General features: G+C 68.4%; 51 protein-coding genes and 1 riboswitch (1 of these 52 only partly in view). Of the genes, 25 read left to right on the top strand and 26 right to left on the bottom strand.

Annotated features, from left to right (window positions below; translation table 11 throughout):
- Positions 1–740 carry the beginning of a catalase/peroxidase HPI gene (gene katG, locus HPA02_RS00255; RefSeq protein ID WP_146800682.1) on the bottom strand. The gene continues 1444 nt to the left of window position 1, outside the view, so only the first 740 of its 2184 coding nucleotides appear in the window; it begins with the start codon at positions 738–740; its stop codon lies beyond the left edge, outside the window.
- Between the two features lie 363 nt (positions 741–1103).
- Between katG and HPA02_RS00250 the strand changes: the two genes are divergently transcribed.
- Positions 1104–3119 carry a sensor domain-containing diguanylate cyclase gene (locus HPA02_RS00250; protein WP_307725122.1) on the top strand — a complete coding sequence of 672 codons (2016 nt, stop codon included), beginning with the start codon at positions 1104–1106 and terminating at the stop codon, positions 3117–3119.
- A 21-nt stretch (positions 3120–3140) separates the two neighbouring features.
- Here the strand turns inward: HPA02_RS00250 and HPA02_RS00245 are convergent, their stop codons facing one another.
- Positions 3141–4085, bottom strand: coding sequence for a LysR family transcriptional regulator (locus HPA02_RS00245; protein WP_146800680.1), 945 nt, complete (start codon positions 4083–4085; stop codon positions 3141–3143).
- 203 nt (positions 4086–4288) lie between these two features.
- Here HPA02_RS00245 and HPA02_RS00240 point away from each other — a divergent pair, with 203 nt between their 5' ends.
- Both HPA02_RS00240 and HPA02_RS00235 read left to right on the top strand, forming a co-directional pair.
- Positions 4289–5788, top strand: coding sequence for a CoA-acylating methylmalonate-semialdehyde dehydrogenase (locus HPA02_RS00240; protein ID WP_146800678.1), 1500 nt, complete (start codon positions 4289–4291; stop codon positions 5786–5788).
- Between the two features lie 141 nt (positions 5789–5929).
- Positions 5930–6517: a peroxidase-related enzyme gene (locus HPA02_RS00235; RefSeq protein WP_146800676.1), complete on the top strand. Its 588-nt coding sequence runs from the start codon at positions 5930–5932 to the stop codon at positions 6515–6517.
- Between the two features lie 7 nt (positions 6518–6524).
- Here HPA02_RS00235 and HPA02_RS00230 read toward each other — a convergent pair whose 3' ends face one another.
- Complete coding sequence (locus tag HPA02_RS00230; RefSeq protein WP_146800674.1) at positions 6525–7202, bottom strand: hypothetical protein; 678 nt, start codon at positions 7200–7202, stop codon at positions 6525–6527.
- Between the two features lie 187 nt (positions 7203–7389).
- Positions 7390–7490: riboswitch (TPP riboswitch) on the top strand.
- Here HPA02_RS00230 and HPA02_RS00225 point away from each other — a divergent pair.
- The 3 genes from HPA02_RS00225 (at position 7480) to ilvD (ending at position 11335) form a co-directional block, all read left to right on the top strand.
- On the top strand, positions 7480–8886 hold the full coding sequence (locus HPA02_RS00225; RefSeq protein ID WP_146800672.1) for a sodium:solute symporter family transporter: 1407 nt from the start codon (positions 7480–7482) through the stop codon (positions 8884–8886). (Overlaps the previous riboswitch by 11 nt.)
- The gene (locus HPA02_RS00220) at positions 8883–9578 is read left to right on the top strand and encodes a TenA family protein (RefSeq protein ID WP_146800670.1); all 696 of its coding nucleotides are present in this window, start codon (positions 8883–8885) and stop codon (positions 9576–9578) included. The genes HPA02_RS00225 and HPA02_RS00220 overlap by 4 nt, the downstream gene beginning before the upstream one ends.
- A gap of 68 nt (positions 9579–9646) precedes the next feature.
- Positions 9647–11335 (top strand): dihydroxy-acid dehydratase, encoded by a 1689-nt coding sequence (ilvD, locus tag HPA02_RS00215; protein ID WP_146800668.1) that lies wholly within the window; start codon positions 9647–9649, stop codon positions 11333–11335.
- 152 nt (positions 11336–11487) lie between these two features.
- On the opposite strand, the gene HPA02_RS00210 is transcribed toward ilvD, so the two are convergent.
- From HPA02_RS00210 to HPA02_RS00195, 4 genes are all read right to left on the bottom strand, one after another.
- Positions 11488–13008 (bottom strand): PhnE/PtxC family ABC transporter permease, encoded by a 1521-nt coding sequence (locus HPA02_RS00210; RefSeq protein ID WP_232340956.1) that lies wholly within the window; start codon positions 13006–13008, stop codon positions 11488–11490.
- A 2-nt stretch (positions 13009–13010) separates the two neighbouring features.
- The gene (locus HPA02_RS00205) at positions 13011–13664 is read right to left on the bottom strand and encodes an ATP-binding cassette domain-containing protein (RefSeq protein WP_146800665.1); all 654 of its coding nucleotides are present in this window, start codon (positions 13662–13664) and stop codon (positions 13011–13013) included.
- Positions 13664–14521, bottom strand: a complete 858-nt coding sequence (locus tag HPA02_RS00200; protein WP_146800663.1) for a putative selenate ABC transporter substrate-binding protein — start codon at positions 14519–14521, stop codon at positions 13664–13666. The genes HPA02_RS00205 and HPA02_RS00200 overlap by 1 nt, the downstream gene beginning before the upstream one ends.
- A gap of 117 nt (positions 14522–14638) precedes the next feature.
- Complete coding sequence (locus tag HPA02_RS00195) at positions 14639–14908, bottom strand: XRE family transcriptional regulator (protein ID WP_146800660.1); 270 nt, start codon at positions 14906–14908, stop codon at positions 14639–14641.
- 195 nt (positions 14909–15103) lie between these two features.
- Here HPA02_RS00195 and HPA02_RS00190 point away from each other — a divergent pair, with 195 nt between their 5' ends.
- From HPA02_RS00190 to HPA02_RS00180, 3 genes are read left to right on the top strand one after another with little or no spacing between them, the layout of a single operon-like run.
- On the top strand, positions 15104–16063 hold the full coding sequence (locus HPA02_RS00190) for a TAXI family TRAP transporter solute-binding subunit (RefSeq protein WP_146800658.1): 960 nt from the start codon (positions 15104–15106) through the stop codon (positions 16061–16063).
- A 51-nt stretch (positions 16064–16114) separates the two neighbouring features.
- The gene (locus tag HPA02_RS00185; protein ID WP_371832402.1) at positions 16115–16579 is read left to right on the top strand and encodes a DUF1850 domain-containing protein; all 465 of its coding nucleotides are present in this window, start codon (positions 16115–16117) and stop codon (positions 16577–16579) included.
- The gene (locus tag HPA02_RS00180; protein ID WP_146800654.1) at positions 16566–18575 is read left to right on the top strand and encodes a TRAP transporter permease; all 2010 of its coding nucleotides are present in this window, start codon (positions 16566–16568) and stop codon (positions 18573–18575) included. Before HPA02_RS00185 ends, HPA02_RS00180 begins: the two co-directional genes overlap by 14 nt.
- Before the next feature lie 23 nt (positions 18576–18598).
- On the opposite strand, the gene HPA02_RS00175 is transcribed toward HPA02_RS00180, so the two are convergent.
- On the bottom strand, positions 18599–19231 hold the full coding sequence (locus tag HPA02_RS00175; RefSeq protein WP_222593963.1) for a YbaY family lipoprotein: 633 nt from the start codon (positions 19229–19231) through the stop codon (positions 18599–18601).
- Between the two features lie 218 nt (positions 19232–19449).
- Between HPA02_RS00175 and purE the strand changes: the two genes are divergently transcribed.
- Both purE and HPA02_RS00165 read left to right on the top strand, forming a co-directional pair.
- A complete protein-coding gene (purE, locus tag HPA02_RS00170; RefSeq protein WP_146800652.1) occupies positions 19450–19986 on the top strand; it encodes a 5-(carboxyamino)imidazole ribonucleotide mutase in 537 nt (178 codons plus the stop codon).
- A 10-nt stretch (positions 19987–19996) separates the two neighbouring features.
- Positions 19997–21112, top strand: a complete 1116-nt coding sequence (locus HPA02_RS00165) for a 5-(carboxyamino)imidazole ribonucleotide synthase (protein WP_146800650.1) — start codon at positions 19997–19999, stop codon at positions 21110–21112.
- Positions 21113–21163: 51 nt separating this feature from the next.
- Here HPA02_RS00165 and HPA02_RS00160 read toward each other — a convergent pair whose 3' ends face one another.
- Together HPA02_RS00160 and HPA02_RS00155 are read right to left on the bottom strand one after the other, a co-directional pair.
- The gene (locus tag HPA02_RS00160; protein WP_198057157.1) at positions 21164–22108 is read right to left on the bottom strand and encodes a LysR substrate-binding domain-containing protein; all 945 of its coding nucleotides are present in this window, start codon (positions 22106–22108) and stop codon (positions 21164–21166) included.
- 201 nt (positions 22109–22309) lie between these two features.
- Positions 22310–23296 carry a YeiH family protein gene (locus HPA02_RS00155; RefSeq protein WP_146800648.1) on the bottom strand — a complete coding sequence of 329 codons (987 nt, stop codon included), beginning with the start codon at positions 23294–23296 and terminating at the stop codon, positions 22310–22312.
- 97 nt (positions 23297–23393) lie between these two features.
- On the opposite strand from HPA02_RS00155, the gene HPA02_RS00150 reads away from it, so the two are divergent.
- Positions 23394–24314, top strand: a complete 921-nt coding sequence (locus tag HPA02_RS00150) for a LysR family transcriptional regulator (protein ID WP_146800646.1) — start codon at positions 23394–23396, stop codon at positions 24312–24314.
- A 3-nt stretch (positions 24315–24317) separates the two neighbouring features.
- Here the strand turns inward: HPA02_RS00150 and HPA02_RS00145 are convergent, their stop codons facing one another.
- Both HPA02_RS00145 and HPA02_RS00140 read right to left on the bottom strand, forming a co-directional pair.
- The gene (locus tag HPA02_RS00145) at positions 24318–26333 is read right to left on the bottom strand and encodes a PhoX family protein (RefSeq protein WP_146800644.1); all 2016 of its coding nucleotides are present in this window, start codon (positions 26331–26333) and stop codon (positions 24318–24320) included.
- Positions 26334–26407: 74 nt separating this feature from the next.
- Entirely contained in the window at positions 26408–27139 is a 732-nt protein-coding gene (locus HPA02_RS00140; protein ID WP_146800642.1) for a TraX family protein, read from the bottom strand.
- 175 nt (positions 27140–27314) lie between these two features.
- Between HPA02_RS00140 and HPA02_RS00135 the strand changes: the two genes are divergently transcribed.
- The 9 genes from HPA02_RS00135 to HPA02_RS00095 all read left to right on the top strand — a co-directional run bounded on the left by HPA02_RS00135 (position 27315) and on the right by HPA02_RS00095 (position 37697).
- Positions 27315–28502, top strand: a complete 1188-nt coding sequence (locus tag HPA02_RS00135; protein WP_146800640.1) for a cation:proton antiporter — start codon at positions 27315–27317, stop codon at positions 28500–28502.
- 117 nt (positions 28503–28619) lie between these two features.
- Entirely contained in the window at positions 28620–29573 is a 954-nt protein-coding gene (locus tag HPA02_RS00130; RefSeq protein WP_146800638.1) for a LysR family transcriptional regulator, read from the top strand.
- Between the two features lie 157 nt (positions 29574–29730).
- The gene (locus HPA02_RS00125; protein ID WP_146800636.1) at positions 29731–30258 is read left to right on the top strand and encodes a TRAP transporter small permease subunit; all 528 of its coding nucleotides are present in this window, start codon (positions 29731–29733) and stop codon (positions 30256–30258) included.
- Complete coding sequence (locus tag HPA02_RS00120) at positions 30255–31574, top strand: TRAP transporter large permease (RefSeq protein WP_146800634.1); 1320 nt, start codon at positions 30255–30257, stop codon at positions 31572–31574. The genes HPA02_RS00125 and HPA02_RS00120 overlap by 4 nt, the downstream gene beginning before the upstream one ends.
- A gap of 87 nt (positions 31575–31661) precedes the next feature.
- The gene (locus tag HPA02_RS00115; protein WP_146800632.1) at positions 31662–32726 is read left to right on the top strand and encodes a TRAP transporter substrate-binding protein; all 1065 of its coding nucleotides are present in this window, start codon (positions 31662–31664) and stop codon (positions 32724–32726) included.
- 60 nt (positions 32727–32786) lie between these two features.
- A complete protein-coding gene (locus HPA02_RS00110) occupies positions 32787–34166 on the top strand; it encodes a glutamine synthetase family protein (RefSeq protein ID WP_146800630.1) in 1380 nt (459 codons plus the stop codon).
- A 144-nt stretch (positions 34167–34310) separates the two neighbouring features.
- Positions 34311–35696 (top strand): aldehyde dehydrogenase family protein, encoded by a 1386-nt coding sequence (locus tag HPA02_RS00105; RefSeq protein WP_146800628.1) that lies wholly within the window; start codon positions 34311–34313, stop codon positions 35694–35696.
- Positions 35697–35738: 42 nt separating this feature from the next.
- Positions 35739–36923 (top strand): iron-containing alcohol dehydrogenase, encoded by a 1185-nt coding sequence (locus HPA02_RS00100; protein WP_244945825.1) that lies wholly within the window; start codon positions 35739–35741, stop codon positions 36921–36923.
- A 39-nt stretch (positions 36924–36962) separates the two neighbouring features.
- Entirely contained in the window at positions 36963–37697 is a 735-nt protein-coding gene (locus HPA02_RS00095) for a glutamine amidotransferase-related protein (RefSeq protein ID WP_146800626.1), read from the top strand.
- On the opposite strand, the gene HPA02_RS00090 is transcribed toward HPA02_RS00095, so the two are convergent.
- Positions 37657–39855, bottom strand: a complete 2199-nt coding sequence (locus HPA02_RS00090) for a heavy metal translocating P-type ATPase (RefSeq protein ID WP_146800624.1) — start codon at positions 39853–39855, stop codon at positions 37657–37659. The genes HPA02_RS00095 and HPA02_RS00090 overlap by 41 nt on opposite strands.
- Before the next feature lie 110 nt (positions 39856–39965).
- Here HPA02_RS00090 and cadR point away from each other — a divergent pair, with 110 nt between their 5' ends.
- Positions 39966–40418: a Cd(II)/Pb(II)-responsive transcriptional regulator gene (gene cadR / locus HPA02_RS00085; protein WP_146800622.1), complete on the top strand. Its 453-nt coding sequence runs from the start codon at positions 39966–39968 to the stop codon at positions 40416–40418.
- A gap of 56 nt (positions 40419–40474) precedes the next feature.
- On the opposite strand, the gene HPA02_RS00080 is transcribed toward cadR, so the two are convergent.
- The 7 genes from HPA02_RS00080 to HPA02_RS00050 all read right to left on the bottom strand — a co-directional run bounded on the left by HPA02_RS00080 (position 40475) and on the right by HPA02_RS00050 (position 46681).
- Positions 40475–41227 carry a transporter substrate-binding domain-containing protein gene (locus HPA02_RS00080; RefSeq protein WP_146800620.1) on the bottom strand — a complete coding sequence of 251 codons (753 nt, stop codon included), beginning with the start codon at positions 41225–41227 and terminating at the stop codon, positions 40475–40477.
- A gap of 136 nt (positions 41228–41363) precedes the next feature.
- Positions 41364–42086 carry an ABC transporter permease gene (locus HPA02_RS00075; RefSeq protein WP_146800618.1) on the bottom strand — a complete coding sequence of 241 codons (723 nt, stop codon included), beginning with the start codon at positions 42084–42086 and terminating at the stop codon, positions 41364–41366.
- Between the two features lie 2 nt (positions 42087–42088).
- Positions 42089–42790: an ABC transporter permease gene (locus tag HPA02_RS00070; RefSeq protein ID WP_146800616.1), complete on the bottom strand. Its 702-nt coding sequence runs from the start codon at positions 42788–42790 to the stop codon at positions 42089–42091.
- 13 nt (positions 42791–42803) lie between these two features.
- A complete protein-coding gene (locus HPA02_RS00065) occupies positions 42804–43574 on the bottom strand; it encodes an ABC transporter ATP-binding protein (RefSeq protein WP_146800614.1) in 771 nt (256 codons plus the stop codon).
- 222 nt (positions 43575–43796) lie between these two features.
- Positions 43797–44789, bottom strand: a complete 993-nt coding sequence (locus HPA02_RS00060) for a succinylglutamate desuccinylase (RefSeq protein ID WP_146800611.1) — start codon at positions 44787–44789, stop codon at positions 43797–43799.
- A gap of 117 nt (positions 44790–44906) precedes the next feature.
- On the bottom strand, positions 44907–45443 hold the full coding sequence (locus tag HPA02_RS00055; RefSeq protein ID WP_146800609.1) for a lipocalin family protein: 537 nt from the start codon (positions 45441–45443) through the stop codon (positions 44907–44909).
- Between the two features lie 170 nt (positions 45444–45613).
- Positions 45614–46681, bottom strand: coding sequence for a tartrate dehydrogenase (locus HPA02_RS00050; protein ID WP_146800607.1), 1068 nt, complete (start codon positions 46679–46681; stop codon positions 45614–45616).
- Between the two features lie 232 nt (positions 46682–46913).
- Here HPA02_RS00050 and HPA02_RS00045 point away from each other — a divergent pair, with 232 nt between their 5' ends.
- Complete coding sequence (locus HPA02_RS00045; RefSeq protein ID WP_244945828.1) at positions 46914–48224, top strand: glycosyltransferase; 1311 nt, start codon at positions 46914–46916, stop codon at positions 48222–48224.
- A 5-nt stretch (positions 48225–48229) separates the two neighbouring features.
- Here HPA02_RS00045 and HPA02_RS00040 read toward each other — a convergent pair whose 3' ends face one another.
- The 5 genes from HPA02_RS00040 to HPA02_RS00020 all read right to left on the bottom strand — a co-directional run bounded on the left by HPA02_RS00040 (position 48230) and on the right by HPA02_RS00020 (position 52902).
- The gene (locus HPA02_RS00040; RefSeq protein ID WP_146800605.1) at positions 48230–48904 is read right to left on the bottom strand and encodes a TVP38/TMEM64 family protein; all 675 of its coding nucleotides are present in this window, start codon (positions 48902–48904) and stop codon (positions 48230–48232) included.
- The gene (locus HPA02_RS00035; protein ID WP_146800603.1) at positions 48901–49716 is read right to left on the bottom strand and encodes a M90 family metallopeptidase; all 816 of its coding nucleotides are present in this window, start codon (positions 49714–49716) and stop codon (positions 48901–48903) included. Before HPA02_RS00035 ends, HPA02_RS00040 begins: the two co-directional genes overlap by 4 nt.
- A 4-nt stretch (positions 49717–49720) precedes the next feature.
- On the bottom strand, positions 49721–51292 hold the full coding sequence (locus HPA02_RS00030; protein ID WP_146800601.1) for a bifunctional GNAT family N-acetyltransferase/carbon-nitrogen hydrolase family protein: 1572 nt from the start codon (positions 51290–51292) through the stop codon (positions 49721–49723).
- A gap of 36 nt (positions 51293–51328) precedes the next feature.
- The gene (locus HPA02_RS00025; protein WP_146800599.1) at positions 51329–52258 is read right to left on the bottom strand and encodes a DMT family transporter; all 930 of its coding nucleotides are present in this window, start codon (positions 52256–52258) and stop codon (positions 51329–51331) included.
- Between the two features lie 242 nt (positions 52259–52500).
- Positions 52501–52902, bottom strand: a complete 402-nt coding sequence (locus tag HPA02_RS00020; protein WP_146800597.1) for a heme-binding protein — start codon at positions 52900–52902, stop codon at positions 52501–52503.
- A 327-nt stretch (positions 52903–53229) separates the two neighbouring features.
- Between HPA02_RS00020 and HPA02_RS00015 the strand changes: the two genes are divergently transcribed.
- Positions 53230–53937 carry a glutathione S-transferase N-terminal domain-containing protein gene (locus HPA02_RS00015; RefSeq protein ID WP_146800595.1) on the top strand — a complete coding sequence of 236 codons (708 nt, stop codon included), beginning with the start codon at positions 53230–53232 and terminating at the stop codon, positions 53935–53937.
- Between the two features lie 39 nt (positions 53938–53976).
- Here the strand turns inward: HPA02_RS00015 and HPA02_RS00010 are convergent, their stop codons facing one another.
- Positions 53977–55008, bottom strand: coding sequence for a LysR family transcriptional regulator (locus HPA02_RS00010; RefSeq protein ID WP_146800593.1), 1032 nt, complete (start codon positions 55006–55008; stop codon positions 53977–53979).
- A 222-nt stretch (positions 55009–55230) separates the two neighbouring features.
- On the opposite strand from HPA02_RS00010, the gene HPA02_RS00005 reads away from it, so the two are divergent.
- Entirely contained in the window at positions 55231–55611 is a 381-nt protein-coding gene (locus tag HPA02_RS00005) for a phasin family protein (protein ID WP_146800591.1), read from the top strand.
- Positions 55612–55710 lie beyond the last annotated feature (99 nt).

Here is a 55710-nt window from a genome sequence, read left to right as displayed (position 1 = left end):
AAGGTCTCGCGCACCTGGGCGGCGGTCTTCAGGGGATCGGACTGGCCGTTGACGCCCTCCGGATTGACATAGATCAGGCCCATCTGCACCGCGGCCAGCGGGTTCTCCATGGTGTCCGGCTTGTCGACGCTGGCGTAGCGTTCGTCGGAGGGGGCCAGCCACTCCTTCTCGGCGCCCCAGTAGACGTCCTTCTCGGGATGCCAGATATCCTCGCGGCCGAAGGAGAAGCCGAAGGTCTTCAGGCCCATGGACTCGTAGGCCACGTTGCCGGCGAGGATGATCAGGTCGGCCCAACTGATCTGGTTGCCGTACTTCTTCTTGATCGGCCACAGCAGGCGCCGCGCCTTGTCCAGGCTGGCGTTGTCGGGCCAGCTGTTGAGGGGAGCGAAGCGCTGATTGCCGGTGCCGCCGCCGCCACGGCCGTCGGCGATCCGGTAGGAACCCGCCGCGTGCCAGGCCAGGCGAATCATCAAGCCGCCGTAGTGCCCCCAGTCCGCCGGCCACCAGGCCTGGCTATCGGTCATCAGGGCGTGCATGTCCTGCTTCAGGGCGTCGAAGTCGAGCTTTCGGACCTCCTGTCGATAGTCGAAGTCCTCGCCCATGGGGTCGGTCTTGCGATCATGCTGGTGGAGGATGTCCAGGTTCAGGGATTCCGGCCACCAGTCCGTGTTGGAATGGCCGCTGGTGGTCTGGCCACCGTGCATGACCGGGCACTTGCCCGCGTTCTGCTGATCACCCATGTCGCTCTCCAAGCTAGCTTCGTTATTGGCCGTGTCATCTGGTTATAGACGATGACACTCCGGCGTGACAGTCAGCGGTCTCGACCCGCTGTCGGAAACGGTGTGATGAGCCGTCTCTTCATTTCCTGTATTTACCCTAGTCCCGTCTAGTCCATTAGCACAAAGTGACATTATCGACCTTGTCGATAGTCAATCTTTATTGGTTGGGGAGGTGTTACCAGACTCGATAACGGTTGGCCCAGAGTTGATAATCAGACATTACTAATTCTTTAGATAAAGTGTAATTTCTTGTATCGCAACATGGCTGAGCCCTGTCCAACGGGGCATGTCGGATAATGGCTGTATGACGGGGGCGGAGGTCACTTGTTAAAGCGTTTCTCAACCGGCGTCTCCCAGTGGCGCCTACGGACCCTGCAGGGGAGACTGCTGGTCGGCCTGGTGGTGACCTGGCTGGTGATCATCGGCCTGTTGCTGGGGGTGGCCTGGGGCATCGGTCAAACGATGGTGGGCAGTACCCATCTGACTCAGTTGGGGTATCAGGCGGAAATGCTCAGCCGCGGCCTGCAGGAGCGGCTGGAGCAGCGCTTCAATGCCTTGACCTATTTCGCCGAACGGCTCGGCGAGGAGGAGGGGGCGCTGTTGCTGGCCGAGACGCCCAGCCTGCTGGCCCACTTCGAGGGCGTCGTGGTGACCGATGCCGGCGGCCGGGTGATCGCCGACCTGCCGGAGGTCCCGGGGCGTGTCGGCCTCGAGACGGCCTCTCGCGAGTACTTCCAGTTGATGCGTCACTCCCCCTGGCCCCATGTCAGCCGCCCCTTCCTCGGCCGCGCCAGCGAACAGCCACTGGTCATGCTCCTGGTGCCTCGCTTCACCGCCGATGGCGAGTTCAATGGCATGGTGGGTGGGCTGCTGAATCTGGCCCATGGGCGATTCTTTCGCAGCCTGGCCTCGCTCGCCTTCCAGCATCAGGGGCATGTGGCGATCGTTACCGCCGATGGCAGTCGGGTCTTCGTTCCGGGCCCCTTGGAGGCGTATGTCGAGCGACTGCAGCGGCAAACCCCGCGGGATTATCGGCTAGCGCTGGATGGCTGGGAGGGGGAGACCCGCCATGGGCTCGGCGACGAGAGCGTGCTGGTGGCCTATCGACAGGTCCGCGTGGCCGACTGGGTGGTCGCCATGGTGATGCCGCGTCGCGCCGTGCTGGCCCCGCTGGAGGCCTTCCTGGAGCAGCTATGGTGGACCTGGCTGGTGGCCGTCGTGCTGATGCTGGTCGTCACCCGCTGGTGGGTCGGGCGCCAGCTGACTCCGCTACACCGCCTGGAGGGGCAGATCGCCGAGATCACCGTCGGCGACCGCCAGCAACTGGCGCTCTCCACCGACCTGCGCGAGCTGACCCAGGTCTCCGATGCCTTCAACCTCCTGGAGCAGGAGCGCTGTGAGGCGCTCGGTCGCCTGCACGACCGCGAGGCCTTCCTGAATGCCGTCCTCGGCTCGACGCCCACCGGCGTCTTTATCGCCGACCTCGATGGCGAGCTCGTCTACCTCAACCCCGCCTTGAGACGCCTGGTCGGGCTCGACTCGCCCGCCGCGGCCAATGCGCTGTGGCAGCGCATCCATCCGGAGGACCTGGAGGATACCCGTGACCTATGGCGCCACGCCTTGCGCCAGGGCAGCGACTTCCTGCGTCAGCTACGCCTGCTGGATGGCCAGGGCGAGGAGCTGTGGGGCGAGGTGCATGCCAGCCTGGTGCGGGAGGGCGACCAGGCGCTGGGGCTGGTGGGGACCGTCAAGGACATTACCGAGCGCCGCCAACAGGAGGCCCTGCAGCGCTGGGAGGCCGAGCATGATCCCCTCACCGGGCTGCTCAACCGGCGCGGTTTCGAGCGGCGCCTGGAAGAGGCCTTCGCCGATTTCACCAAGACCGGCACGCCCTCCGCGGTGATCCTCTTCGACCTGGACCACTTCAAGCCGATCAACGACGAGGGCGGGCATGCCCTGGGCGACGAACTGTTGCGGCGGGTGGCTCAGGTGGTGGCCTGGGAGGTGCGGCGCAGCGATCACCTGGCCCGCCAGGGCGGCGATGAGTTCGGCCTGCTGCTGCCCAGCTGTACCCTCAAGCAGGCACACACCATCGCCGAATCGGTCCGCGAGGTGATCGCGCAGGTCAGCGTGACGACGACCGACAAGGAGTATTTCGTCACGGCCAGCATCGGCCTCACTGCTTTCCGGGATGGCGACGCCTCGGTCGAGGCGAGCCTGGCGCGTGCCGACGCCGCCAGCTACGCCGCCAAGGGGCAGGGGCGCAATGCCGTGGTGATCGACGCCGGGGAGGCGAGCCCAGGCATCGGCGAGGAGGCGATCGATGCCCTGTTCGAGTGATGGCTTCGTCTTTGATGCGGCTTACGGGAGCGCCTCGGGGATGATCAGGCCGGCCGATTCGCCCATCAGGAAGCCGCGGTTGAGTACCAGGGCCTCGCGCAGGTAGTCCCAGAGCAGCCGTACCCGGGCCAGCTGGCGCTGCTCCTGGCGGGCGGTGATCCAGAATTGACGATCCACCATCACCTCCTCGCCGAGTACCGGGGCCAGGGTCGGCGCCGGTTCCGCCATGAAGCAGGGCAGCACGGCGAGCCCGGCGCCGTGCAGGCAGGCCGTGTACTGGGTGGTGACGCTGGTGCTGCGGATCGCCATCTGCGGTGGCTGGCCGACCCTGGCCGGGTCGAGCAAGGGCTCCAGGTAGCTGAGCTGGTCGCTGAAGATCAGGTCGTCCACATAGCCGATCAGCCGATGGCGGCCCAGTTCGCCGAGGCGCTCGGGGCGGCCGCGGCGGGCCAGGTAGTCGCGGCTGGCATAGAGGCGCAGGCGGTAGTCGCAGAGCCGCGAGACCACCAGGCCGGGACTCGCCGGGCGCTCGATCGTGATCGCCAGGTCCGCCTCGTGACGGCTCAGGTTGACCACCCGCGGTAGGGCGAGGAGGTCGAGGGTCAGCCCCGGGTGGCGGTCGCCGAAGGCGGCCAGCAGGGGCGCGACCACCCAGGTGCCGAACCCCTCGGTGACGCCCAGGCGTATCTGGCCGCTGAGGCGGCGATTCTGATCGCTGAGCCCTTCCACCGCCTCCAGGGCATGGCGGCTCATCTCCTCGGCATGGGCCAGCAGCCGTTGCCCCGCCTCGGTGAGGCGGTAGCCATGGGTACTGCGCTCGAAGAGCTGGGTGTTGAGCTTCTCCTCGAAGCGCCGGGTGCGCCGCGACAGGGTGGAGTGATCCAGGCCCAGGCGCCGCGCCGCCTCGGTGAGGCGTTGGCAGCGCGCCACCTCCAGGAAGAGTTGTATGTCCTGCCAGTCCAGCATGCGCCCCTCGCAGCGTTGTTGTGCACCAGTGCACAAGCAATGTGCGGTCTTGGTCGTTGTCTGTCAATTCTCCCCCTGCCTACACTGGAATCATGCCTGAACGCCATATCGGCCTTGCCGATATGCACACCAGTAGCGCTTCGGATAATAACCCCAACCCTCGGGTCCAAGGCTGTGACGCCGCCCGTCAAGGAGTCGCCATCATGTCCATCCGCGAGATTCCCCTCTATATCGACGGCCAGGCCGTGCCCTCCCAGAGCCAGGAGTGGCGCGACGTGCTCAATCCCGCGACCCAGGAGGTGGTGGCCCGGGTGCCCTTCTGCACCGCCGAGGAGGTGGATCGGGCGGTGACCAGCGCCAAGGCCGCCTTCAAGACGTGGCGCAAGGTGCCCCTGGCCAAGCGTCAGCGCATCATGCTCCGGTTCCAGGCGCTGATCCGCGAACATACCGCCGAGCTCGCCGCCCTGATCACCGAGGAGCACGGCAAGACCCTGCCGGACGCCGAGGGCGAGGTGGGCCGCGGCCTCGAGGTGGTGGAGCACGCCTGCTCGATTCCCTCCCTGCAATTGGGTGAGTTGGCCGAGAATGCCGCCAGCGAGGTGGACGTCTACACCCTCAACCAGCCACTGGGGGTCGGTGCCGGCATCACCGCCTTCAACTTCCCGATCATGCTGCCCTGCTTCATGTTTCCGCTGGCCATCGCCACCGGTAACACCTTCGTGCTCAAGCCCTCCGAGCAGGATCCCAGCTCGACCATGCGCCTGGTGGAGTTGGCCCACGAGGCGGGGCTCCCCGCCGGGGTGCTCAACGTGGTGCATGGCGGCCCCGAGGTAGCCAACCAGATCTGCGATCATCCGGACATCAAGGCGCTCTCCTTTATCGGCTCCACCCAGGTGGGCACCCATATTTATCGTCGCGCCGGCGAGGCGGGCAAGCGGGTACAGTCGATGATGGGCGCCAAGAATCACTGCGTGATCATGCCCGACGCCAACCGCAGCCAGGCCATCAACAACCTGCTGGGCTCCGCCTTCGGCGCCGCCGGCCAGCGCTGCATGGCCAACTCGGTGGTGGTGCTGGTGGGCGAGGCCCAGGCCTGGCTGGAGGACATCGTCGAGGGTGCCCGCAAGATGAAGGTGGGCCCCGGCACCCAGCGCGACGCCGACCTGGGGCCGCTGGTCTCGCCCGCCGCCCGGGACCGGGTGGTGAGCCTGATCGATGCCGGCGAGCAGGAGGGCGCCAAGTTGCTGCTGGATGGCCGCGGCTGTCGGGTGGAGGGCTATGCCAAGGGCAACTTCGTGGGCCCCACCGTCTTCGCCGGGGTGAGCGCCGAGATGACCATCTATCGGGAGGAGATCTTCGGCCCGGTGCTCTGCGTGGTGAGCGTCGACACCCTGGATGAGGCCATCGACTTCATCAATGCCAATCCCAACGGCAACGGCACCTCGATCTTCACCAACTCCGGCTGGGTGGCGCGGCGCTTCGAGACCGAGATCGACGTCGGTCAGGTGGGCATCAATGTACCGATCCCGGTGCCGGTGGCCTACTTCAGCTTCACCGGCTCCCGGGCCTCCAAGCTCGGCGATCTGGGCCCCAATGGCAAGCAGGCCATCGCCTTCTGGACCCAGACCAAGACGGTCACCGCCCGCTGGTACGAGCCGGAGAACGTCTCCAGCGGCATCAATAGCACCATCTCGCTGAGCTGACCTCCGGTGATCGGCACGCCAAGGGCCCCGCCTCCTCGAGACGGGGCCCTTGGCGTCGCGGCCATGGGAGGCTAGACAACAACATTACGTTTACGTTAACTGTAAGTTGGCGAATCATCACAACCCAAGGAGCCTCACGCCATGACCGCATCCCTCAGCCGTTTTCCCATACCCGAGTCGCTGGATGAGCTGCCCACGGATATCCGCGATGCCATCCTGGCGGTGCAGGAGAAGGCCGGCTTCGTCCCCAATGTGTTCCTGATGCTGGCCCACCGACCGGCGGAGTTTCGCGCCTTCTTCGCCTACCACGATGCGCTGATGGAGCGGGAATCCGACACCCTGACCCAGGCGGAGAAGGAGATGATCGTGGTGGCGCTGAGTGGCCGCAATCGCTGCCTCTACTGCGTGGTGGCCCATGGCGCCCTACTGCGGATCTACGGCAAGGCGCCGCTGCTGGCCGATCAGGTGGCCATCAATCACCGCGTCGCGGAGATCGGCGAGCGCCAGCGGGTGATGCTGGATTTCGCCCTGCACAGCGGCCTGGGGGTGGGGGAACTCGACGACGACTGGGCGGCGCGGCTCGAGGCGGCGGGTTTCACCCGGGACGATTGCTGGGATATCGGCGCCATCGCCGCCTTTTTCGGCCTTTCCAACCGCCTGGTGACCCTGGCCGGCACCCCACCCAATCCCGAGTTCTACCTGATGGGGCGGGTACCGCGGGAGGGGTGAGGCGATCTCACTCCCCCAGCATGATCTCCACGAAGGCGGCCAGGGGCGCCAGGGCGCCGGCATGCACCAGCAGGACGACCCGACTCTCGTCGTCGCCTTCGAGGCCGGTCACCACGGCGAACTCGCACTCTTCCAGATGGAACTCGTGGATCTCCCGGGGGCCCTCCGGAGTCTCGCAGCGTGCCACCCGATAGCGCTCGTCCTCGCCGTAGGTGAGGCGATGATAGACCTTGAAGAAGGTATAGAGACTGAGGCCCCGCTCGAAGCTCGGCCAGTGGGCCGGGTTGGCGCGGGTCTCGGCATCGATCTCCTGGCCCCGGGCCTCGGCGGTGGCGATGGCCGCCATCAGTGGCTCGGCCAGCAAGGTACCGGCCTCCCCGGGGAGTGGCCGCTGCTCGTCGATGGCGGCCTGATAATGGGCTACCACGGGAAGCAGGTCGCCGCGCCGGGTCAGGGGGTGATCGCTGTGGGCCAGATGCTGGGGGTCGGCCTCGCCATTGGCCCAGCCATGCAGGACCCGCAGGGTCAGGCGGCCCTCCCGGCCGGGTTGGTCGAGCAGGGCACGGAGGGCGACGCGCAGATGCAGGCGGCGCTCGACGACGTCGTTGTCGAAGGCGCTATAGGGGTCGGTAAAGAGGGCGTGGAGCCGCCCCGGCGCGTGTTCTTTGGCTTCGTGATAAGGCATCGGGGATCTCGAAAAATAATCGGGCCGGCATAGGGGCGATAGGTGCCTTATCGGCAGATTCTGTTATGACTTTATGCCCGTGTCTTGATGCTTTAGTAGCAGGCCTGATGGGGGATATGGCTTTACAGCCGTGGCCGGGGACGACACCATAGGCCGCCGCGAGCCATCGCGAGACAATCCAATCATTCACTGTCGCCAGGGGTGTCCCGCGGGACTGAGAGGGCCGAGTGCCGACCCTGGAACCTGATCCGGTTCATGCCGGCGGAGGAAGTGCGACATGCCCTACCTGACGTCTGCCGTGCTCGGCGCGGCGCTGCTGTGTTTTGCCTTGCTGGGCCTCAGGGCCCGCCGGGCCGATGGTCCCCTCGATGATTACGTGACCGCCCGCAACTCCCAGGGCGCCCAGGCCATCGGCCTGTCCTTCCTGGCCTCGAGCATGGGCGCCTGGATCCTCTTCGCGCCGCCGGAGATCGGCGCCTTCGCGGGGCCGGTGGCCCTGGTCGGCTATGCCATCGGCTCCTCCCTGCCGTTTATCGTGCTGGGGTTCTATGGTCCGGCGATTCGCCGCCACCTGCCGGAGGGGCGCAGCATCGGCGAGTTCGCCGAGACCTGCTATGGCGTCGGGGTACGGCGCTGGGTCGCTTTCGTCTCGGTGGCCTACATGGCGATCTTCCTGGCCGCCGAGCTGACCGCCATCGGCGCCATCGCCGCGCTGCTGTCCGAGGTGCCGCCGGCGCTGGTGATCCTCGGCGTGGCGCTGGCCACTCTGGTCTATACCACCCTGGGCGGGCTGCGGGCCAGCCTCGCCACCGACCGCTGGCAGGCCTGGCTGCTGCTGGCCCTGCTGGTGCTGGTCGGCGGCGTGGCCTGGTGGGGGCTGCCCCCCATGCCGGTCGAGGCGGTGATACCCTCGATTCCCACCGGCAGCGCCCTCTCGGTGGCGCTGACCCTGGTGATCGCGGTCACCGCGGCCAACCTCTTCCACCAGGGCTACTGGCAGCGCGTATGGGCCGCCGAAGACGACCGCGCCCTGGGGCGTGGGGCCCTGCTGGGCGGCATCAGCAGCCTGCTGGTGGTGATGGCCATCGGTGGCCTGGGGATGCTGGCGGCGATGCATGCCCTGCCGCTCGGCGAGCCGCCGATTCCCTTCTTCGCCCTGCTGAGTAAGGCGCCGACCTGGCTGGGGTTGCCGGCCCTGGTGCTGGCGGTGACCCTGGTGGCCTCTAGCGTGGATACCCTGCAGAACGCCATCGCCTCCATGGCGGTAGCCAGCAGCGGCCGGCGGGGGCTCTCGGTACGCGGCGCGCGGTGGGTCACGGTGGCGCTGATGGTGCCGGTGGCCTGGGTCGCCCTGCAGGGCTTCTCGGTGCTGCGCCTGTTCCTGATCGCCGACCTGCTGTGTGCGGCCATCCTGCTGCCGGTGCTGCTGGGGCTGTGGCGGCGCATGTCGCCGCTGGCGGCGGTGGCCGGCGGCGTGGCGGGCCTGCTCGGCGCGGTGCTGCCGGGCTGGATCTCCCTGGGCAGCCTTGGCGCCGGGGTGCTGGCGGCCACCTTCCCGGATAGCATCCCGACGCTTCCGCCCTTCCTGGGTGCGCTTAGCGCCTCCACCCTGGTCAGCCTGCTGGTCGCCTGGCGGCGTCCGGGGGCGCGATTTCACCTGACGAGCGAAGGAGAGGCCCGATGACCACACGCGCCGACTGGAATGCCTGGGCCGCCGGCCGCGAAACGCCGCGCCTGACCGACTGGCTGCGCGAGATCAGCGAGCCCGACTGGTCGGCGACGGTGACGCATCCGCTGTTCGACGCCCTGGCCGAGGGGCGCCTCCCCGGCGCCGACTTCGCCGCCTATATGCTCCAGGACTACGGCTTCGTCGACCCCTTCACCGCGCTGATCGGTCATGCCATCGGCCGGGCGCCGAGCATGGACGACCGGGTGGTGCTGGGCCAGTTCATGGGTATGCTGACCAGCGACGAGAACCGCACTTTCCAGCGCACCTTCGAGGCCTTCGAGGTACCGGCCGCCCGGCGCGAGGCGCCGGATTACCTGCCCGAGACCCTGGCCTTCCGGGCGCTGCTGCGCGATACCGGCGATCGCGGCGACTATGCCGAGCTCCTGGCGGTGCTGGTGGTCACCGAGTGGGTCTATCTCGAGTGGGCGCTGCGGGTGACGCGGGCCGAAGGCCTGCATCCGCTGATGGGGGAGTGGATCGACCTGCACGACAACCCCGCCTTCCAGGACTTCGTCGCCTGGCTGCGCCGCCGCCTGGACGAGGAGGCGGAAGGGCTCGATGACGTCGCCTTCACCCGTATGGCCGAGCGCTTCCGCGACACCGTGGCGAAAGAGCGCGCCTTCCACGATGCGGTGATGCCGCGCTGAGGCGGTTGCCAGCCGGGCGGTGAAGGGCCACCCTCTGAGGGTCATGCCATCGTCAGAGGAGGCCCGCCATGTCCGATACCCCCAAGGATCCCCGCCGCCGCCACTCCGCCCCGGTGGTGGATGGCCCCGGCAAGGCGGCCAGCCGCGCCATGCTGCGCGCGGTGGGCTTCGGCGACGATGACTTCGCCAAGCCCCAGGTGGGCATCGCCTCCACCTGGAGCATGGTCACCCCCTGCAACAGCCATATCAACGAGCTCGCCGAGCATGCCCGGGACGGCGCCGACGCCGCCGGCGGCAAGGCGGTGATCTTCAACACCATCACCATCTCCGACGGCATCGCCAACGGCACCGAGGGCATGAAGTACTCGCTGGTGTCGCGGGAGGTGATCGCCGACTCCATCGAGACGGTGGCCGGTTGCGAGGGCTTCGACGGCCTGGTGGCCATCGGCGGCTGCGACAAGAACATGCCCGGCTGCCTGATGGGGCTGGCGCGCCTCGACCGTCCCAGCGTCTTCGTATACGGCGGCACCATCCTGCCCGGCAAGGGCCATACCGATATCGTCTCGGTGTTCGAGGCCATGGGCGCCCATAGCCGTGGCGATATCGACCGGATCGCGCTCAAGCAGATCGAGGAGACGGCGATTCCCGGCCCCGGCTCCTGCGGCGGCATGTACACCGCCAACACCATGGCCTCGGCCATCGAGGCGCTGGGCATGAGCCTGCCGGGAAGCTCCGCCCAGAACGCCGTGTCCCGGGACAAGCGCGCCGACTGCGAGGCGGCGGGGGCCGCGGTGCTGACGCTGCTCGAACGCGATCTCAAGCCTTCGGACATCATGACCCGGGAGGCCTTCGAAAACGCCATCAGCGTGGTGATCGCCCTGGGCGGCTCCACCAATGCGGTGCTGCACCTGATCGGCATGGCCCGCACCCTCGGGGTCGAGCTCTCGCTGGCGGACTTTACCCGCATCGGCAAGCGCGTGCCGGTGGTGGCCGACCTGCGCCCCAGCGGCCACTACATGATGAGCGAGCTGGTGGCCATCGGTGGCATCCAGCCGCTGATGAAGACCCTGCTCGACGCCGGCCTGCTGCATGGCGACTGCCTGACGGTGACCGGCAAGACCCTGGCCGAGAACCTGGCGAGCGTCGCCCCCTATCCCGACGACCAGAAGATCATCGCGACGCTCGACCGCCCCCTCAAGGCGGAGAGCCACCTGCGCATCCTCTACGGCAACCTGGCCCCCGAGGGGGCGGTGGCCAAGATCACCGGCAAGGAGGGCACGCGCTTCTCCGGCACCGCCCGGGTGTTCGGCTCCGAGGAGGAGGCCCAGGCGCGCATCAACGATGGCACCGTGACCGCCGGCGAGGTGGTGGTGATCCGCAACGAGGGGCCCCGGGGCGGGCCGGGCATGCGCGAGATGCTGACTCCCACCTCGGCGATCATGGGGCGCGGCCTGGGCAGCGAGGTGGCGCTGATCACCGACGGGCGCTTCTCCGGCGGCAGCCACGGCTTCGTGGTGGGCCATGTGACCCCTGAGGCCTTCGACGGCGGGCCCCTGGCGCTGGTGGAGGACGGCGATGTCATCACCATCGATGCCGAGGCCGATACCCTCGACGTCGACCTCTCCGAGGCGGAGCTCGCGCGCCGTCGCGGCGCCTGGCGGCAGCCGGCGCCGCGCTATACCCGTGGGGTGCTGGCCAAGTATGCGCGGCTGGTCAGCTCGGCGAGTACCGGCGCGGTGACCGATATACCGGACTAGAACCCAAGCGCCAAGGCTATCGTCGTTTAGCGGCTCTGGCGATTGAGGGTATCGGGGAGAGGGGCGCAGTATCGCCTGCGGCGAGTCGCTTAGCAGCTCTGGCGATTGAGGGTATCGGGGAGAGGGGTGCAGTATCGCCTGCGGCGAGTCGCTTAGCAGCTCTGGCGATTGATGGTATGGCGCAGCCGCAGGTGAGCGCGCAGGCGGCGGGCGAGGATATCCACACCGATATTGAGGGCGGCGGTGATCAGGATCAGCACCAGGGCCCGGTCGAAGCGGATCTCCTGGATGGCGCTGTCCACGTAGAAGCCCAGGGTGGCGATGCCGAGAATGCCGAGGATGGCGGTCTCGCGCATGATGATCTCCCAGCGGTAGAAGAGCAGCGCCATAAAGGGCCCATAGACCCTGGGGGCCACCTCGTAGGCGTAGCGCTCGAGGCCCCGGGGGGCGTCGGGGCGCAGCACGATCTGGTTGCTGCGTCGCCCTACCAGGTGGGCGATGATGCCGCCGTTGTGCAGGGCCAGGGCCACCACCGCCGGTAGCATGGAGGGGCCCCATAGCTGCAGCAGGATAAAGGCCAGCAGATACTCCGGGGTCGAGCGTAGCACCACCAGCAGGCCATGGCCCAGGCCGGCGCCGAGGCGGCCGGTGAGGTGCCGCCCGGTAAAGTGGTGAGAGATCAGCGGGAAGAGCGCCATGGCCAGTACCCCGGTGAGCACCAGGGCGATCTGACTCAGCAGCAGGGTATTCCAGATACCGGGCAGGGCCTGATGGAGCAGCAGGTCGCCGAGCCAGGGGCCGAGCCCCGCCAGGCCTTCGCCGTTTCTCAGCGGTGCCGGCACGATGTCCTGGGTAAAGAAGCGCGCCACATTGCTCCACAGGATCGGCAGGCCGGTGCCCAGGCAGAAGGGCGCCGCCAGCAGGTAGAAGGGTAGCAGTTTCGGCCGCACCCAGAGGCGCAGGCTGGCGATCAGGGCATAAAAGAGCAGCAGCAGGGCACCCACCACGGCGTAGTGGCCCTGGGCGAAGTGGCTGGCCAGGTGGAAGCCCAGGGTGGGCATGCCCACGAAGCCCAGCACGGCGCTGGAGCGCAGGCCGCACTCCAGGCGATAGGCGGTGTAACTGACCAGGTGTGGCCAGGCCTGGCTGATGCGCGTATAGAGCAGCGCCGAGAGCCGGCCGGTGCGCTGGGGCAGGGTGCGCGCCGGGGCCGGGTCGGTCTCGTCGAGGATCTCCGCGTAGACCTTGGCGAAGATGCCCGCATAGGGGATGGCGATGGCCAGCACCCCGGTCAGCGGGTGCAGGCCGAAGCACTGCAGGAAGATCAGCGCCCAGAACAGCTCATGGATGGCGCGGACGAAGGCGCAGCCGGTGCGCACCCAGAGGCGGTGGAAGCAGAGCGCCAGCAGCAGGCCGGCGCTGGCGCCGACGCCGACGCCGACGAAGGCGAAGGCGACGGTACGCAGCAGCGCCTCGCCGAGGGCATCCACGGCGCCGAAGTCGGGACGCACCAGGCCCAGGGCCAGGCGTCCCAGCTCCTGCCAGGGGTCGTGGGCGCTGATCTCGAAGTCCCCCAGCCACAGGCAGAGCGCCGCCAGTGCCACCAGGGCCAGGCTGACCCGGCGGGTGGCGCCGAAGGGCATGCGGTCGGTCGAGGGAGGCGGTGTCGTCATCGTCAGTAGAGATCGAGCAGGTCGCTCGTGCTCAGCTCGCGGCTGGGGCGGTCGATGGCGATGCTGCCCGCCTGGATGCCTACCACCCGGTTGCAGTGGCGCAGCGCCAGCTCCAGGTCGTGCATGGCCAGTACCGCCATGTCATAGGTCTCGGTGAGGGCGCGCATCACGCGTTCCGCCTGGGGGCCGTCCAGCGCCGAGACCGGCTCGTCGGCCAACAGCACCCGGCCGCCCTGGTGAATCGCCCGGGCGGCGGCGACCCGCTGGCGCTGGCCGCCGGAGAGCTCGCCGCAGGGCGTCCAGCGTTTCTCGGCGATATCCAGGCGCTCGAGCAGTGCGGTGATCTCCACCACGTCGCGTTGGCGGGGGCGCACCAGGGTCCATAGGTTGGCCCACCAGGGGTAACGATCGAGGCGCCCCATATAGACGTTGTGAAACACCGAGAGGCTGGGCACCAGGCCCAGGTCCTGGGGCATCAGCGCCACGCCCTGATCCCGCCAGCGCTGGTGCATCAGTGTCAGCAGGGTCGACTTGCCGGCACCGCTCTTGCCCACCAGGGCGACGCGCTCACCGGGGGCCAGGGCCAGGTCCAGGGGACCCAGCACCCGAGCGCTGCCGTAGTCGGCCACCGCCCCCGCCAGGACCAAACCGGTCATCAGTCGAGCAGCCCCAGCTCGGTGGCGACGCGCTCGATCATGGCGTAGTCGTCGTTGTCGGCGGGAATAAAGCCGGAGCGCGGGAAGCTGGCCAGCAGTTCCGGCGCCTCCATGGCGATCAGGGCCTGCTGCAGGCGCTCGGTGAAGCCGGCGCCGAAGCGCTCGTCCAGGTCGCCGCGGACTGTCCACTGGTAGTCCGGGTAGGGCGGGGTCTGCCAGATCACCTGGACCCGCTCGGGATCGACACTGCCGCTCTCGACCTCGTTCTCCCAGGCCTTGTAGCTCACCACCCCGGCCTGGTAGGCGCCGGACTGCACCAGGGAGATGGTGCGGCTATGGTTGCCGCTGAAGCCGACCCGCTCGAAGAGCGCCTCCGGGGCCTCGCCGAGGTGCTCGCGCAGGAAGTATTCCGGCATCAGGCGCCCGGAGGTGGAGCTCTGGGAGCCGAAGCTGAAGGTCAGGCCGCGCAGCGCCTCGGGGGCGGTCGCCTGCTCCATGGGCTCGAGGCCGGTGTCGCGGTTGGCGATCACATAGCTCTTGTACTGGGGGTCCTCGACGCCCTGGGCGATGGCCCGGGCGCCGGGCACCAGCTGGCGTGCCTGGACCCCGGTGAAGCCGCCGAACCAGGCCAGCTGCACCTGGTTGTTGCGAAAGGCGGTGACGGAAGCGGCGTAGGAGGTGACGGGGATAAAGCGCACGTCCACCTCGAGCTCCTCGGCCAGGTAGTCGGCGACCGCGCCGAAGCGCTCCTGCAGGCGCGTCTCGTCCTCGTCGGGAATGGCGGTGAACACTAGGGTATCGGCGGCGGCCAGGGGGGCGGCGACCAGTCCCAGGGCCAGCATCAGGGCACGTAGCATGGCTGTCTCGTCCTCGGGTTGAGAAGAAGGCGCCAGGATACTCGATTGAGGGGGGCTTGCCGACCGCTCACCGGAAAAGTGGACGCGCCCGCACCGCGGGGGGCGGTGCGGGCGCGCTCAGTGATCCGGGTCGAGGCTGTCGCGTAGCGACTCGAGTTCCTCTACGCCGAACAGCTCCACCTTGCCGGCCAGCAGGTCGCTGAGGCGTTGGGGGGGCATGCCGACGCGATGGGCGATCTCGCGATTGGGCAGGTCGGAAAGGGCGATGCGGCGGGTCAGGATGCGCATCAGTCGAGAGCGTTTCTCCAGCTCTCGAACGTCCAGGTTGGGGGCCGTGCTTGCACTGTCTAGGGCATCCCAACCGCTGGATAATCGTGCCGTGCTCATGGTTCTCCGTTGGCCTTGGCTAGCGACGACCTCAGCATGCAAGGTTTTGCCGTGGCTTGCCAGGGAAAAATGCAGGAATTTGACCTTATTCCTTGGTCGCAGTCGGCGGCCAGCGTCGAGCAGTGAATTCCAGAACCTGCTAATTTTGACGGCGACGACAGGCCAACAACAACCATGACTTCCTGGAGCGAACCCATGTCTCGATTCAAGCTTACCCTGGCCGCCTCCCTGCTGGCCCTGGCCCCCGCCGCCTTCGGCCAGCAGCTCTCCATCGCCACCGGCGGTACCGGCGGCACCTACTACCCCTATGGCGGCGGCCTCGCCGAGCTGATCAACAACCATATCGAGGGAGCCAGCGCCGTGGCCGAGGTCACCGGCGCCTCGGTGGAGAACATGGGCCTGGTGTGGCGCGGTGACTCCGACCTGGCCCTGGCCCTGGCGGATACCGTCTACCAGGCCTATAGCGGCACCGGCGACTTCGAGGGTCGCCAACTGGAGAACATCCGTGCCCTGGCCTCCATCTACCCCAATGCGGTGCAACTGGTGGCCCTGGCCGACTCCGATATCCACTCGCTGGAGGACCTGCGCGGCAAGCGGGTCTCGGTGGGGGCGCCGGGCAGCGGCACCGAGCTCAATGCCCGCGCCCTGCTGGAGGCCAACGGCATCGACTATGACGACTTCACCCCCCAGCGCCTCAACTTCAACGAGACCGCCGATGCCATCCGCGACGGCGATATCGACGCCGGCTTCTGGAGCGTGGGGCCGCCCACCAGCTCCATCCTCAACCTGGCCACCACCCGCGAGGTGCGCCTGATCGGCCTCTCCGAGGAGGAGATCGCCAATGCCCGGGAGGCGGAGCCGGTATTCGCTCCCTACACCCTGCGGGTGGGCATCTACGACGGCGTGGACGAGCCGGTGCCGACCATCAGCATCCCCAACGTGTTGGCGGTGAGCAGCGAGATGGACGAGGAACTGGCCTACCAGATCACCAAGGTGCTCTTCGAGCAGACCGACGAGCTGATCGCCATCCATCCGGCGGCCAACGACACCACGGTACCGTTCAGCATCGACTCCACGCCCATCGCCTTCCATCCGGGGGCCCTGCGCTACTACGAGGAGGTGGGCGCCGAGGTGGCCGAGCATCAACGTCCCTGAGCCGTGTCGAGGCGTTTGACGGGGTGGGCCCTGGGGCCCGCCCTGGCGCTCGTGTCAGGCTTGCTGGTGGTGCCGGCGAACGCCTCCGAGGCGTGCCTGGCGGTGATCGGCGAGGACGGCACCACCCTGCTGAGCCGGCCCCGGCCCGAGGGAACGACCTGGTGCCTGGAATGGAACCACTCGGTGGCCGGCTTCGCGGTCCTCGATTGCTACCGCCATCGGGGCGGGCGCATGGTGCTGGAGCGCAGCCACCTGCCGGACTTCGCCGCCGGCCTCGATCATATTCCCGGCCGTGGGCGCCAGGTCTCCGACGGTCGGGGCGGTTACTGGATCGAGGCCATCGACGAGCCGGTACCCGGTAACGCCTATCGCCTGCGGGTCGGCGCCATGGCGGTGAACCATCGCCTGGTGGTGGCGGGCCGGCGCCTCAGCCTGAGCGAGCGGGCCGCCAATCAGGCGGTGACGATCCAGTTGCAGACTTGTGAAACGGGACCCCGAAACGATGACCCGCAGTGATTCCGGCGCCTCCCCGGCGCCTTCCGGCGCGCGCCCCACCCAGGGGCGAGCGATCCTCTGGTCGATCAGCCTGGTGGCGGTGGGGCTGTCGCTGTTCCAGCTCTACTCCGCCGGCATCCAGCCCCTGGGGCTCTTCTATCAGCGCAGCATCCACCTGATGCTGATCATGCTGCTGGCCTTCCTGATCTTTCCGGTCTTCGGCCCGCAGCGGCGTCGCGGCCTGCTGGGCTGGGCCCTGGACGCGCTCTTCCTGGGTGGGGCCCTGCTCACCGGCGGCTACCTGGTGCTCTACCTGGACGAGATCATCGGGCGCGCCGGCTTCTGGAGCCAGACCGATATCCTGGTCGGCTGCATCGCCGTGATCACGGTGCTCGAGGCGAGTCGCCGGGCGGTGGGGCTGGGCATGACCATTATCGGTGCCCTGGGCATCCTCTATGCCTTCGCCGGGCCGCGGGGCGAGCTGCCCTGGTTGGGGCAGTTCCTGCCCGGTATCCTCGAGCATCGCGGCTACAATATCGACCGGCTGGTGGGCCAGCTCTACCTGGGGCAGGAGGGCATCTTCGGCCTGCCGCTGGGGGTGGCGGCCACCTATATCTTCGTCTTCGTGCTGTTTGGCGCCTTCCTCGAGGTGACCGGCGCCGGCAAGTTCTTTATCGATATGGCCTATGCCGCCACCGGCCGCCAGCGCGGCGGCCCCGCCAAGGCGGCGGTGCTGGCCTCCGCCGGCATGGGCTCGATCTCCGGCAGCGCCATCGCCAATGTGGTGACCACCGGCGCCTTCACCATTCCGCTGATGAAGCGCCTGGGCTACAAGCCGCACCAGGCCGGCGGCATCGAGGCGGCGGCCTCCACCGGTGGGCAGATCATGCCGCCGCTGATGGGCGCCGGGGCCTTCCTGATCGCCGAGTACACGCGGATGCCCTACCTGGAGGTGGTCAAGGTCAGCATCCTGCCGGCGATCCTCTACTTCGCCACCGTTTACCTCTTCGTGCACATCATCGCCCTCAAGCAGGGCATGCAGGGCATGGCCCGATCGGAGCTGCCGCAGATGCGCCGGGTGATGCGCGATGGTTGGCACTTCCTGCTACCGCTGGGGGTGCTGGTGTGGCTGCTGGCGATGCATATGTCGCCGATGCGGGTGGGCTACTACGCGGTGATCACCATGGTGGCGGTGGCGGCCCTACGCTACGCGGTCTGGCACTTCTTCGTGGCGCCCGGGCAGGGACAGGCCGTCACCGCGGCCGGTATCGGCGCGATGCTCAAGGCGGGGCTCGCCAAGCTGCTGGAGGGGCTGGAGCTAGGTGCCCGCAACGCCGTGGCGGTCTCCATGGCCTGTGCCGTGGCCGGCATCATCGTCGGGGTGGTGGGGCTCACCGGCCTGGGGCTGAAGTTCTCGGCCATGATGATGGCCTTCTCCGGCGGCAATATCGTGCTGGCGCTGATCATGGTGCTGCTGGCCAGCCTGGTGCTGGGCATGGGGCTGCCGGTCACCGCCAGTTATATCGTGCTGATCGTGTTGGTGGGCCCGGCGCTCACCGCCGAGTTCGGCATCCCGCTGTTGATCGCCCACCTGGTGGTGTTCTGGTACTCCCAGGACTCCAACGTCACCCCGCCCATCGCCCTGGCCGGCTTCGCCGGGGCGGCCATCGCCGGCAGCAAGCCCATGGCCACCGGGGTGCAGGCGTGGAAGTTCGCCAAGGGGCTCTACCTGATTCCGGTGTTCATGGTCTTCAATCCGGAGATCATCCTCGGCGGCCCCTGGCCGGTGCTGATCTGGAACGGGTTCATCGCCATCCTGGCGCTGGGGGCCTTCGCCGCGGCCCTGGAGGGGTACCTGTTCACGCGCATGGCCTGGTTGCCACGGCTGGCGATCGTGCCGGCCATCGTGGCGGTCTTCTATCCCGATCTGCGGGTGGAGGTCGCCGGGGTGGCGGTCATGCTGCTGGTACTGGGGGGCAACTGGCTGGCCAGCCGGCGGCGGGTCGCCGCCGGCTGAGCGGGCAGAGGCTGCGGGAGGGGTTAGCCGGCCTCGGCGCCGGTCTCCTCCAGCGCCTCGACGTCGGCCTCGTCGGCCATTGTCTCCGCGGCCGGGGGCGTCGGCTCGGCGACCCGGGTCAGGACCAGCTCCGGGACCTCGGGGCTGGCTTCGCTCAGGTCCACGCCGTGATGCTCGGTGGTGGTCCACAGCAATTCGCCCTGGGCGTCGCGGATCTCGCCGCGCAGCGCGTAGCGGTGGTTGGTTTGCACCTCGGCCGGATCATAGGCGAGGCGGAAGTCGACGGGGACCTGGCCCTCGGGGGTGAGGTGCTTCTCGGCGAGGATCTCCGCCGGGGCATCGGCCAGGGAGACGTCGAGCAACTGGACGATGATCACGCCCTCCTCGGGCAGGGCCATGCGCTCCCGGTAGCTCAGGCGGCCACTCAGGGTGGTCGTTTCGGCGGCCTCGGCGGCAGGCGTTTCGGTGGTCTCGGCACTGGAAGTGTCGGCAGTATCGCCGGCGCTCGGTGAGACCTGGCCACCCTCGGCAGTATCGCCGGCGCTTAGCGAGACCTGGTCACCATCGGCGCTGGCGGCGGTGTCCTCGGATTGACTGCAGGCGGCCAGGCTCAGGCTGGCGGCGAGGGCGGTAATCAGCATCAGCGGATATTTCATGGGGCTCTCCTTGGGGGAAACGGTTGCGAAGGACGGCATCCCGCCGACACGAGCCACCCTAACAGGCAAGTGCGCACCAAGGGTGAAAGCCGGCGTCGCCAAGGGGCGACGCTGCCCAGCTGGTCAAGATGACGCCGGGGCATGGCCTGGGTAGAATACTGCCCCTTCGATTTTTACCCATACTCGATATCAGGCACCCGTTTGCCGAGGAGCAGGCCATGCAGTCGTCCCACGAGGCGCCGTCCACCGCGTCATCCTCTTCTTCTCCCCGCGTAGGCGTGATCATGGGGTCCAAGTCCGACTGGCCGGTGATGGAACATGCGGTGACCATGCTGGAACGCCTGGGCGTGCCCTATGAGACCCGGGTGGTCTCCGCCCACCGTACCCCGGACCTGCTCTTCGACTATGCCAAGTCTGCCGCCGAGCGTGGCCTCTCGGTGATCATCGCCGGGGCCGGCGGCGCCGCTCACCTGCCGGGCATGGTGGCCTCCCAGACCGCCCTGCCGGTGCTCGGCGTGCCGGTGGAGTCCAAGGCCCTCAAGGGGCTCGATTCGCTGCTCTCCATCGTGCAGATGCCCGGTGGTATCGCCGTGGGCACCCTGGCCATCGGCAAGGCCGGGGCCACCAATGCGGGCCTGCTGGCGGCGCAGATCGTCGGCCTGCAGGACGCCACCATCCGTCAGGCGGTGGAGGCCTTCCGTGCCGAACAGACCGAGACGGTGCTCGATAACCCGGACCCCCGTCCCAGCGAATGAGGAAGCAACCATGAATATCGGCGTTCTGGGTGCCGGCCAACTGGGCCGCATGCTGGCCCTGGCGGGATACCCCCTGGGCAATCGCTTCACCTTCCTGGATACCACCGGCCACCCCAGCGCCGGCATCGGCGAGGTGATGATCGATACCGACCAGAAGCACCTGGCCGACTTCCTGGCCAAGGTGGACCTGGTCACCTACGAGTTCGAGCACCTGCCGGTGGCCCTGGTCCAGGCCATCGAGGAGCAGACCCCGGTCTACCCCTCCAGCGAGGCGATCCGGGTCTGCCAGAATCGCGTCGAGGAGAAGGCACTGTTCGACCGCCTGGGCATTCCCACCCCCGCCTACCGTGTCGTGGAGCATGCCGACGAGCTCGAGGCCGCTGCCCGGGAACTGGGCTGCCCGGTGGTGGCCAAGTCGGTGACCGAGGGCTATGACGGCAAGGGTCAGGTGGTGCTCCGCGATCCCTCCGAGGCCGAGGCGGCCTGGCGCGGCATCGGTCATCCGCGGCTGATCGTCGAGGCCTTCGTCGACTTCGTGCGCGAGGTGTCGATCATCGCCGTGCGTGGTCGCGACGGTGAGGTGGTCTTCTACCCGATGGCCGAGAACCAGCACGTGGACGGCATCCTGCGCTACTCGGTGGCGCCCCTGCCGGACCTCGACGCGGCCGTGCAGCAGACCGCCGACGGCTATATTCGCGCCCTGCTCGACGAGCTGGACTATGTGGGGGTATTGACCCTGGAGCTTTTCCAGACCCGCGACGGCGGCCTACTGGCCAACGAGATGGCGCCCCGGGTGCACAACTCCGGGCACTGGACCCAGGACGGCGCCGTGACCAGCCAGTTCGAGAATCACCTGCGTGCCATCCAGGGGCTGCCCCTGGGCGATACCGCGGCGCGCCAGCCCACCTGCATGGTCAATGTGATCGGCCGCGAAGGCGATGCCGCCGAACTCCTGGCCCTGGACGATGCCCACCTGCATCGCTACGACAAGGCCGAGCGTCCCGGGCGCAAGCTGGCCCACGTTAACCTGGTGGCACCGACCCATGAGGCGCTGCTGGAAAAGGTGCGAGCCTGCGCGGCCCTGCTGCCGGAGGCCCCGGCGCCGCGCTTTAGCTTCGAGCCCTGAGGGTCGTCAGGGACCCGAGACGACCGCGACGCCGCCCATCGGGCGGCGTCGTCAGTTCTGCCGGCCGAGGGCCTGGACCTCGCGGCCGGCGCGGGTCAGCAGGGTGCGAATCCAACGGTGCGCGGGGGCGTGATGCTGGCGATCGTGCCATAGCTGATAGAAGCGCATCGGCGGGAAGTCGATGGGGCAGGGGCAGATGGTCAGCGGCAGCAGCCGGGCGAAGAAGCTCGCGAAGTGGCGGCTGGTGGTGAAGATCAGGTCGCTCTCCTGGAGCAGGTAAGGGGCCAGGCCGAAGGACTGCACCTCGACCACCTCGTGGCGTTCCAGGCGCAGGCCGGTCAGGTAGCGGTCGATGACCCCGCGTTGGCTGCGGGAGTAGGGTAGGGGCACCACATGCCCCGCGTCCAGGTAGGCCTCCTGGGTCAGGGCCGGCTCGGCGGCCAGGGGGTGATCCTCGGCCATCAGGCAGACGATCTCGTCTTCCAGCAGCATCGACAGGTGCATGCGCTCCGGGGGCTCCGGCCAGTTGCCGATGACGATATCCAGTTCGCCCTCGGCCAGCGCCGCTTCGAAGTCGTAGTCGGGACCCAGGGCATGGACGGAGAGGCGCGCCTGGGGCGCCTCGTCGCGCAGCATGCGCACCGCCGTGCGCATGAAGATCGGTGCCAGGTAGTCCGGGGCGCCGATGCGGAACTGCTGGCGGCTGCTGGCCGGTTCGAACTCTGCCGGTGACTCGGTGAGACGGTCGATCTCGGCCAGGGCGCGGCGCGCATGGGGCAACAGCTCCAGGGCGCGCTCGGTGGGCACCATGCCGCCCTTGTCGCGGACCAGCAGCGCATCGTCGAAGATCTCGCGCAGCTTCTTCAGCGCGGCGCTGATCGCCGGCTGCGACTGGTGCATCAGGATCGCGGTGCGCGACACATTGCGTTCGTCCAGCAGCAGGCAGAGTACCCGCAGTAGGTAGGTGTCCAGTGGATCCTTGTTTCGGTTTGCCATCAGGGCCCCTCGGATCATCGTCTTGTTGGTCGCATGGCGCGGTCGGCGCGCGGCGAGGGCCGTTCCCGGCGGCCGGCCGATCGCTCATTATGTATACACTGTGACGTAGATAATAACGACAATTACAGGCGACAATCCAATCGGGCGCGAAGTATTTCCCCCGCCGTGGGGCGCAAAGCGCCCCGATCGATCGAGCTGCCCCTAGCCCAGCAATAGCAGGCTAGCCAGCCAGCCGAGACTCAACAACAGCAGAAACAGGATCGCGGCGAGGAGCAGGGGCCGCAGGCCCAGGGCGCGTAACCTGTCCAGGCGAGTCTCATAGCCCAGGGCCGCCATCGCCAGGGTCAGGGCGATCCGGCCGAGTTCCACCAGGCCGTGATGCAAGGCCGGTGGCAGGCTCACCAGACTGTTGACGCCGACCATGGCGACGAAGCCGAAGGCGAACCAGGGCACGGGCGCCGTCGAGGGCGTGCCCGGGTGCCCCGATGGTCGACGCCAGTGGCGTGCCAGGAGCAGCAGGAAGGGCACCAGCAGCATCACCCGCAGCAGCTTGACCACCAGGGCATTGGCCAGGGCCTCGGGGCCCACCGCCTCGCCGGCGGCTACCACCTGAGCGACCTCGTGGAGGGTCGCGCCGATATAGATGCCGAAGAGTCCCTCCGACATGCCACTGAACGGATAGAGCAGCGGGTAGAGCAGCATCGCCAGGCTACCGAAGAGCACCACCGTGGCCACCGCCATGGCGGTGGCGGCGGGCCGGGCGCGGATGGTGCTCTCGGTGGCCAGGATGGCGGCGGCGCCGCAGATGGCACTGCCGGCACTGGTCAGCAGCGCCGTCTCGCGATCCAGGCCCAGCCACCGGGTCCCCAACTGGTAACCCAGCGTCAGCACCGTGATCATGATCAGCAGGTCCAGCACCACGACCCAGGGCCCCAGGGCGAAGAGCTGCTGCAGGGTCAGCGACAGGCCGAACAGCACGATGCCGGCGCGCAGCAGGCGGCGAGTGGCGAAGGCCAGGCCGGCGGCGGGGTCGCCCAGGCGCCGGCCCAGGGCGAGGTTGCCGGCCACCATCCCCAGCAGTAGGGCGATGACCAACGGGGAGATGCCGCGCTCGGCCAGGGGCGGCAGGGCGGCCAGGGCGAGGCCGGCGGCGGCGAGCAGGCCGCTGATCAGGAGTCCCGGAAGCATGATGTCCTCATCCGTGCTGGGTGGTGAGGGCATCTTAGGGACTGTTAGTATTCTTGGTTATCAGTAAATAACGAAAAGTCTTTTCGGAAAAATCGATATGAAACCCGCGGTCAGCTTTCGCCAGCTCCGAGTCTTCGTCGCGGTGGCACGCCTCGGTACCCTGAGCGCCGCCGCCCGGGAGCTCTGCCTCTCCCCCTCGGCCACCAGCGAGGCCCTGGCCGAACTGGAACGCCGCCTGGGGGTCGCCCTCTTCGACCGGCCGGGGCGGCGGCTGACCCTCAATGTCCTCGGCGAGGAGCTGTTGCCACGGGCCGAGCGGCTGCTGGAAGGCGTCGAGGAGTTCGTGGCCGCGGCCCGGGAGCCGGAAGGGGAGCTGCGCGGCAGGCTGGTCGTGTCCGCCAGCGCCACCGTGGGCACCTACCTGCTGCCCGGCCTGGCGGGGCGCTTCAACGAGGCCCATCCGGGAGCGGAGCTGCGCCTGCGGCTACGCAACTCCCGGGAGGTGATCGATGAGGTGCTGCGCCTGGAAGCGGATCTCGGCCTGATCGAGGGAGAGTGTCGGGAGCCCAGCTTGGTCAGCGAGCCCTGGTGCGAGGATCGCCTGGTGATCGTGGCTTCCCCCCGGCACGCCCTGGCCGCGGCGGGGCATCTGGACGATGCCGCCCTGGCGCGGGGCCCGTGGATCCTGCGGGAGCCGGGTTCGGGAACCCGGGCGGTCTTCGAGGCGGCGATGCGCGGGCGCTCGTTGACGCCGCGGGTCGCCATGGAGCTGGGCCAGCACGAGGCGATCAAGCAGGCGGTGCGTGCCGGCCTGGGACTGGGCTGCCTGTCGGAATTCTGCGTGGCCGGGGAGCTGGCCCGGGGCGAGCTGGTGGCCCTCTCCAGCGACCTCGGCCTGCGACGCCGCTTCTCCCTGGTCTGGCATCCGCAGCGCTACCGCAGTCCGTTATGGCAGGCCTTCAAGGTGGCCCTGGGGGAGTATGGTGCCGGGAGCCTGGCGGCTCCCGGCGGGGCCTGAGCCTCAGGCGCCGACGATACCGCCGTCTTCACGGCTGATCGCCAGGGTGGCGGAGCGCGGGATGGCGTCGCCGCCGTCCGGCCAGTGGCTGGCGTAGTCGCCGGCGGCGAAGGCGGAGGCCTCGGTGGTGGCGCCGGGGTGCTGGACATTGACGAAGAGGGTGCGCCGGTCCGGGGTCATGGTCACCCCGGTGATCTCCTGGCCGATGGGGCCGGTCAGGAAGCGCTTGAGCTCGCCGCTCTCGGGGTTGGCCACCAGCATCTGGTTATTGCCGAAGACCTCGTAGATGCCATCGTTCATCACCGACTCGCTGATATCGGTCTGGATCCACAGGCGGCGCTCGGCGTCCATCCACAGGCCATCCGGCGAGGCGAGGATGGCGTCGTCGTCGAGGGGCGCGCCGTTCGCATCGCGGCCGCTGTCCCGGTCGCCGGCCAGCAGGAAGATATCCCACTGGAAGCGGGTGGCGTCCTGCCCGCCCGCTTCCCGCCAGCGGATGATATGGCCGAAGGTGTTGTTGGCCCGCGGGTTGGCGGCGCCCTCCTGGCCCGGCTCGCGGCGGGTGTTGTTGGTCAGGGTGAAGTAGACCTGGCCGCTGGCCGGGTCCACGGCGCCCCACTCGGGGCGATCCATCTTGGTGGCGCCGGCGGTGTCGGCGGCGGAACGGGCATTGACCAGGATATCGGCGAGATCCGCGAAGCCGTTCTCCGGGGTCAGGCCGTTCTCGCCGGGGGCCAGGGCCAGCCACTCGCCGCTGCCGTCGGCGTGGAATTTCGCCGCATAGAGGGTGCCCTCGTCGAGCAGCGAGCCATCCGCGGTGGCGGCCCGATAGGGGCGCGCCGAGACGAACTTGTAGATGTACTCGAAGCGGGCGTCGTCGCCGGAGTAGCAGACCACCGGCTCGCCCTCCACCGCCGGGGCGAAGACCACCCCCTCGTGGGCGAAGCGTCCCAGGTGGGTGCGCTTGATCGGCGCGGCCTCGGCGTCGAAGGGATCGATCTCCACCATATAGCCGAAGGTATGCGGCTCGTTGCGGTAATCCTCGGCGGCGGAGCCACCCCGCGGGGTGGCATCGAAGCGCAGGAACTCGTCGGCGCCGCCGGCGGCCTTGTGCCACTGGTAGCGGCTGGTGTCGCGGCGGGTGATGCCATAACGGGCCTGGCGGCGGTCGATGGTCTCGGCGCGATTGGCGAAGTAGCCGGCCCAGTTCTCCTCCGAGGCCATGTAGGTGCCCCAGGGGGTGACCCCGTTGGCGCAGTTATTGAGGGTGCCGCGGGTCGTGCGCCCGTCCGGGCTGTATCGGGTGATCACATGCTCGCTGCCCGCCACCGGCCCGGCCAGGCGCATCGGCGTCAGTCCGGTGACGCGGCGATTGTGGGCGTCCTTGATCAGGTGCCACCGGCCATCGTCGTCGCGCCGCAGATGCACGATGGAGACGCCGTGGGCATGCAGCTCCCGGCGCACCTGGTCGGCGTCGCGGCTACCGTCGGCCAGCTGTGGGAAGCCGCCGGAGTCCAGCGCCAGTCCCGCGGCGGCGGCGTGCATGAAACGCGGCTCGATATATTCGTGGTTGAGCACCAGCAGGCCCTCGTCGGAGCGGCCATCGAGGGGGAAGAAGTGCATGCCGTCGTGGTGGCTGCCCACCTGCTGGGCCTGGTCGTCGGCGCCGTTGTCGGGGGCGAAGTCGGGAGTCCCCTCGGCCAGGGAGGTGCCCCAGGGGATCATCGCCTGGACCCGATAACCCTCGGGAACCACCACTGAATCGGCGCTGCTGGTGGGGATGGCGGCGAAGCCCAGGCTCGGGCCACGGCCGCCCTGGCCGGCGAAGGCGCCGCCGAAGGGCAGGCTGGTGGCCATGGCGCCAGCGACGGCGGCGGCCAGGCTACCGCGCAGCAGGCTGCGCCGGCTCAGCCGGGTCTCGAGAATATCGCCGAAGTAGGCGTTGCCGGAGGCATTGCTCTGGGGCTCGTCGCCGGCGGCCAGTACCGGGTCCGTGGTGCCAGGAAGCTGCTGAGTCATGGTCGGTTCCTTGTGAATAACGACTGGGCAGTCCCGTATCCTCGCCATCCCGCGTTGCAATCCGATGAAAGAGGCTAGTCCCAGAGCAGCAGCGCCAGCAGGGCGAAGTGACCCGGGTACCAGGCCCGCCATAGCCAGCGGGGCAGGGGCCAGGGCAGGCGGGGCAGCCCGGCCCCGGCCATCGCCAGTGCCAGCGCCACGCCGGCCAGGGCGAAGAGGCTGGCCTGGAGTCCCGGGTTAAGCAGGGCGACCAACGCCAGGGCCGGCAGGTGTGCCCTCCACCGCCGTACCGGAGAGGCCGCTCGATAAGACAGCGCCAGCATTAGCGCCGGCACCAGCGCCAGGCCGGCATGGCCGAACTCCACCCAGAAACCGAGTGCCCACCAGAGGACCAGGGAGAGTGCCAGCCCCATCCAGGGTGATACCCCGTGGGCCCAGGGCGGCGTCTCCCACTCGGTCAAAGCGCCCCTGGCCCAGTGGGCCCAGGCCAGGCCCGCCGCCAGGGTAAAGCAGACATTGAGCAGGTAGGGGGCCTCGGGGCGCGGCATCAGCGAATAGGGCCACTGGGCCAGGATGCCGATCAACAGGATGCGCCGGGCATAGCGCAGCGGATCCCCGCTGGTGAAGGTGCCGTGCCAGGCCACCATGGCGGCGAACAGCGGAAAGGCCAGGCGTCCGAGGCTCTCCGGCCACCAGGCCAGGGCGCTTTCAGGCCCGAGCAGATGGCGCACCAGATGATCGAGGCTCATGGTCAGCAGGGCCAGCCACTGGGCCCAGGCGATCCAGCGGGAATCGACGTTGGTCATGGGGGCTCCCGAATTCAGGACCCCGACCATAGCGCCGGCCGGTGGCCTTGTCATCGGTGTGGTCATCGGCGCGGTCGTCGCTGCCGATTGGCGTTACTCGAGGGGATGGGTAGGCTAAGGCAAGGTACCGAACGGAGAAGGCGATGCGACGGGAAAAGGTGTCGGGGGCGGCGACATGATCGGCGGGGCGCCTGCCGCGCCATCCGCCGCGCTCTTGGTCCTGGGCGGCGTGCTCGCCATCAGCATCCTCGCCGATATCGTCGCCCGCCGTACCCGGCTGCCGCGGATCTCCCTGCTGGTGGTGGTGGGACTGGGCATGGCGGTGGTGCAGCAGCTGATACTGGGCATGCAACAGGCGCGCCCCTGGCTGGATGGTCTCGGCGAGCCGCTGATTCAGGTGGCCCTGGTGATGGTGGCCTTCCTATTGGGGGGCGAGCTGACTCGCGAGCGGTTACAGGGCATGGGGCGCCTGATCCTGCTGCTCTCGGTGACGGTGATGGGCATCGGTGCCCTGACGGTGGGGGCCGGGCTCTGGCTGCTGGGCTTTCCGTTGGTCACCGCCCTGGTACTGGCGGCCATTTCGGTGGCCACCGACCCGGCGGCGGTCAGCGAGACGATTCATGGCTGCGACGAGCGCCGGCCCCGCGCGCGGCTGCTGCTGGGCATCGTCGCCATCGACGATGCCTGGGGCATCCTGACCTTCGGCCTGGTGATGGCGCTGCTCGGCTGGATCCTCTCCGGGGATGGGCAATTGGCGCTGCTGGAGGCCGCCTGGGAGCTGGGCGGGGCCCTGCTGCTGGGGACCCTGATCGGCCTGCCGGCGGCCTGGCTGACCGGGCGCCTGGCGCCGGGGGAGCCCACCCAGGTGGAGGCCATCGCCATTATCCTGTTGATCGCCGGGCTCTCCCGCTGGCTGGGAGTCTCGCCCTTGCTGACCGCCATGCTGGTCGGCGCCCTGGTGGCCAACCTCTCCTTCCACCATACCCGCTCCTTCAACGAGATCGAGCATATCGAGTGGCCCTTCCTGGTGTTCTTCTTCGTGCTCTCGGGAGCCAGTATCGACCTGCGCCTGCTCGATGAGGCCCTGGGCCTGACCCTGGGCTACATCGGCCTGCGCGTGGCGGGGCGCTGGCTGGGGGGCGTGCTGGGCTGGCGCCTGGGGCGCCGCCGCCACCCCGACCTGCCGCGGGATATCGGTCTGGCACTGACGCCCCAGGCGGGGGTCGCCATGGGCATGGCACTGCTGGCCGCCGAACGCTTCCCCGACCAGGGGGCGGCGCTGCTCTCCGCGGTGGTCGCCTCCACCCTGGTCTTCGAGACGCTGGGGCCGCTGCTGGTGCGCTGGGTGCTCAGGCGCCCCTGAGTGCCGGTAACCCGGGTCGGGTTGCCGCCTTCGTTGGCGCCAGGGTTGAGCGCGAGGGGTGCCGATGGGCGCCCCGCCGGCCTAGGCTGAAGCGTCGCGAACCGCGGGAGAACCACCATGCGAAGCGGCTTCGGCTTCGACCTGCGCAGCCTGGAGATCTTCGTCGCCACCCTGGAGCGGGGCAGCCAGAGCGCCGCCGCCGAGAGTCTGGGACTCAAGCAATCCTCGGTCTCCCAGAGCCTGGCCAACCTGGAGGAGGCCCTGGGGGTCTGCCTGCTGGATCGTCGTTCCCGGCCCCTGGAGCCCACCACCGCCGGGCGTTTCCTCTACGACCGGGCGCGGCGCCTGCTGGAGGAGGCCCGCGGCACCCGCGGCGAGCTGATCTCCGGCAGCTTCGGCAAGCTGCACCAGGTGCGCCTGGCGCTGGTGGACTCCCTGGCCACCGCGGTGGGGCGGCCGCTGATCGCGGTGATCAAGCGCCATACCCGGGACTACACCCTGACCACCGGCCTCTCGCATATGCATGGCCATGCGCTGATGACGCGCCACGTGGATATCATCATCTCCGACGATCGCCTGGAGGACTATGACGGCCTGGAGCGCCATCCCATCCTCGCCGAGCCCTTCGTGCTGGTGTTGCCGGCGAGCTGGGACGGCCCGGCGGATAACCTGCGCTGGCTGGCCCGGCGCCTCGACTTCGTGCGCTATGCCCCCCAGTCGCTAATCGGCCAGGCCATCGAGCGTCACCTGCGCCTCAACCGCCTGGAGTTGCCGGCGCGGCTGCACCTGGACAACACCTTCGCGGTGCTGCGCCTGGTGGATGCCGGGGTGGGCTGGACCCTCACCACCCCCCTGTGCCTCCACCAGGCGGGCCTCTCCGGGCTACGGGTGGCGCCATTGCCTATTCCGGCGCTGCGTCGCCAACTGACCCTGGTGAGCCGGCGCGACGAGCTGGGCGGCCTGCCCAGCCAACTGGCCCGGGACGCCCGTCGCCTGCTGGAGGGGGACTTCCTGGCCGAGCTGCGGCGGCGGCATGCCTGGGTGGCCGAGGCGATCACCATCCCTCGCTAGGCTCTGCACGAAAACTGCCTGCACTTGCTCCTCGGCGGGGCAGTATCGATTTTTTCGATAGTCGTCGCGTCGGTAAAGCCGATGCTCTTTGCGGTCCGCGTATCTCCCGACCAAGACTGAGGCTCGATACGCTCGACTCCCGGGGAGCCCCGCGATCATGCCGACAACGATCCTTCGCTTCGTGCGCCTGGTAGACCGGCTCAACCATGGCGTCGGCCGGGTCACCATGTACCTGGTCTTCGCCATGATGGGGTTGCTGCTCTATGCCTCCTTCTCCCGCTCGGTGCTCAACAGCCCGCTGCTGTGGGGGGTGGAGATGTCCCAGTTCATGCTCACCGCCTACTACCTGCTGGGCGGCGCCTACGCCATGCAGGTGGGCGCCCATGTGCGCATGGACCTCTTCTACAGCCAGTGGTCGCCGCGTGCCCAGGCCCTGGTGGATGCCCTGACCATCCTCTTCCTGATCGTCTTCCTGGTGACCCTGCTGCTGGGCGGCATCTCCAGCACCCACTACTCCCTGCAGTACGGCCAGCGCAACTACTCCGCCTGGGCGCCGCCCTTGGCGCCGATCAAGCTGATCATGTGCCTGGGCATCGTGCTGATGCTGCTGCAGGCCGTCGCCACCTTCCTCAAGGACCTGGCCCGAGCCCTGGGCCGGGCCATCGACGAGGAGGATGCGGCATGAGCTACGAGATGATCGCCCTGACCATGTTCTCGGCGATGATGCTGTTGCTGCTCACCGGCCAGCGGGTGTTCGGGGTGATCGGCTTCGTGGGAGCCGCGGCGGCCTTGCTGCTGTGGGGCGACGGCGGGGTGGAGATGCCCTTCAACGCCAGCTTCGTGCTGATGAACTGGTACCCGCTGCTGACCCTGCCGCTGTTTATCTTCATGGGCTACATGCTCTCCGAGTCGGGCATCGCCGGCGACCTCTACGAGATGTTCCATGTCTGGATGGGCTCGCTGCGGGGCGGCCTGGCCATCGGCACCATCGGCCTGATGGTGGTGGTCTCGGCGATGAACGGCCTGAGCGTGGCGGGCATGGCCATCGGCGCCAGCATCGCCCTGCCCGAGCTGCTGCGCCGCGGCTACGACAAGATCATGGTCACCGGGGTGATCCAGGCCGGCAGCTCCCTGGGCATCCTGGTGCCGCCCAGCGTGGTGCTGGTGCTCTACGGCATGATCGCCCGCCAGCCGGTGGGCAAGCTGTGGCTGGCCGGGGCCATTCCCGGGCTGATCCTGGCCGCCCTCTTCGTGCTCTATATCGCCATCCGCTGCCGCCTCCAGCCCGAGCTGGGACCGGCGCTGCCCGCCGAGGAGCGCGACCTGGGGCTGGCCAAGAAGCTCAAGCTGCTGCGTGCCGGCATCCTGCCGCTGCTGATCTTCTTCTCGATGACCGGACTCTTCCTGATGGGGGTCACCAGCCTGGTGGAGAGCGCCGCCTATGGCGCCTTCGCCGCCACCCTGGCGGCGCTGGTCAAGGGCCGCCTGACCCGCCAGGTCATCGACGTCACGGTGCGTCGCACCCTGGCCATCAGCTGCATGTTCATGTGGATCATCCTCGCCGCGCTGTGCTTCGGGGCGGTGTTCGACGGCCTGGGGGCGGTGCGCGCCATCGAGAACGTCTTCCTCGATCGCCTGGGGCTGGGCCCCTGGGAGATCCTGCTGATGATGCAGCTCTCCTACCTGCTGATGGGCATGTTCCTCGACGACACCGCCATGCTGGTGATCGTGGCGCCCCTCTATGTGCCCCTAGTGATCAGCCTCGGCTTCGACCCGGTGTGGTACGGGGTGCTCTACACCATCACCGTGCAGATCGCCTACATGACTCCGCCGTTCGGCTACAACCTCTTCCTGATGCGTGCCATGGCCCCGCCGGAGGTCAGCCTCTCGGACATCTACCGCAGCGTCTGGCCCTTCGTGGCGATCATGGTCCTGGGCCTGGCGTTGATCACCGCCTTCCCGCAGCTGGCGCTCTGGCTGCCGGTGCTCTACTACGGCTGAGACGCCGAACATGCCCGCCAACGGGCAAGGAGGAACCCGCAGCGACGCGAGTCAGTGGTAACCACAACAACCCACGGGAGAAGCATCATGACCGATCGCAACAGGCGTAATTTTCTCAAGCAGGCCGGGGTGGCCACCGCCGCCACGGTGGGAGCGGCTACCGTCGGGGCACCCTATGTCCACGCCCAGTCGCGCAGCCCGATTCGCTGGCGCATGCAGACCTATGCCGGCCCGGCCCTGGCCGAGCATGTCATCAAGCCCTCCATCGATGCCTTCAACCGCGCCGCCAACGGCGAGATGGAGATCGAGCTCTACTACGCCGACCAACTGGTGCCCACCGGCGAGCTGTTCCGGGCCATGCAGCGCGGCACCATCGATGCGGTGCAGAGCGACGACGACTCCATCGCCGCCCCGGTGGACGTCTCGGTGTTCGGCGGCTATTTCCCCTTCGCCTCCCGCTACAGCCTCGACGTGCCGGTGCTCTTCGAGCACTACGGGCTGCGCGAGATCTGGGAGGAGGCCTACGGCGAGGTGGAGGGGGTGACCTGGCTGGGGGCCGGGGCCTGGGATCCCTGCAACTTCGTCACCCGGGAGCCGATCCGTAGCCTCGAGGACCTGCGCGGCAAGCGGGTCTTCACCTTCCCCACCGCCGGGCGCTTCCTGAGCCGCTTCGGGGTGGTGCCGGTGACCCTGCCCTGGGAGGACATCGAGGTGGCCATGCAGACCCGGGAGCTGGATGGCATCGCCTGGGCGGGGATCACCGAGGCCTACACCGTGGGCTGGGCGGACGTCAGCAGCTATTACCTCACCAATAACATCTCCGGGGCCTGGGCCGGTTCCTACTTCGCCAACAGCGAACGTTGGAACGAGGTACCGGAGCACCTCAAGACGCTGTTCAAGCTGTGCATGGACAGTTCCCACTACTATCGCCAGCACTGGTACTGGTGGGGCGAGGCCCACTACCGCACCACTGGCGGCAAGCTGGAGCTGACCTCGATTCCCGAGTCGGAGTGGCAGACCCTGGAGAACGAGGCCCTGGCCTTCTGGGACGAGATCGCCGCCCAGAGCGAGCGCAACGCCCGCCTGGTGGAGATCCTCAAGGCCTACCGGGAGACCATGCAGCAGGCGGGCCCTCCCTATCGCTATGCCTGAGTCCGGGCGCCGCGGCCGGGCCGCGGCGCCGATCGATCACCATCATCGGGAAGTGGCGCCATGAGTCGACTGGAACCGAGAGCGGTCAAGACGCCGGCGGATGCCCGGCGCATCGTCGAGGCGCGTGGCCTGAGCCACGTCAAGGTCGGGATGTTCGATATCGACGGGGTGATGCTCGGCAAGTACATGCACAAGGAGAAGTTCTTCCACGCCCTGGAATCGGGCTTCGCCTTCTGCGACGTGGTGCTGGGCTGGGACAGCAAGGACGAGCTCTACGACAACGTGAGCTTCACCGGCTGGCACACCGGCTACCCGGATGCGCCGCTACGGATCGTCCCGGAGAGCTGCCGGGGCGTGCCGGCGGAGGGCGAGATGCTGCTGTTCCTGGCCGAGTTCACCGGCCCCGCCGCCGAGCTCTGCCCGCGGGGGCTGCTGCGTCGGGTGCTGGAGCGGGCCCAGGCTATGGGCTTCGAGGCCTTCGGCTCCCTGGAGTACGAGTTCTTCCTCTTCCAGGAGACCCCGGAGTCGGTGCGCGAGAAGGGCTTTCGCCACCTCAGGCCCTTCACCCCGGACATGATGGGCTACTCCATGCTGCGCAGCTCGGTGCATAGCGAGCTCTACCACGAGCTGCTGGGGCTCGCCGAGGCCATGGACTTCCCCATCGAGGGGCTGCATACCGAGACCGGCCCCGGGGTGCTGGAGGCGGCGATCGCCGTGGATGGTGCCCTGGCCGCCGCCGACAAGGGCGCCCTGTTCAAGACCTTCACCAAGGTCTGGGCCCAGCGCCGCGGCCTGATGGCCACCTTCATGGCCAAGTGGTCGCCGGACTACCCGGGCCAGAGCGGGCATATCCACCTGTCGCTGCGCCACGCCGACGGCGGCGCCTCGGCGTTCTTCGATGCCGACGCCCCCCACGGGATGAGCGCCATCCAGCGCCACTTCGTGGCCGGCCAGCAGGCGCTGATGCCGGAATTCCTGGCCATGTTCGCCCCCACCATCAACAGCTATACCCGGCTGATTCCCGGCTTTTGGGCCCCCACCGACGCCACCTGGGGCGTGGAGAACCGCACCACGGCGCTGCGGGTGATTCCCGGCGGCGACAAGTCCCAGCGGGTGGAGTACCGGCTGGGCAGCGCCGATGCCAACCCCTACCTGGCGCTCGCGGCGGCCATCGCTGCCGGCCTGTACGGCATCGAGCAGGGTCTGGAGCCGGACGAGGCGGTGCGCGGCAATGCCTACGAGCTCGAGCATCCCGCCCATCAGGCCCTGCCGCGCACCCTGTGGGAGGCGGCCCAGCGCCTCAAGGCCTCGGCGCCGGCCCGGGCGCTGTTCGGCGACGCCTTCGTCGAGCACTTCGCGGCGACCCGGGAGTGGGAGGAGCGGCAGTTCCGCCGCCATATCACCGATTGGGAGCTGGATCGCTACTTCGAAATTATCTAGGCGCCCTGGCATGGACGCGACTTCCCCAGCCATGGGGATCGCGAAGACGCTGTGAATCCATCCCTGGACGCTCGACTTTTTCATCCCTGAAAAAGACGCTTCGCTCTACCCCATGGCTGGCGTCGCTTGGAGCCGAGGTTGGTTATGCCCATACAACAGACGATTTCCCCGGTGGATGGCTCGGTCTATGTGCGGCGCGAGCTGGCCGAGGGGGCCCGGGTCGAGGCGGCCCTCGACCGGGCGGTGGCCGCCCAGCGCGACTGGCGGGCCCTGAGCCTCGCCGAGCGCGGCCGCTACTGCGCCGCCATGGTGGATGCTATGGTGGCGCGCCGCGATCTCCTGGCCGAGGAGCTGACCTGGCAGATGGGCCGCCCCATCGCCGTGGCCGGCGGCGAGATCGGCGGCTTCGAGGAGCGCGCCCGGACCATGATCGCCCTGGCCGAGTCGGCCCTGGCGCCCATCCGGCTGCCCGACAAGCCCGGCTTCACCCGCTATATCACCCGCGAGCCCCTGGGGGTGTCGCTGATCATCGCGCCCTGGAACTTCCCCTTTATGACCGCGGTGAACGCCTTGGTGCCGGCGCTGATGGCGGGCAATACGGTGATCCTCAAGCACTCCGCCCAGACGCCACTGTGCGCCGAGCGCCTGCAGCAGGCCTTCGATGAGGCCGGCCTGCCCGAGGGGGTCTTCCAGCACCTGCACCTGGCCCATGCCACCACCGAGGCGCTGATCCGCGATGCGCGTATCGCCCAGGTGGCCTTTACCGGCTCGGTGGCCGGCGGCGCCATGGTCGAGCGCAACGCCGCCGGGCGCTTTATCGCCACCGGCCTGGAGCTGGGCGGCAAGGATCCCGCCTACCTGCGCGGCGACGTGGACCTGGACAGCGCCGTGCCCCGGGTGATGGACGGCGCCTTCTTCAACTCGGGGCAGAGCTGCTGCGGCATCGAACGCCTCTATGTGCAGCGCCAGCGCCTCGATGACTTCCTGGAGCGGGCCCTGGCCTGGCTCGGCCAGTTGCGGCTCGGCAACCCCACCGACCCCGCCACCACCCTGGGCCCCCTGGTGCGGCCCGCGGCGGCGGACTTCGTGCGCGGCCAGGTGGAGGAGGCGGTGGCCCAGGGCGCCCGGGCCTGGATCGACCCCGGCGCCTATCCGCTGTCGCGGCCGGGCAGCGCCTACCTGGCGCCCCAGTTGCTCACCGGGGTCGATCACTCGATGCGGGTGATGCACGAGGAAAGCTTCGGCCCGGTGGTGGGGGTGATGGCGGTGGAGGACGACGAGGAGGCGATCCGGCTGATGAACGACAGTGACTTCGGCCTCACCGCGGCGCTCTTCACCCGCGACCTGGAGGCCGCCGCGGCGCTCGGGGCGCGGCTGGAGGCGGGCACGGTGTTCGCCAACCGCTGCGACTACCTGGACCCGGAGCTGGCCTGGACCGGGGTCAAGCGCTCGGGGCGCGGCTGCAGCCTCTCCCGGGTCGGCTACGAGACCCTGACCCGACCCAAGTCCTTCCATCTGAAACACGCCTGACGCCCTAAGCTCGAAGGGGAATACGGGAGAAGCGAGGTCGCTATGAGCCAAGACGAGATGAGTCGCCTGACCACTAACTGGAACTATCCGGCGCGGATCCTCACCGGCGTCGGACGCATCCGCGAGCTGCCCCAGGCCTGCCGGGACCTGGGCATGGCGGCACCGCTGCTGATCACCGACCCGGGCCTGGAGCAGCTGCCCATGGTCCACGACGCCTTGGCCGCCTGCCGTGGCGCCGGCCTGGGCGTCGCCCTCTTCAGCGCCATCAAGGGCAACCCCACCGGCAAGAATGTGTTGGACGGGGTGGCCGCCTTCCGCGACGGAGGCCACGACGGGGTGATCGCCTTCGGCGGCGGCTCGGCCCTGGACGCCGCCAAGGCGGTGGCGCTGATGGCGGGGCAGCGGGAGGGGCTGTCACTATGGTCCCTGGAGGACGTGGGCGACAACTGGCGCCAGGCAGACGCCGCGGCCATCGCCCCGGTGGTGGCGATTCCCACCACCGCGGGCACCGGCTCCGAGGTGGGCCGCGCCTCGGTGATCACCGACGAGCAGGCCCATGTGAAGCGCATCATCTTCCACCCCGGCATGGTGCCGGCCACGGTGATCCTCGACCCCGAACTCACCATCGGCCTGCCGCCGTCGATCACCGCCGCCACCGGCATGGACGCCCTGTCCCACTGCCTGGAGGCCTGGTGTTCCCCCAACTACCACCCCATGGCGGAGGGCATCGCCGTGGAGGGCATGCGCCGCATCCGCGACCACCTGCTCCACGCCCATGCCGATGGCGGTGACCTGGAGGCGCGGATGAACATGCTGGTGGCCTCGATGATGGGAGCCACCGCCTTCCAGCGTGGCCTGGGGGCCATGCATGCCCTGGCCCACCCCCTGGGGGCCCTCTACGATGCCCACCATGGCACCCTCAATGCGGTGCTGATGCCCTATGTGCTGCGCGCCAACGAGCGGGCCATCGGCGAGCCCATGGTGCGCCTGGGGCGCTACCTGGATCTGCGCCAGCCGGGCACGGCGGCGGTGATCGACTGGGTGCTGGAGCTGCGCGAGCGGCTGAAGATTCCGCCCACCCTGGCGGCCCTGGGCATCGATGCTCGTCAGGCCGACAAGGTGGCCCAGATGGCGGTGGCGGACCCCTCCGCGGCCAGCAACCCCATCGCCCACGATGCCGAGGCCTATCGGGCCATCATGGTGGCGGCGCTGGAGGGCTCCCTCTAGCCGCCGATGGCCTCGCCCCGGAACGAGAAGGAGGGCAGGATGGTGTTACGTATTGGCCTGCTGCAATGCGATGACGTGGCGCCGGAGCTGCGCGCCACCCATGGCAACTACCCGGCGATGTTCGAGGCACTGCTCACGGGCGTCGATCCCGACCTGGAGTTCTGCGTCTGGCGCTGCCTGGACGGTGAGATTCCCGACGAGGTCGAGGCGGTGGATGCCTGGCTGACCACCGGCTCCAAGTTCGGCGTCAACGATGGCCTGGCCTGGGTCGACGACCTGGCGGCCTTCGTGCGCGAGCTATGGCGAGCCGGCAAGCCCCTGGTGGGGATCTGCTTCGGCCACCAGCTGATCGCCAAGGCCCTGGGTGGCGAGGTGGAGCAGAGCGCCAAGGGCTGGGGCGTCGGGGTCTCCTTCAATCGCCTGGACGAACGGGCCGAGTGGATGACGCCCTGGCAGCCGGAGCTGAACCTGGTGGTCAGCCACCAGGACCAGGTGGTGCGCCTGCCCCCCGAGAGCCGGGTGCTGGGGGGCAGCGACTTCTGCCCCTGCTACCTGATGCAGGTCGGCGAGCACTTCCTCGGCGTGCAGGGGCACCCGGAGTTCGCCAAGCCCTACTCCCGGGACCTGATGGCCCTGCGCCGCGAGCTGGTGGGCGAGGCGCGGATCCACGAGGGCCAGGCCTCCCTCGATGCCCCGGTACACGATGCCCTGATGGCCCGCTGGATCCTCAACTTTATGCGCCGGGGGATGGCGCGGCGCGGCGCAGCAGCTTGAGGCCGTTGGCCACCACCAGCAGGCTGGCGCCCATATCGGCGAAGACCGCCATCCACAGGGTGGCGTGGCCGCTGAAGGCGAGTCCCAGGAAGAGCACCTTGATGGCGATGGCGAAGGCGATGTTCTGAATCAGCACCCGCCGGGTGGCTCGGGAGAGGGCGACGAAGCGCGGCAGCTTGCGCGGGTCGTCGTCCATCAGCGCCACGTCGGCGGTCTCGATGGCGGCGTCGCTGCCGGCACCGCCCATGGCGAAGCCGATATCGGCCCGGGCCAGGGCCGGGGCGTCGTTGATGCCGTCGCCGACCATGCCGATGCTGGCCTGGTTCGCCTTCTCTTCGATCAGGCGCAGCTTGTCCTCGGGGAGCAGCTCCCCCCGGGCCTCGTCGATGCCGGCCTCGGCGGCGATGGCGGCCACGCTATGGCGGTTGTCGCCGGAGAGCATCAGGGTCTGGATGCCCAGGCGGTGCAGCTCGGCGATCGCTTCGTGGCTGCCGGCCTTGAGGGGATCGCTGACGGCGAACAGCGCCAGGGGGCGGTCGTCCTCGCCGAGGATCAGCGGGCTCTGCCCCCGGGCTTCCAGGGGCGCCAGGCGCGCCTCCAGGAGGTCTGCCGCCACGCCATGCGCTACCGCCAGGCGGCGATTGCCCAGCCACAGCCGGCGCTCACCGAGGCTCGCCTCCACGCCCAGGCCGGGACGCTCGACGACGCCGTGCGGGGTCTCGGCCAGGGCGTCGGAACGCGCGGCGGATGGCTCCTCGGATAGCGCCGCCGCCAGGGCCCGGGAGACCGGGTGATTGGAACGCCCGGCCAGGGCCCATGCCAACCTCGCCGGCGACTCGCGCCTGTCGGTCGAGTCCCAGGCCTCCCAGTGATGTAGGCGAGGCTTGCCCTCGGTGAGGGTGCCGGTCTTGTCGAAGGCCAGCCAGGCGAGGCGATGGCCCTGCTCCAGGAAGTGGCCGCCCTTGATCAGGATGCCGGAACGGGCCGCCGCGGCCAGGCCGCTGACGATGGTCACCGGGGTGGAGATCACCAGGGCGCAGGGGCAGGCGATCACCAGCAGCACCAGGGCCCGGTAGATGCCTTCCAGCCAGGCGCCGCCGAACAGCGGCCAGGCCAGGGCGGTGGCGATGGCCAGGGCGAACACCAGGGGCGTATAGATGGCGGCGAAGCGGTCCACCAGCCGCTGGGTGGGCGCGCGGCTGGCCTGGGCCTCTTCCACCGCATGGATGATCCGCGCCAGGGTGGTGTCGTCGGCCCGCCGGGTGGTGCGGTAGTCGAACTCGCCTTGCTGGTTGATGGTGCCGGCGAAGACGGCATCCCCCGGGCCCTTGTCCCTGGGCAAGCCCTCGCCGGTGATGGGCGACTCGTCCAGGGCGCTCCGGCCGCTGAGGATCTCGCCGTCCAGAGGCACCCGCTCGCCGGGACGCACCCGTACCCGGCTGCCGATGATCACCATCTCGGCGGCCACCTCCTGCCAGTCGCCGTCGTCCTGATGTACCCGGGCCGTGGCCGGGGCCAGGTCGAGCAGACCGCGGATGGCGTCCCGGGCGCGACCCAGGGAGCGCGCCTCGATGCGCTCGGCCAGGGTGAAGAGCACCAGCACCATGGCGGCCTCCGCCCATTGGCCGATCAGCAGGGCCCCGGTCACCGCCACGCTCATCAGCGCATGGATATTCAGGCTACGGTGGCGCAGGGCGATCCAGCCCTTCTTCCAGGTGGCGAGCCCGGCCAGGCCGATGGCGGCCAGGGCCAGCAGGGGCGGGGCCCAGCCAAGGGTCGGGACGAACCAGTGCAGCAGCTCCGCGGCCAGCGCCAGGGCGGCGGCCAGGGCCAGCCGGCCCCAGCCCTCGGCGGGTGGCGTGGGCGGTGCCTCGGCGGTCGCATCGTTCAGCGGCTCGGCGCTCATGCCGGTGGTGGCGATCCGCGCCTGGATCGCGGCCTCATCGGCGCCGTCGTGGGCCACGGTCAGTACCCGGCGGATGAGGTCGAAGCGCAGCGCCAGGATGCCCGGTTCATCGGCCAGGGCGCGGCGCAGCAGCGCCTCCTCGGTGGGGCAGTCCATGGCGGCGATATGCAGACGCAGGGTGCGGGCATCGTCGGGTAGTGGCGTCTCGGTGGCGTCGGTGCGCGGCTGGCCGCCGCAGCAGGAGGTGGTCATCCGTGTGACTCCTTGGTGAGCTTGGGGTAGGCTCGAAGTACACACCCTGTAGCCACTACAGGGTCAAGGGGAGAGGGAGAAGCCCAGGAGAGACACCGAGGAGGATGAGGATGCGTATCGGAGAGCTGGCCCGCCAGAGCGGTTGCGGGGTGGAGACCCTTCGCTACTACGAGCGGGAGGGGCTCCTGCCGGCGCCGGCCCGCAGCGCCGCCAACTACCGCCAGTATGGCGAGCGCCACGCCGAGCGACTGGCCTTTATTCGTCACTGCCGGGCCCTGGACATGACCCTGGAGGAGATCCGCACCCTGCTGGCCTATCACGACCACCCCGAGCGACCCTGCCACGAGGTCAATGGCCTGATCGATGCCCACTTGGCGCATGTGGCGGCGCGGATTCGCCAGCTCCAGGCCCTGGAGACGGCCCTGGTGACGCTGCGGGCACGCTGCAACGGCGAGGCCGAGGCCGAGGCCTGCGGGATACTCCGCGAACTCTCGCGGCCCCTGGGCGAGGACGAGCTACCCGACCCGGGGGAGGGCGCCCACCTGCCGGGTGCCCATGGGTAAGCGAACGGACAAAAAAAGCCCCCGGTCGTGGCCGGGGGCGTGGGGCGGTGGCGCGCTTACTCCTCGCCGAAGTAGCGCTGGTAGATCTCGTCGTAGGTGCCGTTCTCGCGCAGGGTGGCCAGGGCCTCGTTGAAGCGCTCGGCCAGGGCCTCATCACGCTGACGGAAGGCGATGCCGAAACCGTCGCCGAAGTACTCCTTGGGCTCGGTGATCATCTCGCCCACCACGACGTAGTCGCGCTCTTCGCTATCCAGCAGGGTGGACTTGCCCACCGGGTAATCGAGGAAGACGATGTCCAGGCGCTCGGCCTCCATGTCCAGCACCATGTCGTCGGCGGTGGAGTAGCGGCTGATGCTGGCCACGTCGCCGAACAGGTCGGTGACATAGTTGTCCTGCAGGGTGCCGCGCTGCACGCCGATGGCCATGCCCTCCAGGGAGTCGATGTCACTCTCCGCCGGGGCGAACCAGGCGCTGGGCGGGGTGAAGTAGGGGTCGGAGAAGCGTACGGTCTGGCGACGCTCGTCGTTGATGGTCATGGACGACATGATGGCGTCGTAGTTGCGCGACATCAGGCCGGGGATGATGCCGTCCCACTCCTGGACGATCCATTCGCAGGTGATGCCGATCTCTTCGCAGAGGGCGTTGCCCAGGTCGATATCGAAGCCGGTCAGCTCGCCGCTGGGCAGGCGATACTCCATGGGCTCGTAGGGCACGTCGACGCCGAAGCGCACGTGGTCATAGTCGCGGGCCTGGGCGGTGCCGGCGACCAGGGCGGCGCCGAGGATGGAGACAGTCAGCAGTTTTTTCATGGTGCGTTTTCCTGTTGTTCTAGAGGATTGAACCGGAATAGCGATCAAGGCCAAGGTAGCGCAGCTTGATGACTCCCGGAAGGGGGCCACGGCCAATTTCCCAACGTTTGTTTGACGCCGGCCGAGGCCGGCGAGTTCAGGCCGGCTTGAGGTGAGCCAGCAGGCGTTTCTCCAGGAAGCGGAAGAAGTAGAGGATGGCGAAGGTCAGGCAGAGGTAGATCGCCGCGACGAAGAGGAAGGCCTCGAAGGGGGCGTAGTAGCGCGCATAGACGAAGCGGGCCGCCCCGGTGAGGTCCATCAGGGTCACCACGCTGGCGATGGCGCTGGCGTGGAGCATGAAGATCACCTCGTTGCCGTAGGCCGGCAGGGCGCGGCGAAAGGCGCTGGGCAGGATGATACGACGCATCATCAGCGCCTGGGACATGCCATAGGCCCGGGCCGCCTCGATCTCGCCCCTGGGGGTCGCCTTGATGGCGCCGCGGAAGATCTCGGTGGTGTAAGCCGCGGTGTTGAGGGTGAAGGCGATCAGCGCCGGGTAGAAGGCCTCGCGCAGCATCGGCCACAGGAAGGTCTCCTGAATGCCGTCGAAGAACACCACCCCGTAGTAGATCAGGTAGAGCTGGATCAGCAGTGGCGTGCCGCGGAACACATAGGTGTAGGCGTAGATCGGCAGGCTGATCCAGCGCCGCCCGGAGCTGCGCCCGATGGCCAGGGGGACCGCCAGCACCAGGCCGGCCAGCAGCGACAGGAAGACCAGTTGGGTGGTGGTCACCAGGCCTTCCCAGTAGTAGCCGAGGGTCTGGGGGGTGAAGATCAGGTTGTCGGATAGCAGCTCGTTGAGCCAGGTCGTGAGTTCCATGTTCAGTGCTCCCCGAAGCCGACGTTGTAGCGTTTCTGCAGGCGGGCGAAGGCCCACTCGGAGACGCTGGCGATCATGAGGTAGATGACGGCGACCGGGATCAGGAAGGTGAAGGGCTCATGGGTGGCCCGGGAGGCCTCGGCGGCGACCCGTACCATGTCCGAGAGCCCGATCACCGAGACCAGGGCGGTGGTCTTGAGCAGCACCATCCAGTTGTTGGAGAGTCCCGGCAGGGCGTGGCGCATCATCTGCGGGAAGCGGATGCGCCGGAACACCAGCCAGTTGCTCATGCCGTAGGCCTTGCCCGCCTCGATCTGGCCATGCTCCACGGCCAGGAAGGCGCCGCGAAAGGTCTCGCACATATAGGCGCCGAAGATGAAGCCGATGGTCAGCACCCCGGCGGCGAAGGCGTTGAGATTGATAAACAGATCGATGCCGGTGCGGTCGTAGAGCAGGTCGGTGAGCAGGTTGAGGCCCATCTGGCCGCCGAAGAACAGCAGCAGCATTAGCACCAGGTCCGGCACCCCGCGAATCACGGTGGTATAGAGGGTGGCGGTCTTGTGCAGCAGCCAGCTGCGGGACATCTTGGCACTGGCCGCCAGCAGTCCCAGCACCAGGGCCAGCAGCAGCGACAACAGCGCCAGTTGAAGGGTCACCCCGGCGCCTTCCAGCAGCCGTGGGCCATAGCCGTGCAGATCTAGCATGATCGTCTCCCGCTCAGTACTTGGGCGCCAGGAACTGCTTCAGGCGCGGCGATTGCGGGTTGTTGAGCACGTCCTGGGGCGCGCCGGCCTCTTCCACCAGGCCCTCGTGGAGGTAGATCACCTGGCTGGAGACGTCCCGGGCGAAGCTCATCTCGTGGGTCACCACCACCATGGTGCGGCCTTCCTCGGCCAGGTCGCGCATCACCTTGAGCACGTCCCCCACCAGCTCCGGGTCCAGCGCCGAGGTGGGCTCGTCGAAGAGCATCACTTCCGGGTCCATGGCCAGGGCCCGGGCGATGGCGCCGCGCTGCTGCTGGCCACCGGACATCTGCGCCGGGTAGGCGTTGGCGCGATGGGAGAGGCCGACCCGTTCGAGCAAGGCATGGGCCTGGTCGATGGCCTCCTTCTTGGGCTTGCCGAGCACATTCACCGGGGCCTCGATGATGTTCTCCAGTAGGGTCATGTGCGACCAGAGATTGAAGCCCTGGAAGACCATGGAGAGCTTGGCGCGCATGCGCACCACCTGCTTCCAGTCGGCGGGCTCGCGACCATGCTTGGTCTGCTTGAAGCGGATCTCCTCGCCATGCACGATCAGGTCGCCCTCGTCGGGCTGCTCCAGCAGGTTCATGCAGCGCAGGAAGGTACTCTTGCCGGAGCCGGAGGCCCCGATCAGGGTGATGACGTCGCCCTGCTTGGCTTGCAGGGAGAGGCCCTTGAGGACCTCGGTGTCGCCGAAGCGTTTCTTGATATTACGAACTTCCAGCGGTAACGGCGTTGCGGCCATAACTCGGCTCCAGGTCGGGATGGCCATCCGGGGATGGCGATTTCAGCATGGCGGATGCGAAAGGCTGGCGATTCTACCAGCCTGGGCATCCCCTGACAGAGTGCGGTCGAGTCGGCGCTATACGACTTTCGTCTAGGTGTGGGGCGGGGTGCATGAATGCTTATCCTCTAACTTATTGTTGTAAATGGAATTAATTTTCCAAATTCTTGCGTTTTTCTAGCGTTAATCGCTGCCCTCCGGTACCGGGCCGGGCTTCACCAGCAGGGCGGCCCGGGCGCCGACCTCCACGTTGGCATTGGGGAAGACCACCGCCAGGGGCGTGTCGCCGACCCGGAAGTCGCCGGCCTCGCCATCGCTGGCCAGCAGGCTGCCTGGGGCGAATTCGGTGAAGTTGGCGGTCTCGTCGGCGAAGTGCAGGCAAAAGTCCCGGGAGCGGCGCATCAATTCGTGCTCGACCCGGAAGAAGGCCATGGCGGCGGGGGCTTGCCCCGGGGGCTCGCGGCCCTCGATCAGGGCCTCCAGCAGGCCGCGCATGGGGCGCAGGGCCACCAGGTCGTTGCCGCCGAAGGGCGCCACCTTGCCCAGCTCCAGGGTGAAGGCCTGGGCGCCGTGGTAGTGCTTGGAGTAGTGGGAGAAGGTCCAGCTGTGCTGGTGTTGATGCAGTACCGCCTGGAGACCGGCGGCGGCCAGCCAGCGCCATTGCTCGGCAGCGGTGTGGGCCTCGGCATGGGGCTCGACGGCGAAGCGCGGGAAGCGGCTGTCGCGGATGGCGGTATGCAGGTCATAGTGCAGGCGAGGAGCGCCGGCATGGCGGGCGTAGAAGGCATCCACCGCGGCCATCAGGGCGCGGGCCCGGTCGGGCTCGTCGCCCTGGCGGTCCTGGCCGCGCTGGAAGAGGCGGTTGAGGTTGGTGTCGATAAAGCGCTCGCCGGCGCGAATGGCCGGCAGGTTGCCGAGGATCAGCAGGACCGGCGCGCCGAGGCGCAGCTGGCCGGCTTCCAGGCGCGACAGCAACTCTCCCAGCAACTCGATCGGCGCGGTCTCGTTGCCGTGCACGCCCACCGAGATCACGCAGGCCCTGGCCTGGGGCTGGGGCTGGCTGGGCAGCAGCTCGAGGACGCCCGGTTCCCACTGCCGATAGTGGCCGAAGGGCAGCCGCCCTTCGGTATCGGGGACCCGTTCGGCGAGGGTGAGATCGATCCATTGACTGAGCATAGGGCGCCTTCTGTACTTGCCGTTCCGTGTCGGCACCATCACCAGCTTTGCTGGCGACGACAAGCGTCGGGGTCGAGGCGATGAAAAAGCCGGTGCCATCCTGTAACTCCCGGCCCCTCAGCGGTAGGGGGCACAGGCGTCGCCCTGTTCCACCTCGATCAGCGCCTCGACGGGGAAATCCAGGGCGGCGGCCTCGTCGACCAGGGCCGCGTAGGTGGCGGCATCCAGCGTCGGCGTACGGGCCAGGATCCACAGGTAGTCGCGGTTGGGGCCTGCCACCAGCGACCATCGATAGTCGTCATCCAGGGCCAGGACGTTATAGCCGCCATAGAAGGGGCCGAAGAAGCTGACCTTGAGGCGTCCCCGGTCCACGGCCCCCACCGGCTCGGCGCGCCCCTCGGCCTCGTCGACTTCGCCGCTGTCGAGATCGACGCCGCGGTTGCGCACGCGGATCTGCCCATCCTCGCGGAGGGCGTAGTCGGCGGTCACGCAGTCCAGGCCTCGCTCGAAGCGATGATCCAGACGGGCGATCTCGTACCAGGTGCCCAGGTAGCGCTCCAGGTCGAAGTCGGAGACCGCCTGGGTCCCGGTGGGCAGACCGGTGCAGCCGACCAGCGGTAGCAGAACGGCGAGGCAGGGCAGAAGGCGTGGCATGGCAGGGCTCTCGTTCCAGGGTGACCAAGGCAGCATAGGGGGCGCGGCGGCGTTCTTCTAGACGGTAGGGGCCGTTGACACTCGAGAGCGCCCATGCAGAAAGGGGGCCGGAAGGACCTACTGCCCACTACGATGCCCTGGCCGCCAGGATCATTGCGAGTGGCGTGAGCCTAGAGTCGACTGGCGATGGCTCGTCCCAGCGCCTCGGTGGTGCCGGTGCCTCCCACATCCGGTGTCAGGACGCGCCTGTCGCCCTCGGTGAGCACCGCCTCGAAGGCGTCGACGACGGCGTCTGCGGCCTCCCGGTGGCCCAGGTGCTCGAGCAGCATGGCGCCGGACCAGATCTGGCCGATGGGGTTGGCGATGCCCTTGCCGGCGATATCCGGGGCGCTGCCGTGCACTGGCTCGAAGAGGCTGGGGAAGGTCCCCTCGGGGTTGATATTGGCCGAGGGCGCCACGCCGATGGTGCCGGTACAGGCCGGGCCTAGGTCGGAGAGGATATCGCCGAAGAGGTTGCTGGCCACCACCACGTCGAACCAGTCCGGGTGCATCACGAAGTTGGCGGTGAGGATATCGATATGGAACTGGTCCACCGCCACCTCCGGGTAACGCTCGCCCATGGCGGCGACGCGTTCGTCCCACCAGGGCATGGTGATAGCGATGCCGTTGGACTTGGTGGCCGACGTCAGCTTCTTCCTGGGGCGTGAACGGGCCAGCTCATAGGCGAACTTCAGCACCCGGTCGGTGCCGTGGCGGGTCATCACCGTCTCCTGGATGACGATCTCCCGTTCGGTGCCCTCGAACATCCTGCCGCCGACGCTGGAGTACTCCCCCTCGGTGTTCTCGCGCACCACATAGAAGTCGATATCGCCGGGCTCGCGGCCCGCCAGGGGGCTCTGGATGCCGGGCAGCAACCGGCAGGGGCGCAGGTTGATGTACTGGTCGAAGCGGCGCCGGAACTGCAGCAGCGAGCCCCACAGGGAGACATGGTCGGGCACCGTCTCGGGCCAGCCCACGGCGCCGTAGAAGAGGGCGTCGAAGTCCTTGAGGGTCTCGAACCAGTCGTCGGGCAGCATCTGGCCGTGCTCGAGGTAGTAGTCGCAGCTGGCGAAGTCGAAGGCCTCGAGTTCCAGGTCGAGGCCGAAGCGCCGTGCCGCCGCCTCGAGGACGCGTACGCCCTCGGGCATGACCTCCTTGCCGATACCGTCGCCGGGAATTATCGCGATACGTTGTGCCATACCGGGCTGCTCTCCGAGTGGTCAAATGTCGCTAGTCTAGCAGGCCCTCCGGCCCGGGAGGACGGCCCCTGCGTTGAACATTAGGTCATTATTATTGATCAGAGGTGTGTCGTCGCCGGCCGTCGCCTGGTCGGGGGCTCGCCTCGACTATCTTGAACGGCAGAGCCCCCCGGCGCATGTCGCCGCGGCCGACCCTCGTCGTTGCGTCCCTGGGAGACTGCCCGTGAAGGTGATGATGTTCACCAATACCTACCAGCCCATCGTGGGGGGCGTCAGCGAGTCGGTGCTGCGCCTGACCCGCCGCCTACAGGCCCAGGGTCACCGGGTGCGGGTGGTGGCGCCACGCCTGACGGGGCAGCCCGAGGCGGAACCAGACGTGGTGCGGGTGGCCGCCGTGCAGCACTTCAACGGCAGCGATTTCTCCCTGCCGGTGCCGATTCCCGGCCGGCTCCACGAGGCGATCGAGGCCTTCGAGCCGGATATCCTGCATTCCCATCATCCCTTCCTGCTGGGCGATACCGCGGCCCGGGCCGCCGAGACCTATGGCCTGCCGCTGGTCTTTACCCATCACACCCTCTACGAACACTACACCCACTATGTGCCTGGCGACTCGCCGCGCATGCGGCGTTTCGCCATCGCCCTGGCTACGCAATACACCCGCCTCTGCGACGAGGTGATCGCCCCCAGCGAGAGCATTCGCGACCTGCTGCTGGAGCGTGGCGCCAATCCCCACCTCAGCGTGGTGCCCAGTGGCGTCGACACGGCGCGTTTCGCCCGGGGCCGGGGCGAAGCGTGGCGGCGGCGCCTGGGGATTCCCGCCTCCGCCCTGGTGGTCGGGCACCTGGGGCGCCTGGCCCGGGAGAAGAACCTCGACTTCCTCGGCGAGGCCCTGGCCCAGGCCCTGGTGCGGGAGCCGCGCCTGCATGCCCTGGTGGTGGGCGAGGGGGAGGCACGGCAGGGCCTCGAGGCGAGCGCCGTGCGCCGGGAGGTGGCGGGGCGGCTGCATTTCACCGGGGGCCTGCAGGGCCAGGCGCTGATCGATGCCTACCACGCCATGGATCTCTTCGCCTTCGCCTCCCATAGCGAGACCCAGGGCATGGTGCTGGTGGAAGCCATGGCCGCCGGCCTGCCGGTGGTGGCCGTGGATGCGCCCGGAGTGCGCGAGGTGGTGGTCTCCGGGCACAACGGCCGGTTGCTGGCCGAGGACGACGCCGAGGCCATGGCGACGGCCCTGCTGGCGCTGAGCGAGCCGGCGTCACGAGATCCTCTGCGGGAGGGCGCCCTGACCACGGCGGCGGCCTATGACGAGGCATGCTGCGCCGAGCGCTGCCTGGCGGTCTACCGCCGCGCCATCGCCCGGGGCGGCCCCTTTACCCGCGCCGACGAGAACGGCTGGCAATGGATGCGCCACCGCCTGGAGGCCGAGTGGCGGATGCTGCGCCACCGGGGGCGGGTGCTGGGACAACTGGTGCAGACGGAGTGGGACCGGGAGCGTCCCGCCTGGTGGCCAGGCGAAGAGGAGGACAAGATAGAGCCGAAATAGGGCGCTCAGCGCCGCCGGCGCCGCTCCGCCCAGCGCTTCAGCCCCGCCAGCAGGGCGAGGCCGGCGAGCAGGCCGAGGCCGCCCCAGAGCAGCTCCTGACGGCTCTCGGCGGTAAGCAGCTGGCCCAGTTGGCTGCCCAGCAGGGTGACCCCGGCGAGCCCCGGGACGATGCCCAGGGTGGAGCCGATCAGGTAGTCGCGAAAGCGCAGCCGGAAGGCGCCCGCCAGCATATTGGTCAGGGTGAAGGGGGCCAGGGGCAGCAGGTTGATCAGCGTCATGGTGCGGATGCCGCGCCGCGACAGGTAGCGGGAAAGGCCGCGCAGGCGTGGGCCGCCGTGGCGCAGCAGCGCCTCGCGGCCCAGGCGGCGACCCACCCACCAGGTCAGCGCCGAGGCCGCCAGGGTGCCGGCCATGGCATAGGCGAAGCCCCACCAGGGGCCGAACAGCAGGCCGGTGACCGCCACCAGTAGGCTCAGCGGGAACATCACCAGACAGGCGCCGGCATAGATCGCCATCAGCGTGGGCAGCGCCCAGGGACTGTCGCGCCAGGCCAAGCCGCCCCGGGCCAGGGCCTCCAGGCGCGCCGCCTCGAGCAGGCCGCTATGGGCCAGCCATTGCCAGGCGAGCCCCAGGGCGACCAGCGCCACCAGCAGCAGGGGCAGCACCAGGCGGCGGCTCATGGGCTCGGCGCCTCGCTCCGGGGTAGCCGGGCCAAGGGGTCCTGACGGAAGTAGTCGCGCAGCAGGCCGTAGAGGCCGGGATAGGCCTGGCTCAGGGTGTCCGGGGCGGTGAAGAAATACTCGCAGCAGACCGCGAAGCACTCGCCGGGATGGCTTCCGGCGTAGTCGTCGATGGGCGTGGCCTCGCCACGCGTCAGGCGCGCCTGGAGATCGTCCCAGACGGCGGTGAATTCGCGGTGCCAGGCTTTCGGGTCGATGTCGCGGGGCAGCGGCGGGAAGCCATCCACATCCTGGGAGTTGCCCAGGTCGAGCTTATGGGCCAGCTCGTGGATCAGCACGTTGAAGCCCGAGAAGTCGCCGCTCTCCATCAGGTCCGGGTAGGCCACCACCACCGGGCCCTGGTAGGAGGTCTCGCCGGCCCGCTCGTCGTCGTATTCGTGCATCACCCCGACCTCGTCCATCTCCTCGACCCGGCGCTGGAAGGCCTCGGGGAGGACCAGGATCTCGTGGACATTGGCGAAGGCCTCCCGGTGCTCGGCCTGCGACCAGCCCAGGGTCAGCAGGCAGGCCTGGGCGGCCAGGGCCAGTCGGGCGGGGAGGTCGAAGGGCGTCGTCGCGGCGAGCTCGGGGTGCAGGCTCAAGCGCTTGTGGTGGGCGAAGTGCCAGGCGCGCCGCCCCAGCAGCTCGGCCTCGGATTCACTCAAGGCGGCGAGCAGCGGCAGCCGCGCCCGGGCCTCGGCCCAGGCGGCGGCGGGGAAGGGGTGGCGGGTCGCGAAGCGCCGCTCCCGCCACTGGCGTAGCCGCCCGAGCATGGCCTCAGGCCTCCTCCTGCCGGCCCCCGGACTTCCAGCTCCAGTCGCGCAGGCGCAGGTCGAAGAGGTCCTTGCGGCGATCCTTGAGGTTGGTCACCGAGCCCTCGTTGCGCACCACGGTGAGGCGAGTCAGGTCCAGGTCCGAGAACATGATCATCTCGGTGTTGGGGGTGGTCTCCGCCAGCACGGCGTCGTGGGGGAAGGCGAAGTCGGAGGGCGAGAACACCGAGGACTGGGCGTACTGGATGTCCAGGTTCTCGATAGAGGGCACGTTGCCGACGCTGCCGCACAGCACCACGTAGCACTCGTTCTCGATGGCCCGTGCCTGGGCGCAGTGGCGGACCCGCAGGTAGCCGTTCTTGGTGTCGGTCCAGAAGGGCACGAAGAGGATATCCATGTCCTGCTCGGCGAGCAGCCGGGAGAGCTCGGGGAACTCCACGTCGTAACAGATCTGGATGCCTACCCGGCCGGCGTCGGTATCGAAGACGCGCAGCTCGTCGCCGCCCTCGATCACCCAGTCACGGCGTTCCTGGGGGGTGATATGCAGCTTGTGCTGGCGCTCCAGGGTGCCGTCCCGGTGGCACAGGTAGCTGACGTTGTAGAGGTGGTCGTCCTCCCCCGCCTCGATCATCGAGCCGGCGATGATATTGATGTTATAGGCCACCGCCATGCGCGACAGCTCGGCCTTGAACTGCTCGGTGAAGCCGGCCAGGAAACGGATGGCGGCCATCTGGTCCTGCTGGGCGGCGCGGTCTTGGAGGCCCATCAGCGGGGCATTGAAGAGCTCCGGGAAGACCGCGAAATCGCTCTGGTAGCCGGACAGGGCGTCGACGAAGTACTCCACCTGTTGGAGCACCGATTCCACCGAGTCGAACTCGCGCATCTGCCACTGCACGGCGCCCACCCGCACCTGGGTCCTGCGGCTCTCGAGCACCCGCTCGGCGGGCTCGAAGAGGATATTGTTCCACTCCAGCAGGGTGGCGAAGCCCTGAGACTTCTCGTCTTCCGGCAGGTACTTGCGCAGCAGCCGCTTGACCTGGAAGTCGTTGGCCAGCTGGAAGGAGAGGATGGGGTCGTGGAGCTCGCGGCGGGCCACCTTGTCGATGTACTCGCTGGGGGAGAGCTCCTCGGCGTACTCGTGGTACTGGGGAATGCGTCCCCCGGCGAGGATCGCCCGCAGGTTCATCGAGCGGCACAGCTCCTTGCGCGCCTCGTAGAGCCGCCGGCCCAGGCGATAGCCCCGGTAGGCCGGGTCGATCAGCACGTCCAGGCCGTACATGGCGTCGCCCTCGGGCTCGTTGAGGATCACCTCCCGGGAGCCGATCAGGTCGTCGTACCGGTGGGGGTTGGAGAAGGTGTCGTAGTCCACCAGGGCGGTGAGGGCCACGCCGACGATCACCTCGTCGTCCTCGATCACCAGCTGGCCATCGGGGAACTCCTGCACCAGCCTGTCGATGGTGAGCTTGGGCCAGGCCCCGCCGATATCGTCATAGACCTTGTCCATCAGCGTCTTGAGCTGGGGATAGTCCTCCACGGTCAGGTTGCGCAGGTTGAGGTGCAGTTCGTCGAGGGACATGGCGGCGGCTCCTGAGCGGGGGGAATTAGGCGGAGTCTAACACGGCCGCCGCGGCTCGCCGCGAGCCACGGCGGCTGTCTCCGGAGGGGCGCGCAGCGGCCGGGTCAAAGTCTGGGCCATCAGCACCCCGGCCAGCGTCAGGCCGCCCCCCAGCAGGTGGTGGGGGCCCAGGCGCTCGCCGAGGAAGGCCATGGCGATCAGGGCGCTGAACAGCGGCATCAGGTTGATAAAGATGCTCGCCTTGCTGGCGCCGATCTGGCCGATGGCGCGCATCCACAGGAAGGTGGTGATGATGGAGGCGGGGATGCCGGCATAGAGGATCAGCCAGACATTGCCGCTATCCACCGGGGTCATGGGGCCGAGCAGGTAGCTCGGCAACAGCAGCAGCACCGCGAAACAGATCTGCGCATAGAGCAGCACCCAGGGCGAGAGCCCCAGGGACCAGCGCCTGAGCATCACCCCGTAGGCGGCGTAGCAGGTGGCGGCCACCACCATCAGCGCGTCGCCCTTGGCCACCTCCAGGGCCAACAGGCTACGTGGGTCACCCTGGCCCAGCAGCACCAGTACCCCGAACAGGGCGATCACCCCGCCGATCACGCCGCCCAGGCTGGGCGGCTCGCGCAGGATCAGGGCGCTGAGCAGCACGGTGAGCAGCGGCACCATGGCGGCGAGGATGCCCATATTGGTGGCGCTGGTGGTCTCGGCGGCCATATAGGCCAGGCCCTGCCAGAGCCCCATGCCCAGGGCACCCAGCACGGCGAGCTTGGGCCACTCGCGGCGGATGATGGCCCGGGCCCGCCAGGCGGCGGGCAGCAGGAAGGGGGTGAGGACGAGCAGGGCCAGCAGCCAGCGCAAGAAGGCGATGGAGCTGGGGGCGATGGCGCCCACGCTGAGCTGGTTGATGGTCATATTGCCGGACCAGATCAGCACGGTGCCCAGCGGCGGCAGCAGGTAGAGCAGGGGCATGGGAGACCTCGGCGGTGTGGGAACCTTCGGGCTATCTACTTATTAGTTAGGTGGCAAATGATACCCGCCCGGTGATGAGGAGGCGAATTGGTCCGCCGAGACCACGTCTAGTTTGGTCATCGTTCGCCGTTTTTGCGTAAAGAACCCGAGGCGTCACGCAGGACACATCGATGGGGAGATAGCGAAACGCCCCCGCTGCCTGGCAGCGGGGGCGTTTCGCTATCTCGATGGGTGGGGCAGGCTTAGATAATGGCGGCGATGCCCGCCTTGGCCACCTGGGCGTCCTGGTCGGACTTGACCCCGGAGACGCCCACGGCGCCGATCACCTGGCCGTCGACGAGTACCGGCACGCCGCCCTCCAGCAGTCCTTCCAGGGGGGCGGAGAGGAAGGCCGTGCGCCCCCCGTTGATCATGTCTTCGAAGACCCGGGTTTCCTTGTGGCTCAGCGCCGCGGTGCGAGCCTTCTGGGCGCTGACCATGGCGGTCATGGGGGCGGCACCGTCCAGGCGGCGCAGGCCCAACAGCTCGCCGCTGTCATCGGCGATGGCGACGGTGATGCGCCAGTCGTTGGCCTGCGCTTCACGCTGCGCGGCGTCGAGGATGGCGTTGACCTCCTTGAGTCCGAGTACGTTCTTGGTCTGCATGTTTGAGTCTCCTTGGAGTTATCGAAGTTGAGAATGGCATGGGTCACCGGAAATTGTTGGGGTGGCTCCCTAGGCCGCGCATAAAGGGAGCTGACCTGAAATTATTTGGTGGAAATTATTTCCAATGTACACGCTTGGGAGGGGAATGCCAGTCATGGGAAGGCGCATTTCGGTCCCCCGGGGCGGGGAAGGCTGCGACCGATAGTCGCGGATGGGATTGGTGTTTAGTTAACTAATTTTTCCGCCCGGGATGGCGACGCCCAGGTGGCCAGGATAGGCTGGAATCGATGACGCATCTTCGGCAATCGGCGATATCAGGAGGCAACGATGACGCGATGGCTCTATGACCTGCGCGGTCGCGACGAGCGGCTGCGATTTTCCCCCTACTGCTGGCGGATCAAGTACGCCCTGGCCCATAAGGGGCTCGACTACCAGACGCGGCCCTGGTGCTACCGGGACAAGGAGGCGCTGACCTTCTCCGGCCAGGGGGCGGTGCCGGTGCTGGTGGATGGCGAGACGGTGATCAGCGACAGCTATGAGATCCTGCGCTATCTGGATCGCACCTATCCCCAGGCGCCCTTGCTGGGGGAGGGGCCGGCCGAGGCCCGGGCGCGCTTCTTCAAGCACTACGCGGAGCGGGCCCTGGCGCCGGCCATCATGCGCACCCTGATCATGGACCTCTATCAGGCGGTGGACCCCGGCGATCGGGACTACTTCCGCGCCAGTCGGGAGAAGCGCTTCGGGCGCAGCCTGGAGGAGTTCCATTCGCCGGTGCAGGGGCTGGCGCAGCTCGATCGGGCCCTGGAGCCGCTGCGCGGCCAACTCGAGGCGAGTGACTATCTGGACGGGGCGGCCCCGGCGGCGGCCGATTACCTGGTCTTCGGCGCCTTTCTCTGGGCCCGCTGCGTCTCCAATGCCGATCTGGTCTCCAACGCCGACCCGGTGCATGCCTGGGTCGAGCGGATGCTGGACCTCCACGACGGCCTGGGGCGTCGGGCCCTGCGGGTCAGCGACCTGGACGATGCCTACCGCTGATACCGGGAGCCCATGGAACTCGGCCGCCACGGCCGCGTATCAGGGCCAGGTCTTCGGCGCCTTTCTCTGGGCCCGCTGCGTCTCCAATGCCGATTTGGTCTCCAACGCCGACCCGGTGCATGCCCGGGCCGGCGGAACCTCGGTGAGCGCTGCCCCGCCGTCGTGGGGTGCCTCGTCGCGCCAGGCCGCCGGTACCTGCTGGCGCAGGAAGTCGAGCAGGGCGGTCACCTTGCGCGGCTGGCGACCATAGGGGTAGAGCAGGCTCACCGCCAGGCTGGGAGGCTGCCACTCCGGCAGGCAGAGGCTCAGTTCGCCGGGATGGTGCGCCTCGCGGCCCGCCGCCAACCAGTTGGGAATCACGCCCAGTCCCTGGCCTCGGGCGATGGCGTCGATATGCAGGGTGCTCTGATCGACCCTCAGCCGCGAGTGGGGGGGCGTGAAACGGTACTCGCCCTGGTGGGGGTGTTGCAGGAGCAGGCCGGCCTGAGTCGTCCCCAGCAGGTCGACCCAGGCGTGACCGGCCAGCTCCCGGGGGTGGCGTGGGGTGCCATGGCGGCGCAGATAGTCGGGGTGGGCATAGAGCCCCTGGGTGAGGCGGCCCAGGGTTTCCTGACGTAGACCGCATTCGTCGAGTGGGCCCAGCCAGACCCAGATGGCATCCTCGTCGGGCCCTGATGGCGGCGCGGCGGGGTGGCCCAGGGTCAGTCGAATGCCGGGGTGGCGTGCCAGGAAGGCATCCATATGGCGGGCCAGCCAGGCGCGTGCCAGGGCCTGATGGACCTTCACCGTGACTCGGCCGCTGACCTCCTCGCGCAGCTCGTCCAGGCGACGCTGCCCCTGCTCGGCCAGGTCCAGGATCTGCCGACAGTAGTCATGGAACAGCAGCCCGGCCTCGGTGGGAATCAGCCGGTTGGCCTGGCGGCGCAGCAGGGGCTGGCCCAGGCGCGCCTCCAGCTGGCTGATGCGGCGGCTCAGGGTCGACTTGGCCACCCCCAGCTGCTGGGCGCCGGTGGCGAGGTTGCCATATTCCATCACGATGGCGAAGGCGTGGAGTTCCTGTAGGTCATGCATGGCGGCGCGTCCGACTGGCCAGGGCAAGGGATCCGGCGGCAGTCTCTCATGAAACGTCTTGATTGAAAATTATTATCTAATGAGATCGGGTGTCGTTGGCGTCCTGAGGCGTGTCTCGAGAAGGCGATATTTTCGTTGTTGCACTGCACAAATCGCCTTGCTATGCTGCATCGCAACAGGAGGGATTTTCCTCCGTTGCCCAAGACCACCAGGAGGTGTTCGATGTCGACTTCAAGCTTCGATCAAGCCGCTCAGCAGTTCGATTCCCTGTTCTTCGGCCCGGCGCGTGCCTACGCCGCCCTGAGCCTGGACTACACCGAAAAGCTGGTGGCCGCCCAGTTCGATGCCGTCAAGGCCTATTCCGAGCTGAGCCTGACCCAGGCGCGTGCCGTGCTCGACGTCAAGGATGCCGACGGCCTGCGCAGCTATGTGGAAGGTCAGCAGAAGGTGGCCAAGGACCTGAGCGAGCGCCTCAAGGGCGATGCCGAGAAGGTCGTGGCCATGAACCAGGAATTCCTGCAAGAAGGCCAGAAGCTGGTGGAGGAGAGCGTCAAGAGCGCCTCCAAGGCTAGCGCCACCAGTGCCAAGGCCGCCGCCAAGTAACGGCGCCTCGTGGTTCGGCTCGGGCGATGCCCGGGCCTCGAATGGGCCGCCACCCTCCGGGGTGGCGGCCCATTGCGTCGTGGCCCGCGGCCTTCGGGG

Source organism: Bisbaumannia pacifica (assembly GCF_007989625.1).
GTDB classification, from domain to species: Bacteria; Pseudomonadota; Gammaproteobacteria; order Pseudomonadales; family Halomonadaceae; genus Bisbaumannia; species Bisbaumannia pacifica.
The sequence above is the reverse complement of the archived record's forward strand: the minus strand, read 5'-3'. Positions and strand labels throughout refer to the sequence as shown.

Coding starts and splice junctions, on each gene's coding strand:
- HPA02_RS00055 (WP_146800609.1), bottom strand. CDS start 45,443: ATGCCACGCCTTCTGCCCTGCCTCGCCGTTCTGCTACCGCTGGTCGGC.
- HPA02_RS00100 (WP_244945825.1), top strand. CDS start 35,739: ATGAGCCAAGACGAGATGAGTCGCCTGACCACTAACTGGAACTATCCG.
- HPA02_RS00015 (WP_146800595.1), top strand. CDS start 53,230: ATGACGCGATGGCTCTATGACCTGCGCGGTCGCGACGAGCGGCTGCGA.
- HPA02_RS00050 (WP_146800607.1), bottom strand. CDS start 46,681: ATGGCACAACGTATCGCGATAATTCCCGGCGACGGTATCGGCAAGGAG.
- HPA02_RS00095 (WP_146800626.1), top strand. CDS start 36,963: ATGGTGTTACGTATTGGCCTGCTGCAATGCGATGACGTGGCGCCGGAG.
- HPA02_RS00225 (WP_146800672.1), top strand. CDS start 7,480: ATGCCCTACCTGACGTCTGCCGTGCTCGGCGCGGCGCTGCTGTGTTTT.
- HPA02_RS00060 (WP_146800611.1), bottom strand. CDS start 44,789: ATGCTCAGTCAATGGATCGATCTCACCCTCGCCGAACGGGTCCCCGAT.
- HPA02_RS00030 (WP_146800601.1), bottom strand. CDS start 51,292: ATGTCCCTCGACGAACTGCACCTCAACCTGCGCAACCTGACCGTGGAG.
- HPA02_RS00040 (WP_146800605.1), bottom strand. CDS start 48,904: ATGAGCCGCCGCCTGGTGCTGCCCCTGCTGCTGGTGGCGCTGGTCGCC.
- HPA02_RS00075 (WP_146800618.1), bottom strand. CDS start 42,086: ATGGAACTCACGACCTGGCTCAACGAGCTGCTATCCGACAACCTGATC.
- HPA02_RS00045 (WP_244945828.1), top strand. CDS start 46,914: ATGATGTTCACCAATACCTACCAGCCCATCGTGGGGGGCGTCAGCGAG.
- HPA02_RS00130 (WP_146800638.1), top strand. CDS start 28,620: ATGCGAAGCGGCTTCGGCTTCGACCTGCGCAGCCTGGAGATCTTCGTC.
- HPA02_RS00135 (WP_146800640.1), top strand. CDS start 27,315: ATGATCGGCGGGGCGCCTGCCGCGCCATCCGCCGCGCTCTTGGTCCTG.
- HPA02_RS00090 (WP_146800624.1), bottom strand. CDS start 39,855: ATGACCACCTCCTGCTGCGGCGGCCAGCCGCGCACCGACGCCACCGAG.
- HPA02_RS00195 (WP_146800660.1), bottom strand. CDS start 14,908: ATGAGCACGGCACGATTATCCAGCGGTTGGGATGCCCTAGACAGTGCA.
- HPA02_RS00230 (WP_146800674.1), bottom strand. CDS start 7,202: ATGCCTTATCACGAAGCCAAAGAACACGCGCCGGGGCGGCTCCACGCC.
- HPA02_RS00205 (WP_146800665.1), bottom strand. CDS start 13,664: ATGACCGGTTTGGTCCTGGCGGGGGCGGTGGCCGACTACGGCAGCGCT.
- HPA02_RS00175 (WP_222593963.1), bottom strand. CDS start 19,231: ATGAAATATCCGCTGATGCTGATTACCGCCCTCGCCGCCAGCCTGAGC.
- HPA02_RS00120 (WP_146800634.1), top strand. CDS start 30,255: ATGAGCTACGAGATGATCGCCCTGACCATGTTCTCGGCGATGATGCTG.
- HPA02_RS00110 (WP_146800630.1), top strand. CDS start 32,787: ATGAGTCGACTGGAACCGAGAGCGGTCAAGACGCCGGCGGATGCCCGG.
- HPA02_RS00150 (WP_146800646.1), top strand. CDS start 23,394: ATGAAACCCGCGGTCAGCTTTCGCCAGCTCCGAGTCTTCGTCGCGGTG.
- HPA02_RS00240 (WP_146800678.1), top strand. CDS start 4,289: ATGTCCATCCGCGAGATTCCCCTCTATATCGACGGCCAGGCCGTGCCC.
- HPA02_RS00245 (WP_146800680.1), bottom strand. CDS start 4,085: ATGCTGGACTGGCAGGACATACAACTCTTCCTGGAGGTGGCGCGCTGC.
- HPA02_RS00220 (WP_146800670.1), top strand. CDS start 8,883: ATGACCACACGCGCCGACTGGAATGCCTGGGCCGCCGGCCGCGAAACG.
- purE (WP_146800652.1), top strand. CDS start 19,450: ATGCAGTCGTCCCACGAGGCGCCGTCCACCGCGTCATCCTCTTCTTCT.
- HPA02_RS00145 (WP_146800644.1), bottom strand. CDS start 26,333: ATGACTCAGCAGCTTCCTGGCACCACGGACCCGGTACTGGCCGCCGGC.
- HPA02_RS00190 (WP_146800658.1), top strand. CDS start 15,104: ATGTCTCGATTCAAGCTTACCCTGGCCGCCTCCCTGCTGGCCCTGGCC.
- HPA02_RS00065 (WP_146800614.1), bottom strand. CDS start 43,574: ATGGCCGCAACGCCGTTACCGCTGGAAGTTCGTAATATCAAGAAACGC.
- HPA02_RS00080 (WP_146800620.1), bottom strand. CDS start 41,227: ATGAAAAAACTGCTGACTGTCTCCATCCTCGGCGCCGCCCTGGTCGCC.
- HPA02_RS00005 (WP_146800591.1), top strand. CDS start 55,231: ATGTCGACTTCAAGCTTCGATCAAGCCGCTCAGCAGTTCGATTCCCTG.
- ilvD (WP_146800668.1), top strand. CDS start 9,647: ATGTCCGATACCCCCAAGGATCCCCGCCGCCGCCACTCCGCCCCGGTG.
- HPA02_RS00200 (WP_146800663.1), bottom strand. CDS start 14,521: ATGCTACGTGCCCTGATGCTGGCCCTGGGACTGGTCGCCGCCCCCCTG.
- HPA02_RS00035 (WP_146800603.1), bottom strand. CDS start 49,716: ATGCTCGGGCGGCTACGCCAGTGGCGGGAGCGGCGCTTCGCGACCCGC.
- HPA02_RS00165 (WP_146800650.1), top strand. CDS start 19,997: ATGAATATCGGCGTTCTGGGTGCCGGCCAACTGGGCCGCATGCTGGCC.
- HPA02_RS00025 (WP_146800599.1), bottom strand. CDS start 52,258: ATGCCCCTGCTCTACCTGCTGCCGCCGCTGGGCACCGTGCTGATCTGG.
- HPA02_RS00010 (WP_146800593.1), bottom strand. CDS start 55,008: ATGCATGACCTACAGGAACTCCACGCCTTCGCCATCGTGATGGAATAT.
- HPA02_RS00105 (WP_146800628.1), top strand. CDS start 34,311: ATGCCCATACAACAGACGATTTCCCCGGTGGATGGCTCGGTCTATGTG.
- HPA02_RS00235 (WP_146800676.1), top strand. CDS start 5,930: ATGACCGCATCCCTCAGCCGTTTTCCCATACCCGAGTCGCTGGATGAG.
- HPA02_RS00020 (WP_146800597.1), bottom strand. CDS start 52,902: ATGCAGACCAAGAACGTACTCGGACTCAAGGAGGTCAACGCCATCCTC.
- HPA02_RS00155 (WP_146800648.1), bottom strand. CDS start 23,296: ATGCTTCCGGGACTCCTGATCAGCGGCCTGCTCGCCGCCGCCGGCCTC.
- HPA02_RS00115 (WP_146800632.1), top strand. CDS start 31,662: ATGACCGATCGCAACAGGCGTAATTTTCTCAAGCAGGCCGGGGTGGCC.
- HPA02_RS00125 (WP_146800636.1), top strand. CDS start 29,731: ATGCCGACAACGATCCTTCGCTTCGTGCGCCTGGTAGACCGGCTCAAC.
- HPA02_RS00070 (WP_146800616.1), bottom strand. CDS start 42,790: ATGCTAGATCTGCACGGCTATGGCCCACGGCTGCTGGAAGGCGCCGGG.
- HPA02_RS00210 (WP_232340956.1), bottom strand. CDS start 13,008: ATGACGACACCGCCTCCCTCGACCGACCGCATGCCCTTCGGCGCCACC.
- HPA02_RS00140 (WP_146800642.1), bottom strand. CDS start 27,139: ATGACCAACGTCGATTCCCGCTGGATCGCCTGGGCCCAGTGGCTGGCC.
- cadR (WP_146800622.1), top strand. CDS start 39,966: ATGCGTATCGGAGAGCTGGCCCGCCAGAGCGGTTGCGGGGTGGAGACC.
- HPA02_RS00160 (WP_198057157.1), bottom strand. CDS start 22,108: ATGGCAAACCGAAACAAGGATCCACTGGACACCTACCTACTGCGGGTA.
- HPA02_RS00180 (WP_146800654.1), top strand. CDS start 16,566: ATGACCCGCAGTGATTCCGGCGCCTCCCCGGCGCCTTCCGGCGCGCGC.